Raw genomic sequence first — 49,049 nt, forward strand, 5'->3', positions numbered from 1 at the left:
TGGTAAATTGTTTTTTAAAAATAGGACGCATGTTTGTGGGTGTATTTTTTGCCCCCTCGCCCCCCCCCCCCCCCCCCCCCTTTATGAAGGTATCAAACAACGCATCATTGCCGGTGAAATTACTTACGAGCAGGGTAGAGCGGAGATATTCGAATATCATGCTCAACGTGCAAAACAACACCAGGCATGAGCGACAAAAAAGACCCGTATCTGTATCCGGGTACTGATACCCTTATCAACAACGCTGGGATCAGGGATAAAAAACAGCTTGAAGAGTTTGAGCGCAGCAGATGATGATGCAAGGAGAAAACTGTATCTTGCGCGTGACGTGGCCGTTATCAACGCAGATTCATCCATGCTTGCTGACATTATAAAAATAGCAGTCAGCCCTATCCCGACACAGACGGTTGACGATAACACCAGGAGTAACACCGACATGAGCAAACAGCGTGTTCTTGTCATGAACGGCCAGCGCGTGCTGCAAAGCGAAGAAGCAGGCAAATGGAAAAATGACAACGTTGATAAAGCGGGCAGCATAAAGCCAGGCATTTACCCGCTTTATCTGTCCAAGGGGCCGGATAAAGCCAGCTCTTATAATGGGCCGATTTTACACGCAGATAAACAATCAGTATATCAGCAGGTAGGTAAGCAGATTTTCAAGCATGATCGCCAAAATTTCGATAAACTGCCAGAAGTAGGTACGGAAAAGAGTATTTCGTATGACCAGACTTCCGGTAAAGCTCAGGTAGCAGCAGCCACAGAGAAGCAGGGCCGGAAGTTCTCCAGATAGCGAATAGCGTAGGAGTCCCGGATGAAGCCAACTACCCCATTTAAAAATCCCGGCGCGGTCCGGGATACCTCCCCCCCTCGTCAGCAGCCTGATATTAAACCTGATCTTCTCGCAGAGTCGGAAGCTGTGAATATCCAGGAACAGGTACAGCAGCTGCATGACGAGCAGCAGCAGTTGATCAATGACCCATCCCATTTACAGGATTCGCAAACTGACGCCGGTAACATCGAGCAGGAATATAAGGATGCGGTAGAGGCGGCAGTAGCGGATAAAGAAACGCAGGCAGAAAACCTTGAAAACCGGCTGGAATCGCTGATAGACAAGCAGGAGGCGGTTCTGCAGCAGATGATGAGTCGTCAGCCTGGGTTTTTGGCTCTGCCCGGTCAGAAGGCAAAATGGCAGTCACAGGTACAACAACAACAGTCATTGCTGAGTCGCCTGCAGAACCGACTGGAAACTGTCAAAGAGATTCATGACGGGATGGGGTTACATGGCCCGCGTATACACGAACTGGCGACGGCCAAAGTGCGGCATGATAAACCAGAGCTTGCCGAAGGATGGGATGAAATGCGGGCCGCACAGCGAGCGCATGAGAATCTCATGCGGAAGCAGGCGAAAGAACAGAAAGAAAAGCTACAAAGAGAGCAGGCTCCATCACTAAGTAAAGGGAATGGTCTGAGCCTTACAAGAACAATAACTTGATCAGCTACAGAATCCCCGTCATGCGGGGATTTTTTTTCCGCAACAATTCCTACCCCCCAAAAACAGCGAAACCCCGATAAACGGGGTTCAGGCCGGTTGGCGATAAGGCACGCTACAACAAACTTCGCGATCTGACTACATAGGCTGCATTCCGCTTTCCCGCCTTACAGGGAGGTTGCCTAAACCTCGCCAGACCGTGAAGATAATATATTACATCAAATGCGATAGTGTAATGTCTTTAGCTAAACAATTTTCGTCAATTTTAGCCGCTAAAATTAATTTCGTTACGGTGTCACTATACGAGGCCGCAGAGTATCTTGTCGTGCTCATAGGTTAATGCTAATGTATGCGTACATTAGCATTAATCGGAATTCCAGACGTGAGAAATGAAACGAAAGAGGCCATGCGACTGTTTTTAGGAGGCCGCTGTTACACGGCTGAAAACCTAGAAAGGGATTACCTGGCCGAAGTGACTGGTTACAGTGACGATCGCTGGGAAGCCCCGCAGCGTGCCGCACGTCTGGCAGCAGCGGTAAAACGCTACAAGACCTCAGAAATGCTACGTTTCATTTTCGCGACAGTTGCACACGATCCCGACCCAGATTTAACACCATTGGCCGTTAAACGTCTGTGTAAAGCACTGTTTGGCAGAACCGGCAGCCAGTGGCTGATTGTGGACATTTTCGGTGAGAAGGGGCGGCAGCGCCGCAGCAACGACAGCAACCCGGAGTCCGTGGAAAAGATTGCCGCAAAATATCGCCACGAAGCCGGGCGGCACTGGTCTGCAACGCTTGCCGAAATTGAACGTATAAAACGGCTCTATCAGTCTGAAATTCAGGTATCAAGAGAAAAGCAAAGCTAAGACCTTTGTTGTTAATGCTAATGTACGCATACATTAGCATTAACAACAGAAAAGGCGTAAAACAGGGCCATAAATGGCCTTGGCTTTAATAAGGATTATCAACGATAAAAAAAGTCGTCAATGATCTGTAATGGACGACCTGGTTTTTTGCCTACAAAGTAACGGCCCCGTGGTAAGCGTTCGCCTTTCTTCAAACGGTAGATCCAGTCCTGAAAAGCAGGGCGGGATTTATAACGGCCAAAGGCTTCCAAAGACTGTGTTACCTCGACGGTTTGGCTACCATGTTTCCTCATTTTCCGCAGTGTTTCTTCCATCAGTGACACGTTATGCATTTAACTATTCTCCCTGGATTTTTTAGCCGCTAAAAGTTAGCGGCTAATAGTCATTTGTAAAAGGTTGCAATGAATGCGACGGCAGCAGCCATTAAGGTGATCACCGCCGCCGCCATATTCATCATGGCAAGTTTTCTTGCCCCTTCTATGTGCGACCGCGATTTTCTGATCTCGTCCTGAACTTCTTTTCTGATTATGGCAGCGGTTTCTGTAGCTGCAGATGTCAAAACCCGCTCCATTACTTCCGTATTGGCCTTTAGCGCGGCGTTAAGGATACGGTCAGCCTTATCCTTCGCGCTGTAATCCCATTGCATCAGGGCGCTTTGTAGCTCGGATTTAAACTCATCCAGAATTTCTCCCTGTTTCTCCTGGCTTTCATCCAGCAAATACCGAAGCAGGGTAGGAACGACCATAATCGGATCGGTTTCATCCAGTGCTATACCATGCTTTTTAGCAATGAGCGCAATGAGTTCTTCCGTCTTATCATCCATCAGATCACCGTTGCTAAATCAAGCTGTTCGAAAACAAGGGCGCGAACCTGTTTCAGACGCTGGCGAACCATAATAGATAATGATTTATCTTCAATGGCCTCATCGAAGGTCTTGTAGTTTTCCAGCATGTCGGCAAAGTCCTGGCCGTGTAACTCTTTTTTGAGCGTAGGCAAACGGATAAGCGCATCAACCTTGTCTTTATTCATCAGGTACGCTTCTGATTCTTCGAATGGCACTCCCTGATCGGATTCCACCGCGCCCCAATACGGGTTAAGCCAGACAACAAAACGGGTTTCTGACGGATACTGCTCCACCATCGCCTTGAACCCCTCGACGGTGTAATCATGTGCCTGCCCCCCCACAATCGAGATATGAATGACAAGCTGTTTACCCATTTCGTAAAGCAGGGCGGGGATTTGCTGGCTAATCATATAACTTGATAACGGAATAAATGACGGAGCGCCGTTATCGATAATAACGTCCCTGTCACCGGCTTCATCAATCCACTGGATGAGGGTATCCAGTTTGCGCTGATTAATTTCATCACCTTCCATGATGTTCAGCTGTCGGACGTTCAGTTTTTCATAATTAGAGAATGTCGGATTGAGCGGATCGGTATCGATGCACAGCGGTAGTTCACCTTTGCTAATCTTGTACATTCCCAGCAAAGCGGTACTAACGGATTTACCACAACCACCTTTTCCTTGCTGGGCGCTGTGAACAGCATGGCGTACCGGCACTGATTCAGCTTCACTTTGTTTTTGATTTTTGTCTGCAGTAGGCATTAGTTAGTCCCCTTCTTTTTTCCAGGATTAAAATTAAAAGTTGGCAGCTGACTGCCGGGATTCGTAGGCGGCTCTCTTTTGACCGGCGTTCTCTCCGGGATCACGTTTTCTTTCTTTGGTGACGGTCCGGCTTGTTGGCTTTCTTTCTTTACCGCAGCTCCAGCAGGTGTACTTTCGCCAACAGCAGCTGCACGTTTTCGTTCATCTATGTATCGCCGGACATGCCGACGAAAAGTTTCGTATGTGGTATTAACACGACCAGTTTCGTGCATGTGTTCCCATATCGTTGTAAGAGAGTAACCGGCTTCAATCGCGTTTTTGACGTCTTCCCGGATTGCCAGGAAGACTACCCTCGCGCTGTTTGCACTCTTGCCGTTCAGCCCCTTTTTCTGCTTAACCCACTCCTGTAGGTCAGTTAAATAGTCTTTTCCCATCCGATAACCTGCGTGTGTATTTATGAGGTATTTCTGTGTATTTACGTGTGTATTTAAGCAGGATAACAGTTGTAAACCGCCCGGAAAACGTTGGTTTTCCGGTGTATGCGGCATAGTAACGCCGTTTTTTCGTTATATCCACAGTTTTACACCAAAAAACACGACATTCCACTTTTCTTTGTGTAGACTTTCCTTGGCGTAAACACCGGCGAAAGCCGGGCAGGACATGTAAAGTTAGCTAACCTGTAAACAGGTTATCAAACTTTACTCTCCCCTTATTCGCATCTTCGATTCTCAAGGGGAGTCCTGCTCTGCGAGGCTACGCGGCTACCGCCGCGAGTGAGGTCAAATGACGGAACAAGTGAAAACTACACGTAAGCATGGCAAGCACATTCGTGTGCCAGTTCTGCCAGAAGAAGAAGCGATCATTAAGCGCAACGCAGATGCCGCTGGTCTGAGCACAGCGGCATTTCTGCGTAAGGTTGGAATGGGTTATGAAGTGGAATCCATGGTTGATATTGAACAGGTTCAGGAGCTGAGTCGGGTAAATGGTGACTTAGGCCGACTTGGGGGATTGCTTAAGTTGTGGCTTTCCAATGACGAGAGAACCCGTAATTTTTCCCCGTCGCTGATCAAAACTCTTTTGGGAAAAATCGAGTCAACGCAAAACGAGCTACGCACAGTAATGGACAGGATACTGAGCAAATGATTTTAGCGGCTAAAATCCAGGGGGCATCGTGATTTCGCGTCACATCCCAATGCGTAATGTTAAGAAAAGTAGTTTTGTTGAGCTTGCAAAGTATCTGCAAGACCCGCAAAACAAACAGGAGCGCGTGGGCGTTATTAAGGTTACGAACTGTCATCAGGAAAACATTCTTGATGCAGCCCGCTATGATATAGAGCCAACACAGCGGCGTAACACGCGCTCTGAGGGCGACAAGACTTATCACCTTGTCATTTCCTTCCGTCCTGGAGAAAAACCGTCACAGGAGGTTCTGGACGCTGCAGAAGAACGTATCTGCGCGGCTATGGGATATGCCGATCATCAGCGTGTCAGTGCTGTTCATTACGACACTGATAATGTGCATATCCATATCGCTATAAATAAAATCCATCCACAAACTCACAACATTCATACCCCCTACAACGATTACAAAACCCGTTCAGCGGTATGCCTGGCACTCGAAAAGGAATTTGGCCTTGAAAGCGACAATCACCGGGCAAGCAAAACGCGGTCTGAAAATAATGCGGCAGATATGGAAAGGCATTCCGGCAGAGAAAGTTTACTTGGCTGGATAAAGAGGGAGTGCGCAGATCAATTAAAGAGTGCGGCTAACTGGCAGGAGTTACATCAGGCAATGCGCCAGAATGGGCTTGAGTTACGCCAGAAAGGGAATGGATTCGTTATTACTGGTCCCGATGGCCTTGCTGTAAAAGCCAGCTCTGTAGATCGCTCACTATCCCGCGCAGCGCTTGAAAAGAAATTAGGCTCGTTTGAGTCTTCCGTACCCGACACGAAACCTTCCAGACCTTCCCCGGAAGCGATTAAACAGCGATTCGGTTCAGCTGCACACGTTAAGCGGCCCGGAGATCGCCCGCCTCCAATGCGTGAAAACCGACAGGTTAACCTTGGCGATGTTCCCGTTATGCAGATTAACAGTGGTAAACGCTACGAGGGCAAACCGCTGGGTTCTCAGGGGGCAAGTACCTCAGCTCTTTACGGGCGCTACCAGAGTGAACAGCAACGGCTTACAGCTGCCCGTAACGAAGCACTGCGCCTGGCAAAGGTTAAACGTGATCGCCTCATTGAAAACGCCAAAAGGTCAGGCCGGTTAAAGCGGGCAGCTATCAAGTTACTGAAAGGACCGGGCGTGAATAAACGCTATTTATATGGTCTGGCAAGTAAGGCGCTTGGGGAAGAACTTGAACGGGCAAATGCCATTTATAAAAAAGACCGGCAGGCAGCTTATGACATTCATAAACGCCGTACATGGGCTGACTGGCTGCAGTTCAAAGCCGCAGGTGGTGATGATGAAGCGCTGAAAACTTTACGCCAGCGGAATGCACAGCAGGCCCGCAAAGAGGCCAACATTCTGCATGGCGATAAAGTCAAAAAAGATGGCCGTATCCCTGGACTCAAACCGGACAGCGTAACGAAGGAAGGGACGATTATTTACCGCGTGGGAGAGAGTGCTATCCGTGACGGTGGTAAACGTCTGGATGTATCCCGCGATGCCGGAGATGACGGTCTTCATGCCGCACTGCTTATGGCTAAACACCGTTATGGAGACAAACTCACCGTTAACGGCAGTTTTGAATTTAAAAAACGCATTGTAGCTGTAGCCGCTGCGCGTGAGCTGGACGTGTCATTTGCCGATCCTGAACTGGAAAAGCTGAGACAAATTCTGACTAAGAAAGCGGCCCGCGAACGTGAATACATCCACATCCCCTTTGAGCAAAGAGGCAAGGCCCGGCAAGCCGGGGCCATGTGGGACACCGAAAAGAAATCCTGGTTTGTCGGTCCTTACGCAACCAGAGATCGGATTGAAAACTTTATCCGAATGAATGAGGAAAAAGACAATGAGCAAAGACGACAAAGATATGCCGGAACAGAACGAACCGATGCAGGACGAGAACGAAGCGGCAATGGCAATGCTACTGGAGCAAATGAGCCAAGAGTCACAGGACGAAGCACCTCCGCTGATGCCGGAAACAGATATGGAACCAGCAGCAGCAGAAGACGAACTGGCACAGGCGATGCTGTTACTACAGCAGGAAGCCAGCCAGGAAGGAGTGATGACACCCGTACAGGGAGAAGTCGAGCAGCCGAACCAAATGGCGAACGAGGACATAGTAAGCCCAACGTTGCGCGACCTGGACGCCAGCCGCCGCCCACAGCAAAAAACCGTCTGCGAGCAATGTCCGAACTCGGTATGGTTCGCATCGCCGGAGGAAGTGAAGTGTTACTGCAGGGTAATGTTTCTGACCAGCTGGAGCACAAAACAGCCGAACGTGCTGATCAACTGCGACGGGATATGGCTGGGGCAGGAGGAATAACAACGCCTGCTGAGGTTAAGAAACCGCTGAGTAGTGCTGAAAAATATATCAATGAACGTGAGCAAAAACGCCTTAAAGGGTTCGATATACCGAAACATAGAGGGTATAATTCTACTGATAAAGGTCTGTTTGAGTATGCAGGCCAACGTAAAAGCGGGCTGGAAACGTTAGCCCTGCTAAAACGGGATGATGAAATTGTTGTTATGCCTGTCAGCGATTACACCGCCCGGAGACTGAGCAATCTTAAAGTCGGGGAGTCGGTCACACTGACCCCTTCCGGTTCAGTAAGGACAACGAAAGGAAGAAGTCGATGAAAGAAAAAGAATCAACACCGGTGTTGTGTGAATCCCCTAAAGGAGTGGGGATAGTGATCCCACTTGTAACATCTTGGCCGGATTCAGTCGTAGTAATGGATGTCACCCATGATGACTGGAAGATAAAAGAGGAAGCCAATGAGAAAGCCTAATAACGCTGTAGGGCCGCAGGTCCGTAATAAAAAGAAAACTGCGAGAGGGAAACTGATCCCGGCGATGGCCATCACTTCACTGGCGGCTGGCATCCAGGCTGCCACACAGTATTTTGCTTACAGCTTTAATTATCAGGAACTGCTGGGGCCAAACTTCAATCACATCTACGCGCCGTGGTCCTATTTCAAATGGTATTCAGCATGGCATGACCGTTTACCTGATGCGTTTTTTGCAGCTGGCAGTGTCGGAGCTACGGTCGCTGCCGGTGGTCTGGTCCTGACTGCACTGACAAGTATGATGAAAGCAAACTCATCCAAGGCGAATGAATATCTTCATGGTTCTGCAAGATGGGCTGACGAACAGGATATAAAAGCTGCTGGCCTGCTGGGGAATGATGAAGGGGTTTACGTTGGCGCATGGGAAGACAAAAACGGCCAGTTGCAGTATCTGCGTCACAACGGCCCGGAGCACGTTCTGACATATGCACCTACCCGTTCGGGTAAAGGTGTTGGCCTGGTTGTTCCCACCTTGCTTTCCTGGAAACATTCAACGGTAGTGGCTGACCTTAAAGGTGAACTGTGGGCGATGACGGCGGGCTGGCGTAAAGAATACGCCAAGAATCTGTGTCTGAAATTCGAACCTGCAGCTGCCAATGGTTCCGTCGCCTGGAATCCTCTCGATGAAATCCGTGTGGGTACTGAAAACGAAGTTGGCGACGTTCAGAACCTTGCCACGCTGATAGTTGACCCGGACGGTAAAGGGCTGAACGACCACTGGCAGAAAACATCACAGGCGCTTTTAGTTGGTGTGATCCTCCATGTACTTTACAAGCACAAAAATGATGGTACGCCAGCAACGCTTCCGTATGTTGATTCCATCATGGCCGACCCGGAAAGAGGGGCTGGGGAACTGTGGATGGAAATGACGCAATACGGCCACGTAAACGGCGAGAATCATCCGGTTGTAGGTGCAGCTGGCCGAGACATGATGGACCGCCCGGAAGAGGAAGCCGGTTCCGTGCTGTCTACTGCAAAATCTTACCTCGCCCTTTTCCGTGATCCGGTTGTGGCCCGCAACGTCAGCGAGTCACATTTTAAAATTAAAGACCTTATGAACCATGACGATCCGGTTTCCCTGTACATCGTCACTCAGCCAAACGATAAAGCTCGTCTGCGCCCGCTGGTACGAATCATGCTGAACATGATTGTTCGCTTGCTGGCCGATAAGATGGAGTTTGAGCGCGTCAATAACAACCTTACGCTGTGGCAGCGCTTTAAACAGGCGTTTGGTTTTTCTGTCCAGGGAACCAAAAGGGTACAGACGAAGAAAACCTACAAACATCGTCTTCTGGCTATGATCGATGAGTTCCCAAGCCTGGGTAAACTCGAAATCATTCAGGAATCGCTGGCCTTCCTTGCGGGTTACGGCATCAAGTTCTACCTCATCTGTCAGGATATTAACCAGCTGCGTAGCCGTGAGACAGGTTACGGGCCGGATGAAACAATCACCTCGAACTGCCATGTGCAGAACGCATACCCACCTAACCGTACCGAGACAGCCGAGCACCTTTCTAAGCTGACCGGGCAGACAACGGTTATCAAAGAGCAGATCACAACCAGCGGGAAACGTGCCAGCGCGATACTGGGTGGCGTGTCCAAAACCATGCAGGAAGTACAGCGCCCGCTGCTGACTGTGGACGAATGCCTGCGTATGCCTGGACCTAAAAAGAATGCAGAAGGTCTGATCACCGAGCGCGGCGACATGGTGGTTTACGTGGCAGGGTTCCCGGCCATTTATGGAAAACAGCCGTTGTTCTTCCAAGATGAAATTTTCTCGCTTCGTGCCTCAGTACCTGAGCCAAAAACTACCGACCGTATTCGCGCCGCAGTTGCTGCGAATGATGACGCCAGTAATGAGGCTATCGCAATATGAAAAAAGTGACCCGGTACGCTGCCATTGGCGTTATTTCAGCTTCATTGATTGGTGCAGTTGTGTGTGGCCTTGGATATGCCGCCGGGTTACGCATCAATACCACGAAAAGTATCCCTGTTGGGTTGTACAAAATCAGCCAGAAAGCGCCAGAGAAGGGCGACTATGTAATTTTCTGCCCGCCTGAAAAGGCTATTTTCTCCCTGGCACAGAAGCGCGGTTACATCGGCAGCGGCTTTTGTCCTGGGGGGTATGGCGAGATGATGAAGCGGATTTTAGCGGCTAAAGGCGATGAAGTCGCTTTTCGTGATGATGGTGTTTACGTCAATGGACAGTTATTGCCTTACAGCAAGCCGTTAAGCGCTGATCCGGGCGGGCGTAAACTGCCCGCCATTCGTGAAGTGTACACGTTGGGTAAATCTGAACTGTTGCTGATGACTGACCGCAGCGCATCATCATTTGACGGGAGATACTTCGGTGCGGTCACAAAGTCACAGATTATTTCTACGGTATTACCTGTAATGACCTGGTAAAAAAGAATATGGGAATTGATATGGGGTTATTTCATAAGAGTGCGGAGAAGGAAAAATTAGAGGCACTGGAAAAAGTTATTTCAAAAACCAATCGGGGCATTTTAAAACGAATTGATGAAAATCGCGAACTACTCGAATTGTTATATGAAAAAGCACCAGAGCTTATGGATAAATGTTTCTGGATTCGATGCTGGATTGAATCTCAGGATGAATTTTTAAGTAAGTTGGCAGAGGTTTCTGGCGTGGAAAATCGTACCTATAACCTTACTCCTGATAAACCTTATCCACGTCCTTTTCCGAAAAAACCAGATTGCCTTACGAATTCTTCGGATGAGGATAATACCGTATGAATAATCTCATTATGTATGCTTTGAAAACTATTCGTTATCGCAGCCTCATTGCTGAGGCGCTTTTGGGGAATTTATCAGAGTGTGAAGATAAAAAAAGGCGAAGTGAAATTATCACGGTCTGTCATCGCTCCGCTGATGTGATTGAACATATATCACAGTACGCAATTGAAGATTGCCTTGATAAACATCAATTGATACAGGATCTGGAGTCTGCTCTATTCATTCTTGATGTTTTCAGTTGTGAATTAAATAACGTTGATTCATGTGTCCCTGATAGTGAAGAAGTTAAAGCGCTTATGGCAGAAATAGGGAGTGTCAAATGAGAGTATTCATTGCAGAAAAACCAAGTGTTGCGAAAGCTATCGCTGAAATATTAGGCGCAACAAATAAAAAAGACGGTTACATTGAGTGCGGTAGTGACTATGTGACCTGGTGTTTTGGTCATATGTATGAGCAGGCCGAACCGGATGTGTATACACCAGATAATGTACCGCGCAATGAGAGCGGCAAAAAAATCTGGCGAGAAGATGATCTGCCAATTATCCCGGAAAAGTGGATTATTAACCCTCGTGAAGATGCTGAGAAACAGCTGAAAACCATCCGGCATTTGGTAGAACGGGCTGACACTATTGTTAATGCTGGCGACCCGGATCGCGAGGGGCAGTTACTGGTTGATGAAATTCTTGATGACATGGGATGCACTAAACCGGTCCTGCGTTACTGGTGTAATGCGAACGATACGGTAAGTGTTACCAGGGCGCTGAAAGGTCTGGAGAGCAACGATAAATATGTGAATTTTGGTCGTGCAGCTCTTGCGCGTGGCCGGGCTGACTGGTTGGTTGGCATGAACCTTTCAAGAGGATTCACACTGTCGGCAGCGCGTGGTGGCTCGCGTGTTCTGTTGACGGTCGGGCGAGTTCAGACACCAACGCTGGCGCTGGTTGTTGCCCGCGATCTTGAAATTGAAAACTTCAAACCAATTCCGTATCACAATATCAAAGCTGTCTTTAAACATGAAAAAGGGGCGTTTGTTGCGGCATGGCAGGCCAGAGAAGATCAGCCTGGTCTTGATTCTGAGGGAAGGCTTATTGACACTAAAGAAGCCGATAAATTAGTAGCGGCTTTAACCGGGAAAACCGGTAAGGTTGTAGAATATAAGCAAGAGCCTAAGAAAAAATATCACCCTAAAGCCTATTCTCTTGGTGGTATAACAGCTGTTGCTTCAAGTAAGTTTGGTTATTCTGGCGATCAAGTGCTGGCTATATGTCAGTCTCTTTATGAAACGCATAAACTTACCAGTTATCCACGTTCCGATAGCTCTTATTTGCCTGAATCTCAACACGCAGATGCGCCTCAAATTCTGGATTCTCTTCGGGTTACTTATCCGGGAATATCTGCCCTAATCGATAAGGCTGATCCAAAAGTCAAATCAAAAACTTTTGATGACTCTAAGGTGACAGCGCATCACGGCATTATTCCAACGATGCACAAAGGTAACATTGAGAGGCTTACGCCAGAAGAACGTAATATTTACGATCTCATTGTAAGAACATACCTGGCTCAGTTTTACCCAGTGCATGAATATAAAGCGACGACAATTATTATTGATGTTAATGGTGAAACGTTTGGGGCCGGTGGCCGCGTAACGACTAAAAACGGGTGGAAAGATGTTTATTCAGATGGAGAGGATGAAGACGAAGAAAATGAGTCTGAGCAGTCTCTTCCATCAATGAAAAATGGTGACGAAATTATTTGTGCTCAGGCACAGCGTCAGGATGCCAAAACTAAAGCGCCACGTCGCTTTAATGACGGTACGCTCAACACCGCAATGGAAAATATTCATAAATACGTTGAAGACCCGGCGCAGAAAAAATTACTGCGTGAAGGTGATGGTATTGGTACATCAGCCACCCGCGCCACAATCGTTGCCGAGTTAAAGAAACGTGGCTTTATCGAAAACAAAGGCAAAGACATTATCAGTACCAGGCTGGGAAGGGGGCTGATAGCCATTCTGCCAGAACTGGTTAAAAGCCCGGTCATGACAGCAATCAACGAACGTATGTTGCTGGAAATTGAGCAGGGCAAACGTGACGTTGATTCCTTTGTGAAGATGCAGGAAAAATTTGTACGAGATCAGATTAAGGTTATTAACGCTGGGGCTATCAAAGTTGCCGGTGGTGTGCAAATTTCTGAGAAGTACAAATGCAAGGTATGCGGTAAAGGGCTTATTCGCCGTCCGTCCAAAAAAGCCGGTCACTTCTGGTCCTGCAGCGGTTATCCCACCTGTAAGGAGTCTTACCCGGATATTAAAGGTAGTCCGAACTATAACCCCGTAAAACGCGCTTAATCGTGGAGGCAGTATATGACTGACACTAACGCAGTAATTCGCCCTGATGTTAACGACGCAATACAGGATAAATATCGCGATCTGATGACACCGGGATATGTAGCCGAGTTTTCCCCGGATGAAGCTGATCTTGCGGGAGCGTTCGAAGATGATGCACTGAATGCGCGTGACGCATATGAAAGTGCTTTTGATGCGGAGTAACGACCATGGCAGAAGCTAAAGCGAAAAAACCATTTCATGAGATTGTGGCTGAAAACCTGATAGCCCAGCTCAAAGAGGGTACGGCGCCATGGCAGAAGCCATGGAATCCGGGCGCACCAGGTGCCGCTCTTCCCATGAACCCTACCACCGGTAAACGCTATAAGGGCATTAACGCGATTCACCTTATGGCGCAGGGTTACAGCGATCAGCGCTGGATGACCTATAAGCAGGCGACAGCTGCAGGTGCGCAGGTGAGGAAAGGCGAAAAAAGTACGCATGTCCAATACTGGAAATTCACTGAGGAACGTATCAAGCGCAACGATGATGGTAGCATTGTGCTCGATAAAGATGATAAGCCGGTAAAGGAAACCGTCCAGCTGGAGCGTCCGAAAGTATTTATCGCCTCAGTGTTTAATGCGGAGCAGATTGACGGTCTTCCACCAATGGCCGTTCGCCAGGATAAGAGCTGGAACAGCATTGAACGTGCCGAATCCATTCTTGAAGCCTCTGGCGCGAAAATCTCACATGACCAGGTAGACCGCGCTTTTTACCGCATGTCTACAGACAGTATTCACTTACCGCAGCAGGCCGCTTTTCCAAGTGCCGACCGTTACTATGCCACTGCACTTCATGAGCTGGGCCACTGGACCGGTCACGCCTCACGCCTTGATCGTGATCTGGCCCATCCTTTTGGTAGTGAAGGTTACGCCAAAGAGGAACTTCGCGCAGAAATTGCCAGCATGATCATGGGCGATGAGCTGGGAATAGGTCATGACCCTTCTCAGCATGTCGCTTATGTTAAATCCTGGATTAAAGCCTTGCAGGATGATCCGCTGGAAATTTTCCGTGCTGCAGCTGACGCTGAAAAAATCCAGGGCTTCGTGCTGGGCCTTGAACAGCAGAGGACACAGGAACAACCGGTAACGCTGGAAACAGAGCTGCGCGTAAAAGAGCATAATGAGGTCTTGGCCGAGGTACAGCGGCTGACTAACCCGCAGATTTTCGATGCTGAAACAGTGCAACTTTACCATTTCACTTTCATGACTCTGGAGCAGACAGCGGAGGAAGCTGGTTACGTTACCCATTACAGTCGTGGCACTGGTGAGCTGGGCGAAGAAACCATTCGTGTTAACTATGAAGACAGTAACGGCAATACTATTCCTGTTCATACTGATGTGGTTGGGCGCGGAAAAGCGTTGACGTATATCGGTGATGAACGTGTACCCGGAACGGGATTCTCTTCTGATAATGAATGGCAAAGTAATGCCCTTAAAACCGCTTTTGTCAGCATAGATAATAACCTGACTTTAGCGGCTAAAAAGGTTCAGAGTCAGATTGAAAATATCAGTGGCGACCCGCGAGAATTACCGCAGGACGCTAAGTTTCCTAAAAACTGGTGGCCTAATTCCAGTTTTCTGGCGTCAAAACCTAATGGAGAATCTTCCGCAGCGCCTGCGTCAGAAGAGGAATCCCTTGAGGTTTATCGTGAAAGGAAGAGGGCAGAATTATTTAACAAGCCAGCGCTTCCCAAGGAACTACAAGAACAGCTGAAGGAAAACATTAAGCGGCATGCTGACGCCATCGAAACGGGGCGCATCAATATGAGCACTAAACCTGAAACGTCTGTTACACCCGAACAGCAGCGGCAGTATCGTGCTGAGAAATTCATTCTTTCTAATCTCGATAGTGGCCTTTCTAAGCACGTCCAGAATATGAACCGTCGCCAGCTTACACTATCGCGTAACGTCCTCTTTGATGCGCAGAACAGCAATCAGGATAGTGATTTCTGGAAGCGTAACAGCGAATTTCATTCTTCATTCAGTCAGAACTGGAATGAGGCTCAGGACAAAATTAAGAGCGCATATCGTGAGCTTGATTTAGCATTAACCCTCCTGCCTGAGCCGAAATATACCATTGTGGAAAATCCCGGCCAGAATGAGCATGTGAATATCATCATGCAGACCAACAGCGCGGTTAAGGCGCTGGCCGCCGTTAACGAAGGGGATAACCGTTCAATTTATGACTCACGTCTTATCGATAACGGTCAGGTCGATCTGAATGACCTGCAGAACAATTTTTACCAAACGCTTGACGCAGAAAAAGCAGCCTTAACGCAAGGTGTTATCAAGCCTGATGATGAGATTAGCGTACTCCCGCCAGGTGAAGCGCAGGAATGGTATCAGGACCGTGTTGAAAGCCTGATGGAGGGTGCTGACAGCCCGGATGAAATGAAACGCGCTCTGGATGCGCTGGGGCCGGAACCGGGCGATAATGAGGCTGTTTTCCTTGGTGAAGACGGCGGGCGAGTTCTCCCGGAATTCAGCCTGAATGTTGCGCAGGAAAATACCCCAATCAATGTACCCTACAAAGAACGCAATGAAGCCAAAGCGCTTGGGGCTAAATGGGATCGAACCGAACAGACCTGGTTTGTACCAAAAGGCGTATCTCTTGATAAATTTGCAAAATGGAGCGGTGAGCCAGCTGCAGCTGCAGAAAAAAATACGCCGGTTGCATCTGTGAAAGACGTAACGCCGGAAGTGGGTGAGCGTCAGGATCTGGCCGTCCCTTACAAAGACCGTGCAGAAGCTAAAGCAGCTGGCGCTAAATGGGACAAAGAGAAAAAAACCTGGTACGCCGAAGCCGGGGCTGATATGCAAAAACTGGCGAAGTGGAAACCTGAAAACGTAGTGATCGAGCAGTCACCGGCAATGACGCTGCAGGAGGAAGTGGAAACCGCGTTAAAAGATATTGGGTGCATCCTCGATGCCGATACTGACCGGGGCCAGAAGCATCCAATTATGGATGGTGAGAAGCATCGGATCACGGTAGAGGGTGACAAGAAAGGGGAGAAGTCAGGTTTTTATATCATCCACACTGACGGCCATCCTGCAGGCTTTATGCAGAACAACCGCACTAAAGAAGAGTTACGCTGGTCTTCCAAGGGATATGTGCAGTCCGACGAAGAAAAAGCGCTCCTGCGGGCGCAGGCAGCTCAGAAACAGGCCGAAAAAGCGGCACAGCAACAAAAAGAACATGAGTCCTCTGCAAAGCGTGTTGAAAAGCAGCTCGCCAAACTCAATGAACCTCAGCAGCAAACTGCTTACCTGGAGAAAAAAGGGCTGCAGGTGCATAAAGGCGTGTTCACTGACAAGGAAGGGCAGAAAACCTTTATCCCTGCTTATGATGTCCAGGGTAAGCAATGGACCATGCAGTACATCAACGAGGACGGCACAAAACGTTTTGCCAAGAACGCCCGTAAAGAGGGATGTTTCCATGTCGTTGGCGGGCTGGACGCGCTTAAAGAATCCCCGGTGCTGATCGTGGCCGAAGGTTACGCAACGGCAGGGAGCATCACAGAGGCTACTAATATGCCAACGGTCGCCGCCTTCGATTCAGGTAATCTGGAACCTGTCGCTAAAGCACTTAAAGAAGCCTACCCCGATAAGCCAATCATCATTGCCGGTGATGATGATATTTCTCAGTCATGCAAAATGAAGGTGAAGGATAAGGCCAGTGTAAACGTTGGCAGGGAAAAGGCGCTGGAGACAGCGAAAGCTGTCGGCGGTGTGGCGGTGTTCCCGGTATTTGCTAAAGGTGAAGTACCTGGGAAAGACGAACTCAGCCAGATTAAACCGGCGGCGTATCTTGCTCACCAGACCGCCTCGCGCAAACTGGAGGCTCATACGAGCGGTGATAAGCCACTCCCGGATGCCGAAGTGAAGGTACTGCAGGCAGCGCAACTATCGGAAAAGCAGCTTGATATTATTCGCCGCGCTGATCGTTACACTGACTTTAACGATCTGGCCGTAAATAGTTCTCTTGGCCGGGAAGGTGTGGCGATGCAGTTGAAAGCCGTCATTGCTGACCAGCTGAATAAAAAACAGCAGCAGTCACAGGTCCAGACCGAAGAGAAAAAACTCGTTCAGGAAAAAGAGAAAAAGCGGACCATTCGCCACGCTATGTAAGACGTTCTGACACTGGCCTGCCTGCGGGCCAGTAAAATTATAAGGAGTAAGACCAATGCAAAAACGCAGTTATACGCAAGATGCAGCGATGCCTGCAGGTCGTAACAGTAGCGACATCGGGGTTATCATGAAGCCAGAAGGCTCCATGAAAATATGTGTGCTCAACGGTAGCTGCCAGGTAGATAAAGTGGTCGGTGGTGAATGGCAAACACAGAAGGTATTGCCGGAGGCCGGTTTGCCAAAAGGCATTTATCAGCTTTCCGAGGCGCAGCAGGCGTCCAAGAACGTTTATCCGCATTCCCATGTAGGACAAGTGCTACACGTTGACGATCGCCACGTCTACCAGCTGTCTCAGAAAGGCTTAGTACAGCATAATAGAAATGCCTGGGAGAAGGAGCCGGTAGTAGGGCAAAATTACGAGGTGGCTTACTCTCGTGGAGTAGGGAAGGTAAAGAGCGAACTGACCCAGGATGAAGCGCAGAAGTTAAATAACAGTCAGTCTAAATCGCGCTCGCTTTAACATTAAAATAAAAGGCATCGAAAGATGCCTTTTAAGGACAGGAAATGAAATAAATATATACCGCAGCGTTTTTATTAATTTTTACCCCTTTAACTTATGCTACCGGTATCCCATGTGCCAGCTGTGCAACGGTTGAGAATGCGATAAAAGGAAATACTGATGAAACACCAATAATGGTGACGCTGGATACTCCGATTGACAAAAATAACATTACGCCAAAAGAAATTAATTTAATCTCACAGGACACTAAATGTCTTTACTCTGGCGTGCTTACGCAGACTCTTTCAGATAATAAAGACAGTCGTATTATTGACGTGAATAAAAAGGTTTGCGGCTCCAATACTGAAAAAGTGTCTTACTCCGTTTTACGTATTAGTGCCAGCGAACAATACAGCAAAGGTACACCGCTAAAACTGTATCATGCCGCCGTGATGACTCCAGCAGGCCCGTTGTTCAGCGCAGATGTAATGAGCGAAATGATTAAAGATATTGCAGATGCAGCAGACCAGGCTAAGGCAAAAGGACTGACTAAGTGAGTCATTCAGATAAAAGGTCCGAGTTTTTGTATATGTTCCGGCGCTGCAGAGCGATAGATACAGTTGAACGCCTTTATGAACATAAACGGGACACTGTACCCGAAGAACATATGGTAGATTTTTTGGGGGCATACGACCACAGAAAAGCGGAAGTAATTCATGGGAAAATATGGGATAAAGTACCTGCGTCAGCGTGGAAAAATGTTAAATAAGGCCGGGATGCCGGCCTTTAATTTAGTTGTCGCCGTACTCACGTTTGATTTTTAATGTTAATTCGCTAAATAATTTCTGAGTAGGAAGGTAGCCGCATTCGTCCTTAATTAGATACTCCGTGGCGTACATCCAGCGCATCATTGCATTAAGGGCTTCATTAAAAGTATTGACGTCATCTTCTGTTTCTAAATAGGTTAATTTACAACAAGTCCATGCCGCTGAGTTTTCGATCAGCGTGCTCTCATTTTCGGTGTTTTTGTAAGCACCGAAAATTTCAAAACCTTTACCGCTGAATTTTGGCGGTAAATCATCGGACATTAGAAATGGATAGCCAGATTTTCTACCCATATATGCGTTAATCACGTCGGATACAACAACAGTTGACAGCGCAAAGGGTGCGTGTTCGATGATGTAGGCTCTTAACATCGAGTAAAGATGTTCTGGTTTAAGCAAACCTGCATAGGGCTTTTCATTTTTCATTTGATTCATCCTTATAGTTCATGACATTCAGAAACCAATTAAACGGCATTCGTAGCTTACCATCTCACTCAGGTAGCGTGGGATCTGTTCTACCAGATGGGTATTGGTAGCCGCCAGACCTTCTATCTCGTCAATGGTGACTTTTGGTAGTTCGTTCAGAAATTCACGAAGGGATAACAAAGCAAGGCGCTTGCTGTTCTCTGAGTCGATTTTCCTATACGATATACGGGACATTTGAAATTCCTTGCACGGATTTTTGGTGTCGGATAGGGAGGTGGCAGCCTCCCTATCACCCCTTGAGTAGGACATTATGTCCTGTATCTATAATAGGACATTTTGTCCTATTTGCAAGTAATTTTCAAACCGTCTAAGGATTGGGAGTACGCCGTGCTATATATGTTGATCTGCAGTGTTCTGATGCTGGCACTGGTAAAAATCATGTGGCAGTCGATGATCGCGGCGGCTTCTGGAGAACGCCAGTTAATCAAAAATAATGCCAAACTTGTATTTACCTGCTTTCCAGCAATTTGCTTTATTATCTCACCGTTTATTTTGTCTTTCATTTCTGGTGAAGGTATTTATACAGTTAAAACACTTTCACAACTTTCAGTTGCGTCACAATGGCTGGGGTTTATTTCATCTTTAGTAATGGTTATAGTATTTTCATTTTATTCTGAACGTGGAAAAAATTTCTGGAATACTGGTTGTTCCGTGCTTTCATTAATTCTCGCATTTATATTTTTTGACAGTGCAATGTTCAATACCGGTGAGAATGGTTCCGCTAATTCGATATGAATGGCGCTGTCCTACATCAATTGCAATGATGCAGGAATCAGGAAAGATGTTTATTCCATGGCCTGATTATGAAGATGGCAAAAGTAAAGATTTGACTAAAGGCATTGATAAGCTGCAGGATGAATTTAAAGATAAATAGAAGGAAGAGAATTAATGGAAATTTTCTGGAAGCCTCTGGGTATGGGGGCAGTGGCTGTACTTATCGGGATTGTTTTGCTCTGGCTTATTCCTGAATATAAAAAGACGCCCAGGAAAGCGGCTGTAGCTGTAATTAATATCGGAGTAGCTCTCATGCTCGCGGTGGCAGTAGGAATGATTGCAGTGATGATGATGACGCCAGCAGGAACCTGAGAAAACTCTTTAGCGGCTAAAATCGTAGCCGCTGATTTTACGAAATTTTCTTTTTCAGGTGGGTATCTTTACTTACATTAGCTACATCTGTACATAATGATGAAGCCACTGCAGCCTGAAATGCCTTTATAAAAACGTGATCTACATTTTCGTTTGAAGCAAAAGAAGCCAAAGGGAAAATATAAAAAATAAGAGCAAATATTTTCATGTTTAACCCTCACCGTAAAGTAAACGTATTTGTTTGATAACGTTAGCCGCATCACCATTAACAAGTTTATGAAATTCTACAGCCATATCCTTTAGCTCGCTATCTTTCAGCAGCAGCTGCAGTCTCCCTAAGAAAAGTGACCATGGTTTTTCGCTATCCATACGGCGGCCAAGGCGGGTATGCGTACCGGCGTGGCATTTAGATTCTTCACCATTATGTACTGCGTTCATGAGCCTCACCAGTGCAATGAAAGTATCCCAATCATGGCGGGTATCAAATTGCGCGGTTTCACAGGTAAACGCCAGAACAGGAGGGCGGTTATCCTCCGGTGTATCGAAGGAATTACTGTCATTTCCCCGGACAATAATCGTAAAGGTCTTGTTCCCAACCGTAAACGAATAATCGACGGATTGGATGCCTACCGGCGCGTGTTCGGTTGCAAACGTCCTTCTGGATTCTTCATCACGAATATAGAAGCGATGTGCAAAGCCGAACAGATCCTGATAATAGTCAAGACTGCTTTCTATTAGGGTATTATCGATGCGGTCACGTATTGCAAAGTAATCAGGGCCAGCCAAATGTTTGCTATCCAGTTGCTTCCTGGCCGCATCTGTCAAAAAAGCTATTTCAGCGGGAGTCAGATCAGCAGGTTCATTTGTATTCCAGGGATCGCAAATTTTGTGATGAAGCCTTGAAAGTGTTTTGACCGGTTCAGCTACAAGCCGTGTAAGTTCGCTCTGTGTTCCATCATTAGCAATGTTGTTTAGTGAGTTCTCTATCAGGTTAACCAGGAAAGCGTTAACTGACAGGTTACTTGCTTTAGCATAGGTTTTGATACGCTCGACTTGATCTCTCGACGTTCGCAATGAAATCTGTGTTAGATCCATCATTTCACTCCTATTGAATGATTTAACATTCAACGATGCTACCACATTCATAATTGATGTCATTTCATTTTTATCACATTAATGGCTTTTTTAAGTTGCCTTGATTGCCCTAGCCAGTTTAAACTGTATATGCAGTAAAAAAGCCATACACTTAACGAGTGGGCTTTTAGGGTATACCTTAGTTAACTAGCTGCGCAGCAAGGGGAGAAGATTAGTGGAAAACAGGAAACCTAAAGCCAGATACATTGTTGGTATCCCTCATGGTCGGGTTCTGTACGAGGGCAATTTGCGCTTTGCAGCCTGGTGGTCCTGGTTGTTCAACTGTCGCCAGGCTGTAGCATTTGACCGGCGTTCGTGGGTTATCAATCCCAGCTATTGGATCGCTGGCGATATACCCAATGAAAATTACTTCAATATGGAAGGCCATCGCTGTGCAAAAAATTAATTGGACACCGGAAGAGGATGCAATCTTGGGAACCGACTCGCTGGCAAAAGTATCCGTTCGGCTCAATCGTCCAACAAGCCAGATTCAAAAGCGAATGAAAGAGCTTGGCATTGCTCATTTTGCTCAACGCGGTACACCTCGTAGTTCTGTAAGGTTACAAGCTGAAGAGGCCCAAAAGGAACGAAATAAAATCAGATTCATTCAGCGAATGCGTAAAGGTGCGGTTATTGCGGAAGGGGTAGCAAATGGTTATACCTATACCGCTTTAGCAAAAGAGTTAGGGATCAGTCCCACAGCGGCTAGGAATCAGTTTTTTGTATTTCTTAGAGTAGCAATGCTTCCTTCGATGCTAGGCGAGGAAATACCACGGGATTTCAAAAATATTCCATCTCATGTTCTAAAAAAAGCTGTGTGCTGCGTAGAGAATTATTGTCTTAACCTTGAAAAGGAAGAGGTGGAATAAATATATGGCATACAGCAAATATCTGAATGATCCCCTCGACGAACATTATCGGTTAGAACCGGGGGAATATGTAGAAGAAGGGGCTATTCCAGATGAAGAGCTGGAAGTTAGAAAACAATTGGCTGCATTAAAATTGTGTGAAGAGCGTCTGCGTAAATGTGGTTTCTTTTGGCGTTTATTTAATTCGGAAGAATATAAAGGCTATCTTCATATAGCTAAAACAGTTAATGACAATCTAATGCAACTTGTGAACAGGACACCCCAGCATAAGGCTGCCATCAGGCGTATTGTGAATTCGATGCCTGAAAGCAATGGCGGGCGTGAAGCCTTACAAGACTTTCTTAAATAAAACAGTGGGGAGAGATTTATGAAAATCAACGAAGTAAAAGAAAGAAAAAAGTATTTTGATAAATGATTGTTTGATCGATTGCTGGGGTGGTTTATCACATGAAAATAGCACGAGTGTATTTGCGAGTTAGTACAGACGAACAGGATTTGACCCGGCAAAATGAAATTATAGAAAATGCCAGGAATAATGGATTCTATGTTGCCGGTATTTATAAAGAAAAGGCGTCCGGTGCAAGAGCTGATCGCCCGGAACTGCAGCGAATGATAAATGATCTGCAGCCAGACGAAGTAGTTATTGCAGAACATATAGATCGTATCAGTCGTTTACCGCTCGATAGTGCGCTGGCGTTAATAAACTCTATAAAAGAGCGGGGCGCGAAACTTGCCATTCCCGGAATTGTGGATCTTACCGAACTGGCTAACGCTCAATCCGGTGTTGCGAAGGTAGTTCTGGAATCTGTTCAGGATATGTTACTCAAAGTTGCCCTGCAGCTGGCAAGGGATGATTATGAAAACCGTCGCAAACGCCAGAAAGAGGGTATTGAACTGGCTAAACGGCAAGGCCGGTATCAGGGGCGAACTGCAGATCTACGGCTTCATAAACGCATCATTGAGTATCGTTCAAGGAAGACAAGTATTGCGGAAACAGCGAAACTTTGTGGATGTAGCGTCAGCCTTGTAAAATCTGTATGGGCTAAATTTAAAAAAGAAGGAATAAATCACAATGCGAAATAAGGTTAATTTATTATTCATCGCGGTTATAGCTATACTGTTTTATTCCTTTTCATCAACACGAGAAATTTTGATTTTCTTGAAGGTAAAGCATTTGCAGATAAAGTAGCCGCTGTCCGAGCTGCAACCACGCGAAAGAAATGAAATCAAAAGCGGTTTTACGCCAGCAAGAAATAGAGGTGTCAATTTAGAGAGACTATTTGGACAGGTAAAGGGATATAAAAAATCAATTGGAGCAGAAACCTTGATTTGGAGATAATTGTTTTGTCGGAAACGGCATCCCTTCCTTAGAAAGGTCTTATCGATGAGCACCGAACTTATCCAGAACCTCCCTCAGATCATCCTCGCTCTTGCCACCCTTATAACGGCTGTCGCCAGACTCGTGAAAGAGATTAAGAAGAAATAAATTTAGCCCCTTTCCAGGGGCTTTTTTAATGTTATCGATGTACTGTCCCCAGCTGGTCGTGTGCGTGTCATACCGGCCCGGAGTTTGCCCGCTGCGCATGTACTGTCCCCAGCTGGTCGTGTGCGTGTCATACCGGCCCGGAGTTTGCCCGCTGCGCATGTACTGTCCCGGCTGGCCGTGTACGTGTCATACCGGCCCGGAGTTCGCCCGCTGCGCATGTACTGTCCCGGCTGGCCGTGTGCGTGTCATACCGGCCCGGAGTTCGCCCGCTGCGCATGTACTGTCCCGGCTGGCCGTGTGCGTGTCATACCGGCCCGGAGTTCGCCCGCTGCGCATGTACTGTCCCCGGCTGGCCGTGTGCGTGTCATACCGGCCCGGAGTTCGCCCGCTGCGCATGTAATGTCCCTGCTGCCAGTCGGGCTTTTTTGCATCTTCTATCAGCATCACTATGCCGGTGTTAAAATGGCTCGCCCGGACAGGGCCGGGTTCCCATCATCCAGGGGGGGATTTGTTAATCCCCAGCTGTCCGGGCGTTCTCAGGTGAAAAACAGATAGCCCTTTGTAGCAAGGTAAAGCTGTAAAGCCAGAATCAGATAAAGGTGTGTGGGATAGAAGACGTAAAAAAACCATTTTAGCCGGGGGAGATTAAAACGGATATTCCCGATAATTGCAATTAACGGTATAGACAGTAGTGCATAAAAATTATGGTTAATAACAGTAAGTAGTACGCAACTGACAAATGCAAGGAGAATAAATACTCCCCTTCCCTTCTTATAATATAGCCAGATACATACACCCATAGCCACCGCAGGCCACCAAAATTCAACTATTGCGCCATAGCCAGCAAAAACTAATAAAGCAAAGAGAAGATGTCTACGTTCGCCTAATTCAATGAGGTAACAAATGATGGTGACGGCCTGCAAGGTAAAAAGGATATTAAGCGGCCACCAACCATCAATTACACCACCCAGCATTATGTATGCAGGTGTCGCCAGAAGGCCAAATATCATCAGGCGCTGACAGACTTTTGAATATACGCTATAGGTGTATGAATCTGGTCTGGCAAGGTTATACGCCAGAACAAAGCAAAAAAGAGGCATCACAACACGTCCGGCATTATATAAAATGGGGATTGTGTCATTTAATAAATATTTATTAATATGGTCGCCAATCATTAAGATTAAAGCGACCCACTTAATGAGTTCTACATTTTTGAAAGGCATGTTTTAGCCGCTAAAATCAACGTAGTTTGATATTTCCATATACTGCAGCCAGTGCATCCGCTGCAGCCTTGTTATAACGACCAGGTAGTTGCTGTGCGGGCTGCTGGTAGTCAGCCTTTGCGACGCTTTTAACCGGAATTTGTTTTACAGAAGCGGCAAAACCAATAAGTTGATCCGGCGTAGATGGTGTTGCTGCTGTCCCGTCATTCTTTGGCGGTTCTGTAGCGTGTGTGTCGCTTTGTGCAAGGTCAGTAACCTGCGCAATGCTTTTCCCCGCCCTTTCTTCTGGCGTAACCCCTGCAGCCGCCAGTTGCGGCTGTGGAGTCGTTCCGGCAGGCTTTGTCGCATCAAACGTATTAAAGCGTGCTTCAATCCATGTCTGCCATTTAGCTGCTTTTCTTATCAGGTCAGCACGATAGACCTCGTTAAATTGAGGCGTTTTTGAATGATAATTTGCAGCTTTTGTCCAGATGTCGCCTTTATCATTTTTGATATGGCCGCGTATACGCCACGCAGCCAAATCATATGAATAACAGCCAGGCTGTGCTACGTCCTCTGCTGTAATGCCGTATTTTTCCAGATCTTTTAAATAAATCGTATTGAACTGCATACGGCCCACATCATATGTGCCATTTGAGTTGCGATTTTTATTCTCAAGTCCGGTACTACCACCCTCTTTTTCAGCTACGGCTAACATAATGTTAGCCGGAACCTGATATTTTATCGCTGCAGTAATTGAGCAAACTACACGTTCAACCTGAGCCGGTGGCATATCTAAATACGGCATATTATTCTCCTTTGATCACAGCCCGCGAAGACGGCCAAACTTGTTATTAATTTTTTCAACCACATCACTTCCAGCGGATGAGCACTTATCCAGCTGTTTTTTACGCTTGCGCGAAGTATGATCCGGCAGGAAAGAACCGTGTTTTTTCTCGATGATATTGAAATAGTCACCAACCGGCCCTGAACACCCGCTTGCGACATTTCCGGTTGTCATCACACCATACAGGCATAAGACCTGTTCGCATGGATCTGCGGCTTTAGCCGGGGCTGTCATAGCAACAGAACTTGCAGCTAGAACCAGAACGGAAAGTATTGCTTTCATAACGAACCCCTTAGAAGTTTTGTTTGTTTTTGAACTGTTCATATTCATCACTGCCTTGTGGAGCCTGTGACTTTCCAGAACCATTGTCTGTATCTGGCTGACTTCCACTCAGGCCGTCACCACTAAACTGATTTGTGCTGGCGTTATCGTTACTGGCGAAAGCACCCTGCATAGCCGTGTCATCTGAAACCATCGGGCCAGACTGACGAGCAGCTGTTTGCGCACGGATTTGGGAAGCAAGCTGACCACCTGCAGTTTGTGCAATGGTGTCTTTTGCCGCGCTGATTTTTGAGTCATGCTTGGCCGTATTGCGTGCAGCCATGCCCTCTGCCAAGCTACTCGCCATGTGAGAAGCCATACGGCCAGCTCGTGAGAATGAAGAAGCAAACCCCTGGCTTCCTCCGCTGGCGCTACCTGAACTGCTCCCTGCAGACGAACCACCGGAACCGCCAGATGGTTGGCCCCCAGAAGTATCTACAGAACCGGTATCTTCCCCGCCGCCAAATCCTCCACCGGAACCTGAACCGCTTTTACCGCCAGAACCTGATTCTTCGGCCATGGCTGCTTGTGCTGATTCAAACGCCGCTTTGAGTGCTGATGCGCCCCCAGCTGCATTTGCGGCACCCGCTGCCGCTGCAGCGCCAGCAGTTGCTATTGCGGCTCCTGCTGCAGCTGCAGCCCCAATAATTGCACCGGCACCAAAGCCACCAATGCCTTGCATTGACGCGCCTCCTACAATACTGCCAACCATAGGAGGAACTTTATTAACAAGAACCAAAAGAACAATTGAGGCTACAAGCATTACAAACATAGATTTCATTTGTACTGCGTCAGCGCCCATCGCTTGGTAATACTGGTCTATGAAGGATTTTCCAATACCAACGATTAGAACCATTGTGAACAGCTGCAGGGCAATTCCTAAAACTGTTTTGAAGAATGTAATGGCAATATCGGAAGTCCAACGAGCACCGCCAAAACCGAGTAAGAAAATACCGCCGTAACTTAAAATCCAACCAGTAATCAGTAGGAGAAGCATATTTACACCGACAAGTGCTAATACGCATAGAATAACTCCGGCTAAAATCAAGCCGACAGTTGAGTCAGCTGGGGACCAAATAGATGATTGGTCTACGACTCTCGATACAATATCAAACCCTATATCTACTATGCCCGAAGGCGAGAATGATTTTGATAAACCAGAAGCATTAGCCGCGAGTTGTCGTAATGAATCCTGAATATCAACCGATATTGCCGGGCCGTTTTTTAGCAGATAGAAGAAAAAACCTAACACAGCAAAAAAACGAACTACTTCTGCAAGAGCAGCCGATAATCCTTCGCCCTGCATTGCCATCATTGCGAATGTCCATACCATCGAAATTACCGCTAATGACCAAAATATCCAGGTCGCGTAATTTTGTATGGTGCCAGCCCAAGTGCTGGCAACATTTGCAAAGCGGTTAAGGATATCATCAAGCAACCCAGCACTATCTAATGGTGCAGCCTGTGCCTGTGTGCTGATTAATATCAGCAACACAGATAAGCAAGGATAAATTAGATGCCTGAATTTCATTCTGTCACCATTTCTTTTCGGGGCTTTTTGTAAACTCGCCAGATTTACCGCACTGGTTTTTTTCCTGGTCAGTCATCTTTGATACTGACTTACTGCAATCAATCTGGCTGGGTTCGGTTTTTTGATCGCAAGCTGTGATAAAGAACGCCGACAGAATGAGTGGAATGATATATTTCATAGGAGTATCACCTTACCAAGATTGAGCGGGGCTTTTGGTATAAGTCCCAGCCCTGAATGTTTCTGATGCAGCTGCTTGCTGGGCCTCTTTATCGGCCTGAGCCTGTGCCAGTGTTGCTGCAGCGTTTTGTTGAGCTACCAGGAGCGAGCGGATTTGCAGCAGCTGGTTCGTTTGAGCACTGGCAAGCTGGTTAGCTGCCTGAATAGCTTCCATTTGCCCTTGCGCGCCGGTTGCCTGAGTCTGCAAATCTGCCAGGTTATCAGCATCGCTTTGCAATGTTTCCTGCTGTTCGTCGAGAGCCTTAAACACAGCGTCGTTGGCCTTTTTACGTGCCTCAGAGCTGTTCTGTTCAGCTTTACGCAGTGCGCTGATTTCATCCGCAGTACATTCAACATTACTGTTAAAGCACGGTGATGAGCGGTAGTAATTCACGTCCTGATAGCGTTTCAGATATGAATCAAGACTCCCTGCCTGATTTTTGTAGTAATTAAGAGTGTCCTGCGCCTGCAACAATTTGTTGATGGTTGAATTGGCCTGATCCCAGATATAGGCCGCAGGTGCGACTGTATTTTTGAGCATATTTTCATACTGCTGCAGCTGCGTCTGGTACTGCTGGATCTGTTTTGCCACAGCCTGAACGTTATTGACTGCGCTGATCGTGGTTTGCACCACATTAGTACCATCGATGACAGGGATACCGGCTTGCGCCGGTAATGCCATGATTGACGCCACGAAGGAAGCCAGTAACGCTTTTTTAGCGGCTAAAACGAAACGTGTACTCATCGTCTTGTCCTCTTAGTAATCAAATGCCTGATAAGGTTTTGTGAATGCCAGGTCTTTAGTGACCATGATATTGAAGCGATAACCCGGACGAATTTCGAGCGTAGGCGCGATATTCAGGTTTTTCTGTACAACCTGCGCAATGGCCTGACCGAATACCTGACCCAGCGCTGCACTCATTTCACTGCTCATGTTCGGAGCCTGATTCGAGTTGTTATTGTTCTGGTCGCGATCCTGAGAGTAAGCAATTGTCGCGGTGATACCTGACAGCAGCAGAGCGTTACCAAAGATACGGAAGTAATGGTTATTAACCTGATCACGGAAACCAGAATAACCCGCCATATCTGCGCCCGGCATGGAGCCTAAATCAAGAGCTTTTCCGTCCGGGAATACCAGACGCTGCCAGGCAATCATGACCCTTTCCTGACCATAGGCAACATCGCTTGAATATGTACCTATCACGCGAGTACCGTGAGGGATAAGAAGGTATTTGCCTGTTGCCGAGTCATAAACGTCCTGAGCAACCTGACCAACAATCTGCCCTGGAAGATCAGAGTTAATACCGCTAATCATGACGCCAGGAATGACCCAGCCCGCACGAAGTTCATACTGGCTGTGTGGTGCCGAAACTTTTTCATCCAGTAACCATCTGTCACCCTGCCCTTTCTTACCGAACTGGTTGATGTCATTTCGGGAAACGGAAGTACCACCCACTGATGCCAGCTGCATACCAGTATCGCTGCCGCTATCTGCGCCGCCATTCATAGAGGCCCGGATTCTCTGAACCTGAGCGTCATAACTTGCAGTAGCATCGCCAGCATTGTTCTGTTCCATCTGACGGCGAACGTTAGCGATTTCCTGCAGCATTTCATCGCGGGTTTGCGGTGTATTGCCTGCAGTGGTTGAACGCCCAAGCTGGTTAGGCAGGCTCACTTCCGTTTTAGCTTTTACGGCCTCAACAAAATCACGCATTTTATTGCGACGAATCTGGTCTGCTTCTGGATCATTCTGCCGTGGTGATTCCGACCGTTGCGGTACGGGCGGCTGATCTGGATCAGCCACCGGTGCAACGGGAACCGCTGTATAATCTGTGCTCGGTTTGGTTTTATCATCCTGTTTCGGAATCTCTGGCGGTGTTGCCGGTGCTTCAATAAGCCCGGAACTACCACCTCCCATAACATCCATTGCCATTGCTGAGGTATCGCGGCTGCTGCCGCGTTGAACAGTCGTTTCTGCCGTATCAGACGCGCCCTGGTTGGCACGTTTATTCGCGACGTATGCAACGACAAGGCAGAATGCAGCCACACAGCCTATAGCAATGTACATAGGTCTTTTGTTAACGCGGCGTACACCGGTTTTGTTAGCAACGCCCGGAGAAGCGTCGGGGGACATTTTATCTTGGTCAGCCATCCTTTATTCCTCACGAGTCCATGGGCCTGCCGGGTATGCTTTGCCGTCTGTTGCCAGAGCGAAACCACGGCTTAACGTGACGCCACCAACATACGTTGTGACCTGGTACAGGTTAGGCGCGACGGTGTTCACGACATAACCAAGAGTGGTCCCTGAATTTGCCAGGGCGCTCTGAGGCTTACCGTCTTTCGTGAACTCAATAACGGCATAACCCCGCGACCGAAGACGTTGAACAAGTGCCGAACCGAACTGATCTTTGGCAGGTTGTTTCATCGTGAACGTAGTACGTCCCGGAGGATACAGCGCTGCCAGATGCGCAACGGTGTTATCTGCCATGCTCGTAGAGGCGAACATATTGGCATTCGAATAGTTGCCATAACCGGAAGAGACACAGCCAGTCATTAACAGGCTTGCGGCCAGCACCATAGCAGAGGTTAATTTCATTGCTGCTTTCATTATTAGCCCCTTGTGATAGTCACTTTTTCCTGGCTCGAACCGACGCCAATTACCAGATATGCCTTGTCAAACAGGCCATCGACAATCGTTCTGTCTCCCTGGGTACGCAGGTTTACCTGCTGCGTTTCGTCTTTAGAGAACAGCCCGCCTTCTTTACGCACAACCAGAAGGATTGGGGTTTCGCCAGAAGAAATCGTTTTAGGGAACTGGATAATGGTTTTGACGCCATCGTTATATACACGTACCGGTTTCCAGCCAGCAGAACCGCTGATTTTGTAGTTGAAATCCAGATTCCCCAGGTATTCACCAGTTTGAGGAATTGTGTTGTCACGCAGCTGCTTGGCTTCACGCGTCCGAATGGCATCCCATTTAGCCTGCGCGTCTTCCGGGTAGGTAAAAGACACATACGGCATAAATTTGGTGCGGCTGGTTTTAACACGCATACGATATGTGCGGCGGTCAGTCGTCACGACCAAAGAGGTATCAAGGCCCACATCCAGAGGCTTGATGATCAGATGCAGCTGCTGCGCTGCACCAGAACCAGTGATTGAAGGAGATACCGTTACGCGTGGATCACCAACGTCAATATTGTTGACGTTCTCTCCTGGCTGCAAAGCGACATCGCACAGCTGCAGTACGGCACAGACAATCTGCGTCTGGCCCGTTGTATACACGTAACTGATTGCACCGTCTGGCCCTGCAAATGGCTTACTGGTTACGCTGCCAGCACCGGTCTGCCATTTCTGACCTATTCCAATGGCTGCTCGCTCCTGTGGTGTGAGCGATGGCTCATTGTTAGAGAAATATTGGTCGGCCAGCGGATCACTACCGGGAGCCGCATTAGCCAGAAGCGGTAAGCTCAAAATTAACGCTGAGATAATTGACTTTTTCATGTTTCGGCCCCGAATTTACAGTTGTTTTGACCAGTTGAAATCTTTAATGAAAATACGATGTGGGTTCATCACATCATTGTTTTCGTTAATTTTTGCGTTCAGATTAGTGTTCTGATAAACGTTGACCAGTGCTCGCATTCGGACCGGTGGATTTTTTAACGTACCGTCGCGGTTACGTGTTGTCTCAATCCAGTCAACCTGCCAGGTATCTGGCGTTTGCTGCAGAACGGAAATCAGCTCAGTGCTGACCATTTCCGTTTTTGCACGGGTGAAAGGATTACGTTCTTTCGAACCATTCAGGTATTCATTCGCTTTTGTTGTGGCGGGATCATCCGGGAACAAAAACGCGTAGGTGCGCAATACGGACTTACGCTGTAGTTCACCATCTGGCGTAACCGTTCTGATGTGATCGATAAAGTTCCATACAGCGGTGCGGTAGTCGTCGATCTTCGCTGGCGGCAAACGGTCTGCCCGTGTCAGGCTGACGTAGTTACCTGCCTTGTCCTGTTCATAAACCATCGGGACAATTTTCGACTGGCTCCCGATGTAAGTAATTCCCCCCACAGCGGCCAGACCGATAAGCAGACCCGCTACACCAATGAAAATACCCAGCGCCCCGAACTGCTGCACATGGCCCATGTGGATATTCCATGAACGACGTGCATTGAGATACGGATTAGGGCTATCAGGCTGAGGGGTTTTTTTACCGTTAAAAAGTTTCATGCAGCGACCTCATACTCATAATCATTTAAGTCCAGACCCTTAGTGCGTAGCCATTCATCAACCCAGCCATCACCGTATGTTTCGGACAGTTGTTTAACTGCAGCGATTGAATCGGGATCAGTAGCTCCCGCAAATGCCAGCGCAAGTGGCCCCAGCGCGAGCTGATACAGGCGGCGGCCTTCTTCGGATACGTAGTAGTAATCGCGTTTTGGTACGGCAGACGCGATAATTTCAATCTGACGGCGATTAAGCCCCATATTGATATACAGAGGCATGGCTTCTTCCTGCAGGGCGTGGCTGTTTGGCAGGAAGATTCGGCAGGCAGTTGACTCAATAATGACATCGAGAATGCCAGAGTTGGCCGCATCACTAAGCTGCTGAGTTGCCATAAGAACAGAGCAGTTTTTCTTAGCCATGGATTTAAGCCAGTCGCGGATTTTGCCCCTGAATTCTGGATGACCCAGCATGAGCCAGGCCTCATCGAGGATGATGAGTGTAGGACTACCATCCAGCGATTCTTCAATGCGACGGAAGAGATAGAGCAGCACCGGCAGCGCGTATTTCTGATCCATGTTCATGAGATGTTCAATCTCGAACGTCATGAAGTCAGAAATATCAAGACCATCTTCTTCTGCATCGAGCAGATGACCCATGTTGCCATCAATGGTGTATTGTTTGAGTGCCTCACGAATGACATTGTTCTGAACCGTAACCGTAAATTCAGACAGGGTTTTGGAGTGAGTCTCAGACATACTCTTAATGGCGTCAGCAATAGCATTTCGCATAGGAGCATCAACTTTGACCCCGTTCAGGATCAGAATGGCTTCAATCCATTCCATCGCCCATGTGCGGCGTGTAGGAGTATCCAGTCGTGATAAAGGTGCAAACGCCAGCTGGTTATCATCACCGGCAATCGTGAAATGCTTCCCGCCTACGGCCTTGCAGGTAGCAAACATCGACAGACCTTTATCGAAAGTGAAAATGCGCGAGTTAGCGTAACGACGCCACTGCATAGCGGTTAACGCCAGATGGGTAGATTTACCTGCACGGGTTGGCCCGAACATGAAGGCGTGGCCGAGGTCACGAACATGCAGATTAAGTCTGAATGGCGTATTCCCTGACGTGACACAGTGTGTCAATGGTGGTGCGCCTACTTCGAACATCGGGCTTGGGGCTTTATTTTCGCCCGGCCAGATTGTACTGGTTGGCATCAGATCGGCAAGGTTAAGGGTATTTACCAGCGGTCGCCGCACGTTTTCAACGCCATGGCCCGGTAAGGAACCAAAGTAGGCATCCACCGTGTTCACGGTTTCAATTCGCGCGGCGAAGCCGGTATTGTTAACAGCCTTGCGCATAAACTCAGCGGCATCTTCGACCTTCTGGCGGTCCTCATTCATCAGGACAATGACACTGGTGATATAACCCTGACTGACCAAACCGGAATTAGTCTCTGCAATAGCAGAAGATGCATCGTTGACCATAGACAATGCGTCTTCATCAACGTAGCCGTTATTGGTATTGAACAGCTGAGACATAAAACCGCGTACTTTCTGTTTCCACTTCCTGCGGAATGCCGTCAGCTTTGAAATGGCTTCGTGAGAATCGAGGAAAATAAAGCGCGTGGACCAGCGGTATTCACATGGCTGTTCGGCCAGCTTAGTGAGAATGCCCGGATAAGATTCAGAGGGGTAGCCTTCAATCGCCACAACCTGAATGAAGTTCTTCCCGATACGTGGCGTGATGCCAGGAATAAACTCCTGACCACCAATGAGGCTATCCAGATAAATAGGGTTGTTTGGCAGACGTATAGGATGTTGCAGCCCCGTAATGCAATACTGCAGGTATTCCAGCTGCTGATCCATCGTTGCGACGGAGCCGTCTTCCAGTTCGACTTTCACGCCGTTCAGTCGCTCAATTGAAACTGCCTGTGAAAGGTTCGCCTGAATTATGCTGATTTCATGCTTAAATTTTTCAATGAGATTCAGCGTAGCGTCTTTATCAGTGGAGGCTTCGCGGTCGTCATCAAACATCAGTTCCGTAAATTTGCTTTCTGCCAGCGCTGGCGGGAACCAGGTGAAGGTAACGATAAAGCACCCTTCATACAGTTGCCCCAGCTTTTCAAACAGACGGCGGCGTTCTTCATCCACGGCAGCGGAAACACGATCAGGAAAGTGTGAAGCGTTTCGGTCACTGTATGACGGAGCCGGGGTACGCATTGCATCAACGTGCATCATCCAGCCGTTGCCGAGTCTGCCAATCGCTTTATTAATGCGAAATGAGACAAGCTCTCTTTCCTGGTCGGTCGCGCTCGCGTTGTCTGCACCTTTAAAAAAGAATGACGCCATAAAAGAACCGTTCTTACATACAATCACGCCATCATCAACAACAGCGGCGTAATTCAGCATGTCGGCTAAGGCTTCATCCTTCGAGCGATGTTTTTTAAGGTGATATTCCTTCACCATACGCTGATAGTAAGCCAGCATCATGCCAAGCAAGATCAGCCCTATCAGCGCAACTAAGACAGGAATTGCGGTATTCATTTTTTCACCCTTTCATAACGTTTGCCTTGGGTTCCTGTATTTTTGCGGAACGGCGTAGCGCGGGGCGCATAATACGGCTGGCTGTATTTGAGGCTACGCAAATAAACTTGGCGTAACATCGGATCTGATTTAGCCATTTTCCTTAACAGGAAAAGTGCTCCTGCCCAAATCACGATGCCTACACCGGCAGCGATCCAGTCTTGTGATGTAAAGATAAGGACCGCTGCCAGCAGGATTGAAAACATAACCAATTCACGGTCCCCGCCCATGAAGAGGTTCGTTCTTGAAGCCGCCCTACGAATGGGGATCGTGCGTAATGCCATGGTTATGCCACTCCCCCTGTTTTAGAGCTGGTCAGCATTGCTGCCAGTTCTGCACCCTGCCCGGTGATTGCAGACAACGTGTTTTGAGCCGCAACCAGGAAGCTAAGAACAAGAACGATGAAAATCAGGGTACGAAGGAACCCGTTCATATCACCGCCGAAGATCAACATCGCGCCTGCACCGACCAGGCCGATAATGGAAGCGGTATATGCAAATGGTCCTGTAACAGAAGTACGGATGTTGGTCATCCAGTCATCGAACGGCAGGCCACCGCCAGATGTGTTTGACGCCAGAGCAGGTTCAGCTGCCATGAAAAACAGCATCGCGCCCAAAAATGCAATAAAGGCGTGTTTGCTGAGGTTGAAGTGGGAAAGACCTGTTTTCATTAAATAACCCCTTACTAAGGTTGTTCTGGAACGATTTGAATAAGGTTGAGCTTTATGGCCTGCCCGTTGGCCTGAGTTTCGTTGCTGTGTGTGGTAGATATGTCCTCCATTTTTTAAGCTGCAATGAGCTGGGAAATATATTCCCCGTTTTCATAACCCTGAATCTCGCGGATTTCTTTAATCCGGCGACCCTCAGTAGTTTTAGAAATCTGGACGATCACGTTGACCGCTTCGCCGATTACCGGCTCAATTTCTCGCGGAGCAAACGGGTTACGTGAGATCAGTGAACGCAGACGCGTGAGAGCAGAAAGCGTGTTGTTGGCGTGAAGTGAGGCCGCGCCGCCCTCATGCCCGGTGTTCCAGGCGTCAAGCATATCGAGGGCTTCCGGGCCGCGTGTTTCACCTACGAAAATACGGTCAGGTCGCATACGCAGGATCAGACGAAGAATGTCTGTCATGGTGACGTCAACAGTGGTGTGATACTGAACAAAATTTTGCGCGGCGCACTGCAGTTCGCCCGTATCTTCGATAATGCAGATACGCTCGTCTGGAAACTGACGAACTATTTCAGCAATGATGGCGTTTAACAGCGTTGTTTTCCCTGAACCAGTACCACCAATAACCAGAATATTTTTATGCGCGGCAATTGCGCGACAAATAAAATCAGCCTGCGCCCTGGTCATTACGCCTTTATCTACATATTCATCCAGAAGGAAAATGCGTGAGGCTTTCTTACGAATAGCAAAGGTTGGACCGGCAACCAGTGGCGGCAGCTGACCCGCAAAACGGGAACCATCAATAGGGAGTTCACATTCAAGAAATGGCGATTTGTGATCGATAATCTTTTTGTGAAAGCCCGCGATAGTTTGAAGAATGGTTTTTGAACGTTGTACAGGCACTGTTCCCATGCAGAACATAGGCTGACCGAATTTCTCACGCCACAGCTTGCCATCCGGGTTGAGCATGATTTCCAGCGTTTCAGGATCTTCCAACGCTTCCATCAAACTTGGCCCCATGTCCCTTTTGAGCTTTTCTATCGCTCTTAAATCAACGGAATCTACAGCGTCCATAATTCCTCTTTTTCTTTACATAGCTTTTACAATTGAAATTACGGCAAACGATATACCGAAACAAACTTGCAAGCAAGAGTTAATCCAGCATTAAAGAGAAATTATTGGTAGTTCGAAGACGGGGAAAGGGGATGTTTTTTAGCGGCTAAAATCTGCATCCCTGCAGAACCATCCTTTTCTGGCGTTAACTGTCTTTCTTTTCCTGCATTTTTTCCAGCATTGCCTTTGCTTCCTGCCCTAACTTCTGGCGAGCCTGATCACTCCACATACGTACCCGAAAGGCTTGCTGTTCGGAAAGTATGACGGACACTCTTACATAGCCAGGGGGAAGGCTCTTAACAGGTTTTCCATTAGCCATCAGCATAAGGCTGTGTTCATCAAGATCAGTTGTTTCAAGGAGAACAGGAAGGGCTACATCGAGGGCATTAGCAATGGATTCCATCACCCTTAAAGATGGGTTCGCTTTTCCATTTGTTAGGTCCGACAAAAAAGAGATTGAAACCCCGGCTTTTTGGGAAAGCTCCTGCTTTGTCATACCTCTTTCTTCAAGCAGTCTGAGGATGTTAGTAAAAAAAATTAGGTTGTACACGATACGCTTACGCCTCAATGTAAATTTTAGCGGCTAAAATGTTGACCGAATCAAATTGTTTAGCTAAACTCTATATTCCCTAGTCACAGAGATAGAGATCTGCATATAAAAAATCTTAAGCGTTTTCAGTTTATCGGAAATCTAACAAAAGACACAGAGTTACGGTATACAGCAAAAAGCACACCGATCGCAATTTTCGATATAGCGGTTAACGGGAGCTATAAAGAACAGGAAAGCGGTGAAGTCAAGTAATATACCGACTTTTTCCGTATCAAGGTATGGGGTAAGGCTGCAGAAAACGCTGCAAAGTTCCCTATGGCAACATAGTATAGAATGAAGGCCCGCTATGGGCCTTTTCTCAATTCGCAGATAAAGCGGCTGAGGCTTTTATGACAGATAACAAAACACATTCAGAACTCGATAAGCTGAAAGAGGCTGCACTGGCCCAGCGTAAAAAAACTATCGACGAAAAGAATACACAAAAGCAGCTGACGCTTTTCGATATTGCTCCATGGCCTGATTCCATGCGAGCACTACCTAACGACTATGCGCGCTCTGCGCTCTTTACTGTTAAAAATAAGCGTCAGCCCCGCGAAGCTCTGCAAAAAAAAGAAATTTATCATATCAATAAGGACGTGCGTATCACGTATACCGGACTTGAGCTAAGGGCCGATGATGACGAGTTGGTATGGCAGCAAGTTCTAGAGTACGCCAAAAGGAAACCCATGGGAGAACCCATTACTTTCACTTTTTATGAACTCTGTCAGGATTTAGGATGGTCTTACAATGGGCGTTACATCAGTAAAGCTGAGGAGTGTCTTACCCGGCTGCAGGCAACGGCCATGCAGTTCATTTCTGATCGCGTCGGGCAATTGGAGTCGGTTTCTCTAATCGGACGATTTCGCGTTATTGAGCGCGGTACAAGGTCATCGCGCTGTGAAGTGATGATTGATAAGGAAATGGTTTTACTCTTTGCCGGGGACCATTATTCGAAATTTGTTTGGGAAAAATATCGCAAGCTCTCCCCCACCGCTCGCCGCTTGTTTGATTACTTTGGTTCCCACCGCGAACCCTACCCTATGAAACTGGATACCTTCAAGCTGATGTGCGGTTCTGATTCAGATCGCATTAAAAAGTGGCGCGAACAGGTCAATAAAGCCTGCGTTGAACTTAAAGAAAGCGGCCTCATTCACAGTGCCTGGGTAGATAAAGATCGTATCTACTGTAAGCGAAGCACTGACGAGCCTAAATCAGATGGCGACACTTGAGGGGCAACATTACGACACTTGAGGGGCGAGTTATTACCGCCCTTTTTTTTTGCCGTAAGTTTAGCTACCAAAAAAAAAATGTTTAGCTGTACATAGCTTAATCACGTTCTCAAATCATCCCCCGTTTCTGTGGATAACCTTGTTTATAAACCGGTAAAGATATGACATTTGAGGGGCGGAATTACGACATTTGAGGGGCGTCATGGTGACATATGAGGGGCGATTTCATGACACTTGAGGGGCTACTTTATGACATATGAGGGGCGATTTCATGACACTTGAGGGGCTACTTTATGACATATGAGGGGCGCATGTGGATATTTTTCCACTTAATAATCATTGTCTTAATTGAGTTTTGCACACCCCTCTAACCAGATCTTTAACCAATCTTTTAACCGATCCTTTAACCACTTTTAACCAAAAAAATTAACCTTATTTTTAACCGCGTCTAACGACGCCCCCGAAGGGGGGAACCCCCCTTCTCAATCCCTCCCGGCCGCAAGCGGCCTCCCATCCCCCCAGGGGCAAGCCCCTCGACCGCAAGCGGTCTTCACCCCAAAATGACTCACTCGCTTCGCGAGCTTAGGCCGCTTCGCTCTGCCAGAGATAAATCTCTGGCGCAACCGCACTAACCAATGTACAAAACATCTGGCCCTTAAAGGTTTTCTGCTCCGGGCCTTAACAAGGCCCAAAGCAGAAACCTTAACGGATGATGTAACTACATAATAACCCACTCGCTTCGCGAGCTTAGGCCGCTTCGCTCTCGGCAAAGTACCTTTGCCGGACATAGATACTCGCTAGAGATACCAGGTAAACTTCGAAATTCTGAACCGCTATAAGACAGCAAGGGTTTACGCCAGAAAGAAGGGCTTTAAAGGGATCGTCTTAGGATCGTTATGGGGGAACCGCAGAATTCGGAAAAAATCGTACGCTAAGCTAACGGTGTTCTCGTGACAGCTCTTTGACTAGGCTTTCTAAGGCCATTCTGATAGCCCTGACTTCCTGAAAAGCCATGGCTAAAATTTGTGCGGCTAAAAGGGATAACCGATGGTAAAGTAAGTTATCCCTGTCGAGATACTGAAAAGCGTTATCCTCGTTTTTCCCAAAACTGTTTTGCCAGTTCGCTCAGAGCGCTAGTTAACTGAGCGACAGATTTCGCACTTTGCAAATTATTCTGCCCGGTCTGTACATTGGTATCAGCAGCATCGCGTATATTGATAATACTGCGGTTTATGTCTTCACTTACTGCTCCCTGCTGCTCGACCGCAGTCGCTATTTGCGCGTTCATGTCGGTAATTTCGTTAACGCGTTGGCCAATTCCATCAAGAGCTGTAGCTGCTTCCTCTGCGTGAGCTACACTCGTGTGCGCTTGCCGACTACTTTGCTCCATGACTGTAACAGCGGATTGCGCTCGCTCTTGTAGAGCGCTGATCATGCTTTGAATATCCGAAGTAGTTATATACTATGAAAAGCGTGGTAATGCTGAAAACTATATCAAAGAAGCCAAATACGACATGGCGGTGGGTCATCTCTTGCTAAAGTCATTTTGGGCGAATGAAGCCGTGTTTCAAATGATGATGCTTTCATATAACCTATTTTTGTTGTTCAAGTTTGATTCCTTGGACTCTTCAGAATACAGACAGCAAATAAAGACCTTTCGTTTGAAGTATGTATTTCTTGCAGCAAAAATAATCAAAACCGCAAGATATGTAATCATGAAGTTGTCGGAAAACTATCCGTACAAGGGAGTGTATGAAAAATGTCTGGTATAATAAGAATATCATCAATAAAATTGAGTGTTGCTCTGTGGATAACTTGCAGAGTTTATTAAGTATCATTGCAGCAAAGATGAAATCAATGATTTATCAAAAATGATTGAAAGGTGGTTGTAAATAATGTTACAATGTGTGAGAAGCAGTCTAAATTCTTCGTGAAATAGTGATTTTTGAAGCTAATAAAAAACACACGTGGAATTTAGGGAATACTGATGTAACACGGATTGACCGTATTGGGAGTTTGAGATGGTGACAAAGAGAGTGCAACGGATGATGTTCGCGGCGGCGGCGTGCATTCCGCTGCTGCTGGGCAGCGCGCCGCTTTATGCGCAGACGAGTGCGGTGCAGCAAAAGCTGGCGGCGCTGGAGAAAAGCAGCGGAGGGCGGCTGGGCGTCGCGCTCATCGATACCGCAGATAATACGCAGGTGCTTTATCGCGGTGATGAACGCTTTCCAATGTGCAGTACCAGTAAAGTTATGGCGGCCGCGGCGGTGCTTAAGCAGAGTGAAACGCAAAAGCAGCTGCTTAATCAGCCTGTCGAGATCAAGCCTGCCGATCTGGTTAACTACAATCCGATTGCCGAAAAACACGTCAACGGCACAATGACGCTGGCAGAACTGAGCGCGGCCGCGTTGCAGTACAGCGACAATACCGCCATGAACAAATTGATTGCCCAGCTCGGTGGCCCGGGAGGCGTGACGGCTTTTGCCCGCGCGATCGGCGATGAGACGTTTCGTCTGGATCGCACTGAACCTACGCTGAATACCGCCATTCCCGGCGACCCGAGAGACACCACCACGCCGCGGGCGATGGCGCAGACGTTGCGTCAGCTTACGCTGGGTCATGCGCTGGGCGAAACCCAGCGGGCGCAGTTGGTGACGTGGCTCAAAGGCAATACGACCGGCGCAGCCAGCATTCGGGCCGGCTTACCGACGTCGTGGACTGTGGGTGATAAGACCGGCAGCGGCGGCTACGGCACCACCAATGATATTGCGGTGATCTGGCCGCAGGGTCGTGCGCCGCTGGTTCTGGTGACCTATTTTACCCAGCCGCAACAGAACGCAGAGAGCCGCCGCGATGTGCTGGCTTCAGCGGCGAGAATCATCGCCGAAGGGCTGTAACTGGTTTTGTTGAATAAATCGAACTTTTGCTGAGTTGAAGGATCAGATCACGTATCTTCCCGACAACGCAGACCGTTCCGTGGCAAAGCAAAAGTTCAAAATCACCAACTGGCCCACCTACAATAAAGCCCTCATCAACCGTGGCTCCATAACTTTCTGGCTGGATGATGAAGCTATTCAGGCCTGGTATGAGTCAGCAACACCTTCTTCACGAGGCAGACCTCAGCGCTATTCTGACCTTGCCATCACGACTGTGCTGGTCATTAAACGCGTATTCAGGCTGACCCTGCGCGCTGCGCAGGGCTTTATTGATTCCATTTTTTCTCTGATGAACGTTCCGCTACGCTGCCCGGATTACAGCTGTGTCAGCAGGCGGGCAAAGTCGGTTAATATCAGTTTCAAAACGCCCACCCGGGGTGAAATCGCACACCTGGTAATTGATTCCACCGGGCTGAAGGTCTTCGGTGAAGGCGAGTGGAAAGTCAAAAAGCATGGCCAGGAACGCCGTCGTATATGGCGTAAGCTGCATCTGGCAGTTGACAGTAAAACACATGAAATCATCTGCGCTGACCTGTCGCTGAACAACGTTACGGACTCAGAGGCCTTCCCCGGGTTAATCCGGCAAACCCACCGGAAAATCAGGTCAGCCGCCGCCGATGGAGCTTACGATACCCGGCTCTGTCACGATGAACTGCGGCGTAAGAAAATCAGCGCGCTTATCCCGCCCCGAAAAGGTGCGGGTTACTGGCCCGGTGAATATGCAGACCGTAACCGTGCAGTGGCTAATCAGCGAATGACCGGGAGTAATGCGCGGTGGAAATGGACAACAGATTACAACCGTCGCTCGATAGCGGAAACGGCGATGTACCGGGTAAAACAGCTGTTCGGGGGTTCACTGACGCTGCGTGACTACGATGGTCAGGTTGCGGAGGCTATGGCCCTGGTACGAGCGCTGAACAAAATGACGAAAGCAGGTATGCCTGAAAGCGTGCGTATTGCCTGAAAACACAACCCGCTACGGGGGAGACTTACCCGAAATCTGATTTATTCAACAAAGCCTGCCGAAGGTGGTAACGAGTATGATGGTTCGAAGTGTTGGGTTGTTTTGGAAAATAAGAAGGAACTTATATGAATGATAATGCGCATTTTGAAACGGTATTTACGACATTTCCGTTACTTCACTTTGGAATGATTGTTGCCGCTTTGTCGTATATAATTTTTGCGGTAATGATGAATTTCATCAAGCGTAGTCAATTTATAAAGAAAGTTTTAGATGGTAAGTATGATCTACCTGGAAATGATGATAATGAAGAAGAGGTCTGGAAGAAGGACCATTTTTAAGTTTTATAAAATGGGACAGAAAACGCTGCATTATCCAGTCAATAGTATCTGCCGTTTTCTTTGTTTTGATTATTGCATCATTTATTTATTATCTGCTTGAGGTGGGGACAAAAAAGGATTTATATTTGTTTGTGTTTACCTTTTCATTACTTGCAAGTTTTCACAATTTAATAAAGTCAATTCACGCAATGATTGACGCCAAGAAAATGAATAAAGATCTCAAAGAGAATATAAGTGCTGATTTGTTTAATTCACACTTCACAAAATTTATTAAAGCAGAAGGTATTTATTTATACTGTTCTCTATTTTTTGATATTGCATGTATCATTGTTATTGGGTGGTTGCTGTATTCAGAATTTGTCGGGAAATAGAATAAAACACTTCACATTATAGGACAAAATGTCCTATAATGTTTGTGAAGGCCGGGTAAGTCACTCAGGTCAATTACCGGAGAACTCCGATGAAAGATGTACTTAAGAACCTCCCTCCCCTTGTCGATACTGTAACTGTTAAGGTTGCTAACGTTACTAAGTACGATGATCACCAGGTAGAAATTCGCGAGGCTGATACCAATCTTCTTATCTGGCGCGCATGGGATTTTGAACCGGACTTTGAATATAATTTTAAGCAGCAGCTGCAGCGCTTCATTAAAAAATGATTTGCAAACTGGCCCGCATAGCGGGCCTTCTTAAATTTATTCAGCTCTTAGATAAAAAGGAAATATGATGACAAATAAAATTTTCTCAACAGTTTATTAAGTGTTGAGGTATAGGACAAAATGTCCTATACTGTTTGTGAAGGCCGGGTAAATCACTCAGGTCAACTACCGGAGAACTCCGATGAATAATGAAGTTATCGTTACTGCTCGTAAACTTACAGATTATGAAGAACGCCTGATGTTTATGCCGAAATTCTTCGGCCAATACTGGCTTTTGGTGGAAAACCACACTTATAAGTGGATGCGTAAATTAAGTTCTGAAAATAAAAGCCAATATTTAAGTAGTGCGCTGGATAAAATTGAAGCCCATTACGATGGTGGTGAGTGGGATTTTTATGAACTTTCAAATGGTGGTTATTTTATGGCACCAAACAGCCGTGAACATTACCGTATTTCTGTCCAGGGTAATTACTTTGACGGTTTGTTAAGCGCAGAAGCTGCAGGTATGGTGGCAACCAGTTTTGTGCTGGCCCAGCTTGCTAATTCTAATCTGCCATTTTCAGAAAGATGCAGTGCTTATTATCATCAGCTGTTTGATTACGCCAGCGGGCATCAAGAATATGCGCAGTTCCGTGCGGCCATCGATTAAGTGAGTCTTTATCCCCTGCTCTGCAGGGGATTTTTCAGGGGTTTAATATGTCCAAACATTATCCTGGCGATGACTCTCGCGATCAGCAAATGGAAGCCATTGCGCAGCAGCTGCCGGACGACCATCGAATTCTGGACGCGGCGTACTCTGCGCTAATTGATTTGAATAAAGCCTGTATGACCGGTGATCTGCAACAGCGTCATGATGCTGTGTACCGGTTTGAAGCCTGTATCTGGAAAATGAACGGTAAAACCTTCTTTGGGTGTAATGCCGGTGAACATGAAGCGGCTCATGTTATCAGTGAATATTGCCGTGCTGATGACGGTAGCGTTCCTATGTGGGGCCAGCACGGTGATTTTATCATCGAAAGTTTCAGTGGTATGCGAGCAAGGGTTAAGGTCGAAGCCGGATGTATGATGGGGTATCTTTCCACCTCGTTTCATGCCGTTGATTTAGGCGCACCCTTTGTATCCGAAACAGGGTATCGTTCGCATTTTGTTAGGCTTTCAGAAGTCAGACCTGGAGAAACCGTTGATGCACATGTATCCCGCGTATTTCAAAGCCTGATTGACGCCAGAAAGAAACCTGCTTTTATCGCTGCTGATTCCCGTGACAGGCTGGCATCTGAGCCTTTGCCTGATTGGTTAAAATCCCTTTCGCCTCCCCCTGACAGAACGCCTCTAACGCTCCCTGACGGCTTTGTTAGGGTTGAGGCGTTATTACCCGCCTCTAAAGCATTTATCGCCCGTAAATGGGCTGTAGCAGCCCAGGAACGCATTACAGCGGTTATGCAGAGAGAACGGGAGGCTGAAAGAGAAGCTATGAGGGCCGAAAGCGAACGGCGCAAGCAGCTGGCAAAGGAACGTCCCAAAGAATACAAAGATAGGATGATTACCGTTGAGCGCTACAAGGAATTTTACGTTGGTGCTCGATGTGAAATCGTGAGTGTGCATCATCCGGTGTTTGCTAAAAATATTGGCACTATTGTAAAAATCGTTACGATATACGATTCAGGATGCGTGGAGGCGCATGAAGATAAGCCTATACGTTATCGAATCAACCGTCGCGGAACTCAGGTAGTGGATTTTGACCCTACTTGCGTTCGTACTTTTTACAATGTTGATCAACTGAAATTACTGGAAGACAACAAAACAGGTGAATCGTGAATGCAAACTAAACCCTACCCTGTCTCAATCAGGTCAGAATGTTTTTTACCCTTTGGTGCGGGATGGGTTTGTCCGACGCCAGAAGAAATTCGTACTTTGATGCAGATAGCAGAGCTAACAGGAAGCAAAGCAGCCACACTGACCGGACTGAAAGACAGTCGAACCGTCAGGCGCTGGATTGGGGGAGATACCCCCATTCCTTTTTCGGCCTGGGCTATCCTGGTTGAATATGCCGGATTGGGTAAAATCTGGAAGGTGTGAAAAGAATTTTAGCCGCTAAAATTGCAGGATAGGACAAAATGTCCTATAATGTTTGTGAAGGCCGGGTAAAGCACTCAGGTCAGCAGCCGGAGAATTCCGATGAAAAATACACTTATCCATACTCACTGCAAGCGTTGCGGCTGCAGTCTCACCATGCTTAAACATAGCGTTTTTGGTGCAAATTCATTAAAGGCTGAATTAGGTCAAATTTGTGCTGAATGTCTTACGCCAGAAGAAAATCAACGTATCAGTAAAGAAATCATGGAGCTTGCTGTTCGGCGCGTATGCCAGCCAACATTAACGCTTCATCGCAGAGGACACTAGCTAACCGGTTCAGTGTCTGAATCCAGCAGGAGGCCAGTATGACCAATGTCGTTAAATTTCCTCGTCAAGAGGACAGTAAACAGCAGCAGGGCCAGCCGGTCGAGAATGCTGCCGGTCAAACATCAGGGAGCGCCATGCGTAATATCATTCATGGAGTCATTGGTGCGGTGTACATGGTGCTGGTCATTCTATGGATTCCTGTTCGCTTCCTGCTGATCGCGAACGTTGTCATTCAGTTTTTCAAAATGATGTTTAAATGGAGTGATGGCCCGTTTGCTGCAGCCTGGCCGTTTGTGATCAGTTTCTTTGTACTGGCAGCCCTGACTTACATTATGGCTACATGGAAGCCCAAAGCGCCGTAATACTAATCAGCTGTCATTTATGCTGGGGACACAAAATGATTTATGCAGGTGTTTTGAAGTCGTTTGTGGGAGCTATCAGCGTCGGCTTTTTGATTTGGCTTATCATTGTAATTTTTAAGGTGTTTGACGGGGAAGGTGTAACGACCGTTCTTCCTCTATTGGGAATCCTTCCCGTCATCTTCGGAGCCAAGATGATGTTGAGTACGTTAACTGAAACGCCAGAAGATGATTCCTTTTCGCCGACAGAAGTAGTCAGGCAGCTTATCAAGGATGATAAGCCAGCAGAGCTTGTTACCTATCTTGAAAAAATCAGCGGCCAGACTCCAGAAACCGCCAAGTTACTTGATTACGTCAAAGCGCAGGCCGGTATCAAGGAAAACAAATCCGATATCGATCTGGTCAGGAAGGTTGTAGCCGACTATCAACGTAATCCAGCTGAGCCTGTCCCTGCTGATGTCAGATACGGGCTTGAAATGACTGCTTTTAAGGAAACAATCACGCCACCGGCTACCCGTTATGCGCAGGGAAAACTGAAAAAGGCACGTATCTTTACCTCTGTTTCATCTGCAGGATTTTCGATTAGTGGGATTCTTGTTCTCCTCGGAGGTATGTTATTCCTGTGGGGGGCGCAGATGAAAAAACGAGTAACTTTCATCAAAGATGTTGCACTGAAATAACCCGGCTTTCCGGGTTTTTTCGTTATATCCATTAAAAAATAGATTTTAGCGGCTAAAATGATTGACCTGAAAACACAGTTTAGCTAAACTGTGTTTGCGGTGTCATTGAGGCGTCCAGTCAAAGACGTTGATTTTGGAAGTAAATTTTATGACGACTGTTAATAGTAATGACCTGCACGTTGCCAAAACTGGCGATGAAAAAAGTGAAAAAAGTGAAAAAAAACGCCTGACTAATGAGGTATTTGCAAGAGTTACCCGAAGCCTGAATGTTGGTAAGCAAACGCTTGATATCGCTTATGGCGTACTGGTTGAAGGGAGGCCGCAGAAATATTTTGTTGAAACGCTGGATATTTCTCGCGGGGCTGTTTCTCAGGCAGTTAACAGAGTGTGGGATGCCTATAAACAAGAAGTACCTGACGGCTTTGTGCGTATTGAAGTAGTGTTACCGGAGCGGCAGGCTTTCATTGTTAAAAAGTGGGCTGACGAGGCAAAACGTAAACAGGAAGAATAGCGATGGCTATGAAAGTATTGGTTACAGCAAATCAAAAAGGTGGTGTTGGCAAGACTTCCACCCTGGTTCATCTGGCATTTGATTTTTCAGAACGAGGCAAGCGGGTTGCTGTAATCGATATGGATACCCAGGGCAACGCCTCTTTTACCCTGAAACAGTTCTCGTCCGGCATTAAAGCGAATGAAATGTGGGGCGAGATCGAGCCAACTCGCTTTACCCAAATTCCTGAGAGCGGAATTTCTCTCATTGAGTCAGATATTCAGCTGGCAAACGTAGAAAAATTAAATCTGCCCGAAATGGTGAAGCAGTTCCGCCATAACCTGCAGCAGCTGGCCGACAGTGGCTTTGACGTCTGCCTGATTGATACTGCGCCTACGGTTAACAATGCGCTTATCGTTGCGCTGGCGAGCGCTGATTTTGTGGTATGCCCTATTGAGCTTGAGGTGTACTCCATTCAGGGTATTAAAAAAATGCTGACCACCTTCACCCAGGTGAAACGCAAAATGAACAGCAAGCTGGAATTTATTGGTATGGTTCCAAGTAAGGTAGATGGCCGCAATCCTCGCCATGTAAACCACCTGCAGGAGCTGCAGACGGCCTACCCTACGTTAATGGTTCCTGTGTCTGTCGGGTTGCGAAGCAGCATTGCTGATGCACTGGCTTCACATGTCCCTGTCTGGAAAATCAAGAAGACAGCAGCACGTAAAGCCAGCCAGGAAATGAGAGCACTGGCCGATCATGTTTTTACTAAGATGGAGGTTGCATAATGACTAAAAAAAATTCTTCCGGCCTTGGCCTTGATACCGTTGGTGATCTATCCGACTTTCTTGATGCGTCTGCAGGTGCTGAGGGTAAACCACTGATGCTGGACGTTGACGCGATTGATCCCGATCCTGAACAGCCGCGTAAGCAGGACAACCCAGGATTCTCAGAGGAATCCATTAAGGAGCTGGCTGATACCATTAAAGCGCGTGGCGTGAAAATGCCTGTCTCCGTTCGTGAGAACCCGGAGCAAGCGGGGCGCTATATCATTAACCATGGAGAACGTCGCTGGCGAGCCAGTAAAGTGGCCGGGAAGAAACAAATTCCCGCTTTTATCGATAATGACTATAGCGACGATGATCAGGTCATTGAGAACATCCAGCGTAATGACCTGACGGCGCGTGAAATTGCCGTACACATTGGCCGCAAACTGGCTGAGGGAGTATCAAAATCTCAGATTGCTAAAAGGCTTGGCAAGTCGCCAGCGTTCGTAACCCAACACGCCGCGTTGCTGGACCTGCCGGATTGTATAGCAGATGCTTTTAATAAAGGCTCAATCCGTGATGTTACCGTAGTTAATGAGCTGGTAACGGCTTACAAGCAAGACCCGGAAGAAGTTCAAAAACTGCTTGAAGAGAACGAGGGTGAAGACATTACCCGTAGTGCGGTGAAAGTTTTCCGTGAGTTCCTGGACGAAAAAGAATCCAGCAAGCGTGATCCAGACACCATTGACGCCTTCAATGGCCGTACCGATTCGGAAGCCGCCGAGGATGATACGGACGGCCACGATGATAACGATGTGACCGATAAGGTCCGTAAGACGCCAGAAAAGGAAACCGATCCTGATAAATTCAAAAAGGCTATTGTTATCGTTGAGTACCTGGGGGAGCAGGGCCGCCTTATCCTGACCAAGCGGCCAAGTGAAGAAGGGCTTGCCTGGATTAAGTTTGATTCAACTGGTGTAGAAGAAGAGCTAAATCTCGAAAACGTGAAAATAATTTGCCTTATTGAAGGATAAAAGTATCAATTTCCGCTCAGAATCCCGCAGTCGCGGGATTTTTTTTTAAGTAATTTGCAGTATTGCATGATTTTAGCGGCTAAAATATTATAATATAGCTAAACAAAATTTAACCGGAGGGGCCATGTCAAACAGTTCAGTCAGGGCAAGAGGATTTGAAAAAGCTGAGGCCAGTCTGAGGCTGGAAGGTATGGACCCTAGCGGGGGGGGGGGGGGGGGGGGGGGGGGGGGGGGGGGGGGGGGGGGGGGGGGGGGGGGGGGGGGGGGGGGGGGGGGG

General features: G+C 47.4%; 61 protein-coding genes and 1 pseudogene. 38 read left to right on the forward strand and 24 right to left on the reverse strand.

Annotated elements, in window-relative coordinates:
* The first annotated feature begins 7 nt into the window (after positions 1-7).
* From ACSIPU_RS27555 to ACSIPU_RS27570, 4 genes are all read left to right on the forward strand, one after another.
* The gene (locus ACSIPU_RS27555) at positions 8-190 is read left to right on the forward strand and encodes an antitoxin VbhA family protein (RefSeq protein ID WP_435322452.1); all 183 of its coding nucleotides are present in this window, start codon (positions 8-10) and stop codon (positions 188-190) included.
* A 78-nt stretch (positions 191-268) separates the two neighbouring features.
* A complete protein-coding gene (locus tag ACSIPU_RS27560) occupies positions 269-790 on the forward strand; it encodes a KfrB domain-containing protein (RefSeq protein ID WP_223307991.1) in 522 nt (173 codons plus the stop codon).
* 21 nt (positions 791-811) lie between these two features.
* Positions 812-1,492, forward strand: coding sequence for an IncP plasmid survival protein KfrC family protein (locus tag ACSIPU_RS27565; protein WP_039696259.1), 681 nt, complete (start codon positions 812-814; stop codon positions 1,490-1,492).
* A gap of 379 nt (positions 1,493-1,871) precedes the next feature.
* Entirely contained in the window at positions 1,872-2,354 is a 483-nt protein-coding gene (locus ACSIPU_RS27570; protein WP_064756356.1) for a hypothetical protein, read from the forward strand.
* A gap of 98 nt (positions 2,355-2,452) precedes the next feature.
* Here the strand turns inward: ACSIPU_RS27570 and ACSIPU_RS27575 are convergent, their stop codons facing one another.
* The 4 genes from ACSIPU_RS27575 to ACSIPU_RS27590 all read right to left on the reverse strand — a co-directional run bounded on the left by ACSIPU_RS27575 (position 2,453) and on the right by ACSIPU_RS27590 (position 4,510).
* Positions 2,453-2,668 (reverse strand): hypothetical protein, encoded by a 216-nt coding sequence (locus ACSIPU_RS27575; RefSeq protein WP_223307921.1) that lies wholly within the window; start codon positions 2,666-2,668, stop codon positions 2,453-2,455.
* A gap of 68 nt (positions 2,669-2,736) precedes the next feature.
* Positions 2,737-3,177, reverse strand: a complete 441-nt coding sequence (locus tag ACSIPU_RS27580) for a protein traM (protein WP_004196152.1) — start codon at positions 3,175-3,177, stop codon at positions 2,737-2,739.
* Positions 3,177-3,962, reverse strand: coding sequence for a conjugal transfer protein TraL (locus tag ACSIPU_RS27585; protein ID WP_024252936.1), 786 nt, complete (start codon positions 3,960-3,962; stop codon positions 3,177-3,179). The genes ACSIPU_RS27580 and ACSIPU_RS27585 overlap by 1 nt, the downstream gene beginning before the upstream one ends.
* Entirely contained in the window at positions 3,962-4,510 is a 549-nt protein-coding gene (locus tag ACSIPU_RS27590; protein WP_239802620.1) for a TraK family protein, read from the reverse strand. The genes ACSIPU_RS27585 and ACSIPU_RS27590 overlap by 1 nt, the downstream gene beginning before the upstream one ends.
* 235 nt (positions 4,511-4,745) lie before the next feature.
* On the opposite strand from ACSIPU_RS27590, the gene traJ reads away from it, so the two are divergent.
* The 13 genes from traJ (at position 4,746) to ACSIPU_RS27655 (ending at position 18,513) form a co-directional block, all read left to right on the forward strand.
* Positions 4,746-5,105: a conjugal transfer transcriptional regulator TraJ gene (gene traJ / locus ACSIPU_RS27595; RefSeq protein ID WP_048207648.1), complete on the forward strand. Its 360-nt coding sequence runs from the start codon at positions 4,746-4,748 to the stop codon at positions 5,103-5,105.
* Positions 5,106-5,133: 28 nt separating this feature from the next.
* Positions 5,134-7,767 carry a TraI/MobA(P) family conjugative relaxase gene (gene traI, locus ACSIPU_RS27600; protein ID WP_153188861.1) on the forward strand — a complete coding sequence of 878 codons (2,634 nt, stop codon included), beginning with the start codon at positions 5,134-5,136 and terminating at the stop codon, positions 7,765-7,767.
* The gene (locus ACSIPU_RS27605) at positions 7,764-7,919 is read left to right on the forward strand and encodes a type IV secretory system conjugative DNA transfer family protein (protein ID WP_003019749.1); all 156 of its coding nucleotides are present in this window, start codon (positions 7,764-7,766) and stop codon (positions 7,917-7,919) included. The genes traI and ACSIPU_RS27605 overlap by 4 nt, the downstream gene beginning before the upstream one ends.
* Positions 7,906-9,852 carry a type IV secretory system conjugative DNA transfer family protein gene (locus tag ACSIPU_RS27610; protein WP_032310210.1) on the forward strand — a complete coding sequence of 649 codons (1,947 nt, stop codon included), beginning with the start codon at positions 7,906-7,908 and terminating at the stop codon, positions 9,850-9,852. Before ACSIPU_RS27605 ends, ACSIPU_RS27610 begins: the two co-directional genes overlap by 14 nt.
* A complete protein-coding gene (gene traF / locus ACSIPU_RS27615; protein WP_004196194.1) occupies positions 9,849-10,382 on the forward strand; it encodes a conjugative transfer signal peptidase TraF in 534 nt (177 codons plus the stop codon). The genes ACSIPU_RS27610 and traF overlap by 4 nt, the downstream gene beginning before the upstream one ends.
* A gap of 8 nt (positions 10,383-10,390) precedes the next feature.
* On the forward strand, positions 10,391-10,732 hold the full coding sequence (locus ACSIPU_RS27620) for a hypothetical protein (RefSeq protein ID WP_229430296.1): 342 nt from the start codon (positions 10,391-10,393) through the stop codon (positions 10,730-10,732).
* Positions 10,729-11,055 (forward strand): hypothetical protein, encoded by a 327-nt coding sequence (locus ACSIPU_RS27625; RefSeq protein ID WP_063862696.1) that lies wholly within the window; start codon positions 10,729-10,731, stop codon positions 11,053-11,055. Before ACSIPU_RS27620 ends, ACSIPU_RS27625 begins: the two co-directional genes overlap by 4 nt.
* Positions 11,052-13,079 carry a DNA topoisomerase 3 gene (locus tag ACSIPU_RS27630; protein WP_015059025.1) on the forward strand — a complete coding sequence of 676 codons (2,028 nt, stop codon included), beginning with the start codon at positions 11,052-11,054 and terminating at the stop codon, positions 13,077-13,079. Before ACSIPU_RS27625 ends, ACSIPU_RS27630 begins: the two co-directional genes overlap by 4 nt.
* Positions 13,080-13,094: 15 nt before the next feature.
* Entirely contained in the window at positions 13,095-13,280 is a 186-nt protein-coding gene (locus ACSIPU_RS27635; RefSeq protein WP_004196216.1) for a hypothetical protein, read from the forward strand.
* Between the two features lie 5 nt (positions 13,281-13,285).
* Positions 13,286-17,245, forward strand: coding sequence for a zincin-like metallopeptidase domain-containing protein (locus ACSIPU_RS27640; RefSeq protein ID WP_435322451.1), 3,960 nt, complete (start codon positions 13,286-13,288; stop codon positions 17,243-17,245).
* 55 nt (positions 17,246-17,300) lie between these two features.
* Positions 17,301-17,765 carry a KfrB domain-containing protein gene (locus ACSIPU_RS27645; RefSeq protein ID WP_052765825.1) on the forward strand — a complete coding sequence of 155 codons (465 nt, stop codon included), beginning with the start codon at positions 17,301-17,303 and terminating at the stop codon, positions 17,763-17,765.
* Between the two features lie 173 nt (positions 17,766-17,938).
* Entirely contained in the window at positions 17,939-18,301 is a 363-nt protein-coding gene (locus ACSIPU_RS27650; protein ID WP_223307923.1) for a hypothetical protein, read from the forward strand.
* 32 nt (positions 18,302-18,333) lie between these two features.
* On the forward strand, positions 18,334-18,513 hold the full coding sequence (locus ACSIPU_RS27655; protein ID WP_057521282.1) for an Hha/YmoA family nucleoid-associated regulatory protein: 180 nt from the start codon (positions 18,334-18,336) through the stop codon (positions 18,511-18,513).
* A 22-nt stretch (positions 18,514-18,535) separates the two neighbouring features.
* On the opposite strand, the gene ACSIPU_RS27660 is transcribed toward ACSIPU_RS27655, so the two are convergent.
* Together ACSIPU_RS27660 and ACSIPU_RS27665 are read right to left on the reverse strand one after the other, a co-directional pair.
* The gene (locus tag ACSIPU_RS27660) at positions 18,536-18,994 is read right to left on the reverse strand and encodes a hypothetical protein (protein WP_048207639.1); all 459 of its coding nucleotides are present in this window, start codon (positions 18,992-18,994) and stop codon (positions 18,536-18,538) included.
* Positions 18,995-19,021: 27 nt separating this feature from the next.
* Positions 19,022-19,228: a hypothetical protein gene (locus tag ACSIPU_RS27665; protein ID WP_003019785.1), complete on the reverse strand. Its 207-nt coding sequence runs from the start codon at positions 19,226-19,228 to the stop codon at positions 19,022-19,024.
* A 183-nt stretch (positions 19,229-19,411) separates the two neighbouring features.
* Between ACSIPU_RS27665 and ACSIPU_RS27670 the strand changes: the two genes are divergently transcribed.
* Together ACSIPU_RS27670 and ACSIPU_RS27675 are read left to right on the forward strand one after the other, a co-directional pair.
* Positions 19,412-19,789, forward strand: a complete 378-nt coding sequence (locus tag ACSIPU_RS27670) for a hypothetical protein (protein ID WP_223307924.1) — start codon at positions 19,412-19,414, stop codon at positions 19,787-19,789.
* A 153-nt stretch (positions 19,790-19,942) separates the two neighbouring features.
* Positions 19,943-20,140 carry a hypothetical protein gene (locus ACSIPU_RS27675; RefSeq protein WP_048207638.1) on the forward strand — a complete coding sequence of 66 codons (198 nt, stop codon included), beginning with the start codon at positions 19,943-19,945 and terminating at the stop codon, positions 20,138-20,140.
* Positions 20,141-20,177: 37 nt separating this feature from the next.
* On the opposite strand, the gene ACSIPU_RS27680 is transcribed toward ACSIPU_RS27675, so the two are convergent.
* Together ACSIPU_RS27680 and ACSIPU_RS27685 are read right to left on the reverse strand one after the other, a co-directional pair.
* On the reverse strand, positions 20,178-20,348 hold the full coding sequence (locus ACSIPU_RS27680) for a hypothetical protein (RefSeq protein WP_152913116.1): 171 nt from the start codon (positions 20,346-20,348) through the stop codon (positions 20,178-20,180).
* Positions 20,349-20,350: 2 nt separating this feature from the next.
* Positions 20,351-21,238: a hypothetical protein gene (locus ACSIPU_RS27685; protein WP_223307925.1), complete on the reverse strand. Its 888-nt coding sequence runs from the start codon at positions 21,236-21,238 to the stop codon at positions 20,351-20,353.
* Between the two features lie 395 nt (positions 21,239-21,633).
* Here ACSIPU_RS27685 and ACSIPU_RS27690 point away from each other — a divergent pair, with 395 nt between their 5' ends.
* The 3 genes from ACSIPU_RS27690 (at position 21,634) to ACSIPU_RS27700 (ending at position 23,226) form a co-directional block, all read left to right on the forward strand.
* On the forward strand, positions 21,634-22,143 hold the full coding sequence (locus tag ACSIPU_RS27690) for a hypothetical protein (RefSeq protein WP_141091931.1): 510 nt from the start codon (positions 21,634-21,636) through the stop codon (positions 22,141-22,143).
* Between the two features lie 4 nt (positions 22,144-22,147).
* The gene (locus ACSIPU_RS27695; protein WP_103849416.1) at positions 22,148-22,492 is read left to right on the forward strand and encodes a hypothetical protein; all 345 of its coding nucleotides are present in this window, start codon (positions 22,148-22,150) and stop codon (positions 22,490-22,492) included.
* A gap of 98 nt (positions 22,493-22,590) precedes the next feature.
* Positions 22,591-23,226, forward strand: coding sequence for a recombinase family protein (locus tag ACSIPU_RS27700; RefSeq protein ID WP_103849417.1), 636 nt, complete (start codon positions 22,591-22,593; stop codon positions 23,224-23,226).
* A 939-nt stretch (positions 23,227-24,165) separates the two neighbouring features.
* Here the strand turns inward: ACSIPU_RS27700 and ACSIPU_RS27705 are convergent.
* The 15 genes from ACSIPU_RS27705 to ACSIPU_RS27775 form a co-directional block, all read right to left on the reverse strand.
* Positions 24,166-24,852, reverse strand: a complete 687-nt coding sequence (locus tag ACSIPU_RS27705; protein WP_053065212.1) for a TraX family protein — start codon at positions 24,850-24,852, stop codon at positions 24,166-24,168.
* 16 nt (positions 24,853-24,868) lie between these two features.
* Complete coding sequence (locus tag ACSIPU_RS27710; RefSeq protein WP_048207671.1) at positions 24,869-25,639, reverse strand: conjugal transfer protein; 771 nt, start codon at positions 25,637-25,639, stop codon at positions 24,869-24,871.
* A 15-nt stretch (positions 25,640-25,654) separates the two neighbouring features.
* Positions 25,655-25,960 carry a lipoprotein gene (locus ACSIPU_RS27715; RefSeq protein ID WP_032310194.1) on the reverse strand — a complete coding sequence of 102 codons (306 nt, stop codon included), beginning with the start codon at positions 25,958-25,960 and terminating at the stop codon, positions 25,655-25,657.
* Positions 25,961-25,970: 10 nt separating this feature from the next.
* Positions 25,971-27,530 carry a P-type conjugative transfer protein TrbL gene (gene trbL, locus ACSIPU_RS27720; protein ID WP_059327623.1) on the reverse strand — a complete coding sequence of 520 codons (1,560 nt, stop codon included), beginning with the start codon at positions 27,528-27,530 and terminating at the stop codon, positions 25,971-25,973.
* 4 nt (positions 27,531-27,534) lie between these two features.
* Positions 27,535-27,708, reverse strand: coding sequence for an entry exclusion lipoprotein TrbK (trbK, locus tag ACSIPU_RS27725; RefSeq protein ID WP_024252956.1), 174 nt, complete (start codon positions 27,706-27,708; stop codon positions 27,535-27,537).
* A 12-nt stretch (positions 27,709-27,720) separates the two neighbouring features.
* Positions 27,721-28,491, reverse strand: coding sequence for a P-type conjugative transfer protein TrbJ (gene trbJ, locus ACSIPU_RS27730; protein ID WP_046960647.1), 771 nt, complete (start codon positions 28,489-28,491; stop codon positions 27,721-27,723).
* A gap of 12 nt (positions 28,492-28,503) precedes the next feature.
* Positions 28,504-29,898 (reverse strand): TrbI/VirB10 family protein, encoded by a 1,395-nt coding sequence (locus ACSIPU_RS27735; protein ID WP_103849418.1) that lies wholly within the window; start codon positions 29,896-29,898, stop codon positions 28,504-28,506.
* A 3-nt stretch (positions 29,899-29,901) separates the two neighbouring features.
* Positions 29,902-30,354 (reverse strand): conjugal transfer protein TrbH, encoded by a 453-nt coding sequence (locus ACSIPU_RS27740; protein ID WP_032194780.1) that lies wholly within the window; start codon positions 30,352-30,354, stop codon positions 29,902-29,904.
* Between the two features lie 2 nt (positions 30,355-30,356).
* Positions 30,357-31,247, reverse strand: a complete 891-nt coding sequence (trbG, locus tag ACSIPU_RS27745) for a P-type conjugative transfer protein TrbG (protein ID WP_003019641.1) — start codon at positions 31,245-31,247, stop codon at positions 30,357-30,359.
* A 15-nt stretch (positions 31,248-31,262) separates the two neighbouring features.
* Positions 31,263-31,970, reverse strand: a complete 708-nt coding sequence (locus ACSIPU_RS27750; protein WP_046960648.1) for a VirB8/TrbF family protein — start codon at positions 31,968-31,970, stop codon at positions 31,263-31,265.
* Positions 31,967-34,510, reverse strand: a complete 2,544-nt coding sequence (locus tag ACSIPU_RS27755) for a VirB4 family type IV secretion/conjugal transfer ATPase (protein WP_046960649.1) — start codon at positions 34,508-34,510, stop codon at positions 31,967-31,969. The genes ACSIPU_RS27750 and ACSIPU_RS27755 overlap by 4 nt, the downstream gene beginning before the upstream one ends.
* Positions 34,507-34,833 carry a conjugal transfer protein TrbD gene (locus tag ACSIPU_RS27760; RefSeq protein ID WP_003019648.1) on the reverse strand — a complete coding sequence of 109 codons (327 nt, stop codon included), beginning with the start codon at positions 34,831-34,833 and terminating at the stop codon, positions 34,507-34,509. Before ACSIPU_RS27760 ends, ACSIPU_RS27755 begins: the two co-directional genes overlap by 4 nt.
* A gap of 2 nt (positions 34,834-34,835) precedes the next feature.
* The gene (locus tag ACSIPU_RS27765) at positions 34,836-35,219 is read right to left on the reverse strand and encodes a TrbC/VirB2 family protein (protein WP_003019650.1); all 384 of its coding nucleotides are present in this window, start codon (positions 35,217-35,219) and stop codon (positions 34,836-34,838) included.
* A gap of 113 nt (positions 35,220-35,332) precedes the next feature.
* Positions 35,333-36,289 (reverse strand): P-type conjugative transfer ATPase TrbB, encoded by a 957-nt coding sequence (gene trbB / locus ACSIPU_RS27770; protein ID WP_032932562.1) that lies wholly within the window; start codon positions 36,287-36,289, stop codon positions 35,333-35,335.
* 184 nt (positions 36,290-36,473) lie between these two features.
* On the reverse strand, positions 36,474-36,878 hold the full coding sequence (locus tag ACSIPU_RS27775) for a transcriptional regulator (RefSeq protein WP_048207662.1): 405 nt from the start codon (positions 36,876-36,878) through the stop codon (positions 36,474-36,476).
* Between the two features lie 105 nt (positions 36,879-36,983).
* Here ACSIPU_RS27775 and ACSIPU_RS27780 point away from each other — a divergent pair, with 105 nt between their 5' ends.
* Together ACSIPU_RS27780 and trfA are read left to right on the forward strand one after the other, a co-directional pair.
* Positions 36,984-37,130 (forward strand): single-stranded DNA-binding protein, encoded by a 147-nt coding sequence (locus ACSIPU_RS27780; protein ID WP_048207679.1) that lies wholly within the window; start codon positions 36,984-36,986, stop codon positions 37,128-37,130.
* Between the two features lie 137 nt (positions 37,131-37,267).
* Positions 37,268-38,146 (forward strand): plasmid replication initiator TrfA, encoded by an 879-nt coding sequence (trfA, locus tag ACSIPU_RS27785; protein WP_048207660.1) that lies wholly within the window; start codon positions 37,268-37,270, stop codon positions 38,144-38,146.
* Positions 38,147-39,233: 1,087 nt separating this feature from the next.
* On the opposite strand, the gene ACSIPU_RS27790 is transcribed toward trfA, so the two are convergent.
* On the reverse strand, positions 39,234-39,581 hold the full coding sequence (locus tag ACSIPU_RS27790; RefSeq protein ID WP_058914894.1) for a hypothetical protein: 348 nt from the start codon (positions 39,579-39,581) through the stop codon (positions 39,234-39,236).
* Positions 39,582-39,594: 13 nt separating this feature from the next.
* On the opposite strand from ACSIPU_RS27790, the pseudogene ACSIPU_RS27795 reads away from it, so the two are divergent.
* The 14 genes and pseudogenes from ACSIPU_RS27795 to ACSIPU_RS27860 form a co-directional block, all read left to right on the forward strand.
* Positions 39,595-39,918, forward strand: a pseudogene (locus tag ACSIPU_RS27795) (transposase); the annotation flags it as partial.
* Between the two features lie 249 nt (positions 39,919-40,167).
* Complete coding sequence (locus ACSIPU_RS27800) at positions 40,168-41,043, forward strand: extended-spectrum class A beta-lactamase CTX-M-27 (RefSeq protein WP_032277257.1); 876 nt, start codon at positions 40,168-40,170, stop codon at positions 41,041-41,043.
* Positions 41,044-41,077: 34 nt separating this feature from the next.
* Entirely contained in the window at positions 41,078-42,046 is a 969-nt protein-coding gene (locus ACSIPU_RS27805; protein WP_013362812.1) for an IS5-like element IS903B family transposase, read from the forward strand.
* A gap of 125 nt (positions 42,047-42,171) precedes the next feature.
* Positions 42,172-42,384, forward strand: a complete 213-nt coding sequence (locus tag ACSIPU_RS27810) for a hypothetical protein (RefSeq protein WP_223307920.1) — start codon at positions 42,172-42,174, stop codon at positions 42,382-42,384.
* Positions 42,385-42,844: 460 nt separating this feature from the next.
* Complete coding sequence (locus tag ACSIPU_RS27815; protein ID WP_048207659.1) at positions 42,845-43,042, forward strand: DUF905 family protein; 198 nt, start codon at positions 42,845-42,847, stop codon at positions 43,040-43,042.
* A 181-nt stretch (positions 43,043-43,223) separates the two neighbouring features.
* Positions 43,224-43,691: an antirestriction protein gene (locus ACSIPU_RS27820; RefSeq protein ID WP_071443966.1), complete on the forward strand. Its 468-nt coding sequence runs from the start codon at positions 43,224-43,226 to the stop codon at positions 43,689-43,691.
* A 47-nt stretch (positions 43,692-43,738) separates the two neighbouring features.
* Positions 43,739-44,857 (forward strand): protein klcB, encoded by a 1,119-nt coding sequence (locus ACSIPU_RS27825; protein WP_071443965.1) that lies wholly within the window; start codon positions 43,739-43,741, stop codon positions 44,855-44,857.
* Positions 44,858-45,118, forward strand: coding sequence for a KorC protein (locus tag ACSIPU_RS27830; RefSeq protein WP_003019685.1), 261 nt, complete (start codon positions 44,858-44,860; stop codon positions 45,116-45,118).
* 99 nt (positions 45,119-45,217) lie between these two features.
* Positions 45,218-45,442 carry a DUF2688 domain-containing protein gene (locus tag ACSIPU_RS27835; protein ID WP_003019687.1) on the forward strand — a complete coding sequence of 75 codons (225 nt, stop codon included), beginning with the start codon at positions 45,218-45,220 and terminating at the stop codon, positions 45,440-45,442.
* A gap of 38 nt (positions 45,443-45,480) precedes the next feature.
* Positions 45,481-45,804, forward strand: coding sequence for a KleE stable inheritance protein (gene kleE, locus ACSIPU_RS27840; protein ID WP_048207653.1), 324 nt, complete (start codon positions 45,481-45,483; stop codon positions 45,802-45,804).
* A gap of 35 nt (positions 45,805-45,839) precedes the next feature.
* Positions 45,840-46,481 (forward strand): klaC, encoded by a 642-nt coding sequence (locus ACSIPU_RS27845; RefSeq protein ID WP_100249813.1) that lies wholly within the window; start codon positions 45,840-45,842, stop codon positions 46,479-46,481.
* Positions 46,482-46,629: 148 nt separating this feature from the next.
* Complete coding sequence (locus ACSIPU_RS27850; RefSeq protein WP_077249815.1) at positions 46,630-46,992, forward strand: TrfB-related DNA-binding protein; 363 nt, start codon at positions 46,630-46,632, stop codon at positions 46,990-46,992.
* Between the two features lie 2 nt (positions 46,993-46,994).
* On the forward strand, positions 46,995-47,759 hold the full coding sequence (locus tag ACSIPU_RS27855) for a ParA family protein (protein WP_240217976.1): 765 nt from the start codon (positions 46,995-46,997) through the stop codon (positions 47,757-47,759).
* Entirely contained in the window at positions 47,759-48,772 is a 1,014-nt protein-coding gene (locus ACSIPU_RS27860) for a transcriptional repressor gene korB (RefSeq protein ID WP_000162907.1), read from the forward strand. The genes ACSIPU_RS27855 and ACSIPU_RS27860 overlap by 1 nt, the downstream gene beginning before the upstream one ends.
* The last annotated feature ends 277 nt before the right edge of the window (positions 48,773-49,049 follow it).

It is taken from the genome of Klebsiella sp. HN106 (assembly GCF_051209435.1).
GTDB classification, from domain to species: Bacteria; Pseudomonadota; Gammaproteobacteria; order Enterobacterales; family Enterobacteriaceae; genus Klebsiella; species Klebsiella oxytoca.

Coding starts and splice junctions, on each gene's coding strand:
- ACSIPU_RS27815 (WP_048207659.1), top strand. CDS start 42,845: ATGAAAGATGTACTTAAGAACCTCCCTCCCCTTGTCGATACTGTAACT.
- ACSIPU_RS27580 (WP_004196152.1), bottom strand. CDS start 3,177: ATGGATGATAAGACGGAAGAACTCATTGCGCTCATTGCTAAAAAGCAT.
- ACSIPU_RS27830 (WP_003019685.1), top strand. CDS start 44,858: ATGCAAACTAAACCCTACCCTGTCTCAATCAGGTCAGAATGTTTTTTA.
- traF (WP_004196194.1), top strand. CDS start 9,849: ATGAAAAAAGTGACCCGGTACGCTGCCATTGGCGTTATTTCAGCTTCA.
- traJ (WP_048207648.1), top strand. CDS start 4,746: ATGACGGAACAAGTGAAAACTACACGTAAGCATGGCAAGCACATTCGT.
- ACSIPU_RS27655 (WP_057521282.1), top strand. CDS start 18,334: ATGTTCCGGCGCTGCAGAGCGATAGATACAGTTGAACGCCTTTATGAA.
- ACSIPU_RS27625 (WP_063862696.1), top strand. CDS start 10,729: ATGAATAATCTCATTATGTATGCTTTGAAAACTATTCGTTATCGCAGC.
- ACSIPU_RS27715 (WP_032310194.1), bottom strand. CDS start 25,960: ATGAAAGCAATACTTTCCGTTCTGGTTCTAGCTGCAAGTTCTGTTGCT.
- ACSIPU_RS27620 (WP_229430296.1), top strand. CDS start 10,391: ATGGGAATTGATATGGGGTTATTTCATAAGAGTGCGGAGAAGGAAAAA.
- ACSIPU_RS27665 (WP_003019785.1), bottom strand. CDS start 19,228: ATGTCCCGTATATCGTATAGGAAAATCGACTCAGAGAACAGCAAGCGC.
- ACSIPU_RS27850 (WP_077249815.1), top strand. CDS start 46,630: ATGACGACTGTTAATAGTAATGACCTGCACGTTGCCAAAACTGGCGAT.
- ACSIPU_RS27710 (WP_048207671.1), bottom strand. CDS start 25,639: ATGCCGTATTTAGATATGCCACCGGCTCAGGTTGAACGTGTAGTTTGC.
- ACSIPU_RS27690 (WP_141091931.1), top strand. CDS start 21,634: ATGAAAATTACTTCAATATGGAAGGCCATCGCTGTGCAAAAAATTAAT.
- ACSIPU_RS27820 (WP_071443966.1), top strand. CDS start 43,224: ATGAATAATGAAGTTATCGTTACTGCTCGTAAACTTACAGATTATGAA.
- ACSIPU_RS27630 (WP_015059025.1), top strand. CDS start 11,052: ATGAGAGTATTCATTGCAGAAAAACCAAGTGTTGCGAAAGCTATCGCT.
- trfA (WP_048207660.1), top strand. CDS start 37,268: ATGACAGATAACAAAACACATTCAGAACTCGATAAGCTGAAAGAGGCT.
- trbK (WP_024252956.1), bottom strand. CDS start 27,708: ATGAAATATATCATTCCACTCATTCTGTCGGCGTTCTTTATCACAGCT.
- ACSIPU_RS27585 (WP_024252936.1), bottom strand. CDS start 3,962: ATGCCTACTGCAGACAAAAATCAAAAACAAAGTGAAGCTGAATCAGTG.
- ACSIPU_RS27800 (WP_032277257.1), top strand. CDS start 40,168: ATGGTGACAAAGAGAGTGCAACGGATGATGTTCGCGGCGGCGGCGTGC.
- ACSIPU_RS27740 (WP_032194780.1), bottom strand. CDS start 30,354: ATGAAAGCAGCAATGAAATTAACCTCTGCTATGGTGCTGGCCGCAAGC.
- ACSIPU_RS27565 (WP_039696259.1), top strand. CDS start 812: ATGAAGCCAACTACCCCATTTAAAAATCCCGGCGCGGTCCGGGATACC.
- trbJ (WP_046960647.1), bottom strand. CDS start 28,491: ATGAGTACACGTTTCGTTTTAGCCGCTAAAAAAGCGTTACTGGCTTCC.
- ACSIPU_RS27675 (WP_048207638.1), top strand. CDS start 19,943: ATGGAAATTTTCTGGAAGCCTCTGGGTATGGGGGCAGTGGCTGTACTT.
- ACSIPU_RS27825 (WP_071443965.1), top strand. CDS start 43,739: ATGTCCAAACATTATCCTGGCGATGACTCTCGCGATCAGCAAATGGAA.
- ACSIPU_RS27685 (WP_223307925.1), bottom strand. CDS start 21,238: ATGATGGATCTAACACAGATTTCATTGCGAACGTCGAGAGATCAAGTC.
- ACSIPU_RS27590 (WP_239802620.1), bottom strand. CDS start 4,510: ATGCCGCATACACCGGAAAACCAACGTTTTCCGGGCGGTTTACAACTG.
- ACSIPU_RS27700 (WP_103849417.1), top strand. CDS start 22,591: ATGAAAATAGCACGAGTGTATTTGCGAGTTAGTACAGACGAACAGGAT.
- trbG (WP_003019641.1), bottom strand. CDS start 31,247: ATGAAAAAGTCAATTATCTCAGCGTTAATTTTGAGCTTACCGCTTCTG.
- ACSIPU_RS27660 (WP_048207639.1), bottom strand. CDS start 18,994: ATGAAAAATGAAAAGCCCTATGCAGGTTTGCTTAAACCAGAACATCTT.
- ACSIPU_RS27605 (WP_003019749.1), top strand. CDS start 7,764: ATGAAAGAAAAAGAATCAACACCGGTGTTGTGTGAATCCCCTAAAGGA.
- ACSIPU_RS27810 (WP_223307920.1), top strand. CDS start 42,172: ATGAATGATAATGCGCATTTTGAAACGGTATTTACGACATTTCCGTTA.
- ACSIPU_RS27845 (WP_100249813.1), top strand. CDS start 45,840: ATGATTTATGCAGGTGTTTTGAAGTCGTTTGTGGGAGCTATCAGCGTC.
- ACSIPU_RS27680 (WP_152913116.1), bottom strand. CDS start 20,348: ATGAAAATATTTGCTCTTATTTTTTATATTTTCCCTTTGGCTTCTTTT.
- ACSIPU_RS27695 (WP_103849416.1), top strand. CDS start 22,148: ATGGCATACAGCAAATATCTGAATGATCCCCTCGACGAACATTATCGG.
- ACSIPU_RS27645 (WP_052765825.1), top strand. CDS start 17,301: ATGCAAAAACGCAGTTATACGCAAGATGCAGCGATGCCTGCAGGTCGT.
- trbB (WP_032932562.1), bottom strand. CDS start 36,289: ATGGACGCTGTAGATTCCGTTGATTTAAGAGCGATAGAAAAGCTCAAA.
- ACSIPU_RS27635 (WP_004196216.1), top strand. CDS start 13,095: ATGACTGACACTAACGCAGTAATTCGCCCTGATGTTAACGACGCAATA.
- ACSIPU_RS27750 (WP_046960648.1), bottom strand. CDS start 31,970: ATGAAACTTTTTAACGGTAAAAAAACCCCTCAGCCTGATAGCCCTAAT.
- ACSIPU_RS27755 (WP_046960649.1), bottom strand. CDS start 34,510: ATGAATACCGCAATTCCTGTCTTAGTTGCGCTGATAGGGCTGATCTTG.
- ACSIPU_RS27760 (WP_003019648.1), bottom strand. CDS start 34,833: ATGGCATTACGCACGATCCCCATTCGTAGGGCGGCTTCAAGAACGAAC.
- ACSIPU_RS27610 (WP_032310210.1), top strand. CDS start 7,906: ATGAGAAAGCCTAATAACGCTGTAGGGCCGCAGGTCCGTAATAAAAAG.
- ACSIPU_RS27735 (WP_103849418.1), bottom strand. CDS start 29,898: ATGGCTGACCAAGATAAAATGTCCCCCGACGCTTCTCCGGGCGTTGCT.
- ACSIPU_RS27705 (WP_053065212.1), bottom strand. CDS start 24,852: ATGCCTTTCAAAAATGTAGAACTCATTAAGTGGGTCGCTTTAATCTTA.
- kleE (WP_048207653.1), top strand. CDS start 45,481: ATGACCAATGTCGTTAAATTTCCTCGTCAAGAGGACAGTAAACAGCAG.
- ACSIPU_RS27860 (WP_000162907.1), top strand. CDS start 47,759: ATGACTAAAAAAAATTCTTCCGGCCTTGGCCTTGATACCGTTGGTGAT.
- trbL (WP_059327623.1), bottom strand. CDS start 27,530: ATGAAATTCAGGCATCTAATTTATCCTTGCTTATCTGTGTTGCTGATA.
- ACSIPU_RS27855 (WP_240217976.1), top strand. CDS start 46,995: ATGGCTATGAAAGTATTGGTTACAGCAAATCAAAAAGGTGGTGTTGGC.
- ACSIPU_RS27650 (WP_223307923.1), top strand. CDS start 17,939: ATGGTGACGCTGGATACTCCGATTGACAAAAATAACATTACGCCAAAA.
- ACSIPU_RS27575 (WP_223307921.1), bottom strand. CDS start 2,668: ATGGAAGAAACACTGCGGAAAATGAGGAAACATGGTAGCCAAACCGTC.
- ACSIPU_RS27765 (WP_003019650.1), bottom strand. CDS start 35,219: ATGAAAACAGGTCTTTCCCACTTCAACCTCAGCAAACACGCCTTTATT.
- ACSIPU_RS27835 (WP_003019687.1), top strand. CDS start 45,218: ATGAAAAATACACTTATCCATACTCACTGCAAGCGTTGCGGCTGCAGT.
- ACSIPU_RS27670 (WP_223307924.1), top strand. CDS start 19,412: ATGCTGGCACTGGTAAAAATCATGTGGCAGTCGATGATCGCGGCGGCT.
- ACSIPU_RS27640 (WP_435322451.1), top strand. CDS start 13,286: ATGGCAGAAGCTAAAGCGAAAAAACCATTTCATGAGATTGTGGCTGAA.
- ACSIPU_RS27790 (WP_058914894.1), bottom strand. CDS start 39,581: ATGATCAGCGCTCTACAAGAGCGAGCGCAATCCGCTGTTACAGTCATG.